General features: G+C 63.2%; 55 protein-coding genes (1 of these 55 cut by a window edge). 35 read left to right on the top strand and 20 right to left on the bottom strand.

What is annotated here, in order from left to right:
• The 3 genes from ACWPWQ_RS11240 to ACWPWQ_RS11230 form a co-directional block, all read left to right on the top strand.
• A protein-coding gene (locus ACWPWQ_RS11240) for a sulfurtransferase TusA family protein (protein WP_106887269.1) crosses the window boundary here: on the top strand, positions 1–166 show its 3' portion. It extends 65 nt beyond the left edge of the window; only the last 166 of its 231 coding nucleotides appear in the window; its start codon lies beyond the left edge, outside the window; it ends in the stop codon at positions 164–166.
• Between the two features lie 63 nt (positions 167–229).
• Positions 230–1,300 (top strand): AI-2E family transporter, encoded by a 1,071-nt coding sequence (locus ACWPWQ_RS11235; protein ID WP_139435855.1) that lies wholly within the window; start codon positions 230–232, stop codon positions 1,298–1,300.
• 183 nt (positions 1,301–1,483) lie between these two features.
• Positions 1,484–2,293 (top strand): MipA/OmpV family protein, encoded by an 810-nt coding sequence (locus ACWPWQ_RS11230; protein WP_404838150.1) that lies wholly within the window; start codon positions 1,484–1,486, stop codon positions 2,291–2,293.
• Between the two features lie 76 nt (positions 2,294–2,369).
• Here ACWPWQ_RS11230 and ACWPWQ_RS11225 read toward each other — a convergent pair whose 3' ends face one another.
• Entirely contained in the window at positions 2,370–3,170 is an 801-nt protein-coding gene (locus tag ACWPWQ_RS11225; RefSeq protein ID WP_454009796.1) for an alpha/beta fold hydrolase, read from the bottom strand.
• A 251-nt stretch (positions 3,171–3,421) separates the two neighbouring features.
• On the opposite strand from ACWPWQ_RS11225, the gene ppk2 reads away from it, so the two are divergent.
• Entirely contained in the window at positions 3,422–4,237 is an 816-nt protein-coding gene (ppk2, locus tag ACWPWQ_RS11220; protein WP_202046237.1) for a polyphosphate kinase 2, read from the top strand.
• A 104-nt stretch (positions 4,238–4,341) separates the two neighbouring features.
• Here the strand turns inward: ppk2 and ACWPWQ_RS11215 are convergent, their stop codons facing one another.
• From ACWPWQ_RS11215 to yejK, 5 genes are all read right to left on the bottom strand, one after another.
• Complete coding sequence (locus ACWPWQ_RS11215; RefSeq protein WP_247626780.1) at positions 4,342–5,478, bottom strand: ABC transporter ATP-binding protein; 1,137 nt, start codon at positions 5,476–5,478, stop codon at positions 4,342–4,344.
• A gap of 69 nt (positions 5,479–5,547) precedes the next feature.
• Positions 5,548–6,438, bottom strand: coding sequence for a maltose ABC transporter permease MalG (gene malG / locus ACWPWQ_RS11210; protein WP_025326477.1), 891 nt, complete (start codon positions 6,436–6,438; stop codon positions 5,548–5,550).
• A gap of 12 nt (positions 6,439–6,450) precedes the next feature.
• Positions 6,451–8,103: a maltose ABC transporter permease MalF gene (malF, locus tag ACWPWQ_RS11205; protein WP_404838148.1), complete on the bottom strand. Its 1,653-nt coding sequence runs from the start codon at positions 8,101–8,103 to the stop codon at positions 6,451–6,453.
• A gap of 71 nt (positions 8,104–8,174) precedes the next feature.
• Positions 8,175–9,356, bottom strand: a complete 1,182-nt coding sequence (gene malE / locus ACWPWQ_RS11200; RefSeq protein WP_025326475.1) for a maltose/maltodextrin ABC transporter substrate-binding protein MalE — start codon at positions 9,354–9,356, stop codon at positions 8,175–8,177.
• Between the two features lie 396 nt (positions 9,357–9,752).
• Entirely contained in the window at positions 9,753–10,802 is a 1,050-nt protein-coding gene (gene yejK / locus ACWPWQ_RS11195) for a nucleoid-associated protein YejK (protein WP_202046239.1), read from the bottom strand.
• 73 nt (positions 10,803–10,875) lie between these two features.
• On the opposite strand from yejK, the gene ACWPWQ_RS11190 reads away from it, so the two are divergent.
• The 10 genes from ACWPWQ_RS11190 (at position 10,876) to hdfR (ending at position 24,066) form a co-directional block, all read left to right on the top strand.
• Entirely contained in the window at positions 10,876–11,103 is a 228-nt protein-coding gene (locus ACWPWQ_RS11190; protein WP_011705556.1) for a YejL family protein, read from the top strand.
• Positions 11,104–11,146: 43 nt separating this feature from the next.
• On the top strand, positions 11,147–12,994 hold the full coding sequence (locus ACWPWQ_RS11185; protein ID WP_247626783.1) for a DUF3413 domain-containing protein: 1,848 nt from the start codon (positions 11,147–11,149) through the stop codon (positions 12,992–12,994).
• A 259-nt stretch (positions 12,995–13,253) separates the two neighbouring features.
• Positions 13,254–15,404: a TonB-dependent hemoglobin/transferrin/lactoferrin family receptor gene (locus ACWPWQ_RS11180; RefSeq protein ID WP_454009795.1), complete on the top strand. Its 2,151-nt coding sequence runs from the start codon at positions 13,254–13,256 to the stop codon at positions 15,402–15,404.
• The gene (locus ACWPWQ_RS11175) at positions 15,404–17,446 is read left to right on the top strand and encodes a prolyl oligopeptidase family serine peptidase (RefSeq protein WP_454009794.1); all 2,043 of its coding nucleotides are present in this window, start codon (positions 15,404–15,406) and stop codon (positions 17,444–17,446) included. The genes ACWPWQ_RS11180 and ACWPWQ_RS11175 overlap by 1 nt, the downstream gene beginning before the upstream one ends.
• A 35-nt stretch (positions 17,447–17,481) precedes the next feature.
• Positions 17,482–19,896, top strand: coding sequence for a proprotein convertase P-domain-containing protein (locus tag ACWPWQ_RS11170; RefSeq protein ID WP_454009793.1), 2,415 nt, complete (start codon positions 17,482–17,484; stop codon positions 19,894–19,896).
• A gap of 62 nt (positions 19,897–19,958) precedes the next feature.
• Positions 19,959–21,317, top strand: coding sequence for an Lcl C-terminal domain-containing protein (locus tag ACWPWQ_RS11165; RefSeq protein ID WP_454009844.1), 1,359 nt, complete (start codon positions 19,959–19,961; stop codon positions 21,315–21,317).
• Positions 21,314–21,871: an Lcl C-terminal domain-containing protein gene (locus ACWPWQ_RS11160; protein WP_234677884.1), complete on the top strand. Its 558-nt coding sequence runs from the start codon at positions 21,314–21,316 to the stop codon at positions 21,869–21,871. The genes ACWPWQ_RS11165 and ACWPWQ_RS11160 overlap by 4 nt, the downstream gene beginning before the upstream one ends.
• Positions 21,872–22,058: 187 nt before the next feature.
• Positions 22,059–22,541 (top strand): serine protease inhibitor ecotin, encoded by a 483-nt coding sequence (gene eco / locus ACWPWQ_RS11155; protein ID WP_005328180.1) that lies wholly within the window; start codon positions 22,059–22,061, stop codon positions 22,539–22,541.
• A 290-nt stretch (positions 22,542–22,831) separates the two neighbouring features.
• On the top strand, positions 22,832–23,191 hold the full coding sequence (gene maoP / locus ACWPWQ_RS11150; RefSeq protein WP_005328181.1) for a DUF413 domain-containing protein: 360 nt from the start codon (positions 22,832–22,834) through the stop codon (positions 23,189–23,191).
• Positions 23,191–24,066: an HTH-type transcriptional regulator HdfR gene (hdfR, locus tag ACWPWQ_RS11145; RefSeq protein ID WP_454009792.1), complete on the top strand. Its 876-nt coding sequence runs from the start codon at positions 23,191–23,193 to the stop codon at positions 24,064–24,066. Before maoP ends, hdfR begins: the two co-directional genes overlap by 1 nt.
• Before the next feature lie 67 nt (positions 24,067–24,133).
• Here hdfR and tyrA read toward each other — a convergent pair whose 3' ends face one another.
• The 4 genes from tyrA to glpD form a co-directional block, all read right to left on the bottom strand.
• Entirely contained in the window at positions 24,134–25,273 is a 1,140-nt protein-coding gene (tyrA, locus tag ACWPWQ_RS11140; RefSeq protein ID WP_454009791.1) for a bifunctional chorismate mutase/prephenate dehydrogenase, read from the bottom strand.
• A 118-nt stretch (positions 25,274–25,391) separates the two neighbouring features.
• Positions 25,392–26,465, bottom strand: coding sequence for a 3-deoxy-7-phosphoheptulonate synthase (locus tag ACWPWQ_RS11135; RefSeq protein WP_319912912.1), 1,074 nt, complete (start codon positions 26,463–26,465; stop codon positions 25,392–25,394).
• Between the two features lie 330 nt (positions 26,466–26,795).
• Complete coding sequence (gene glpQ, locus ACWPWQ_RS11130) at positions 26,796–27,875, bottom strand: glycerophosphodiester phosphodiesterase (RefSeq protein WP_454009790.1); 1,080 nt, start codon at positions 27,873–27,875, stop codon at positions 26,796–26,798.
• A gap of 100 nt (positions 27,876–27,975) precedes the next feature.
• The gene (gene glpD, locus ACWPWQ_RS11125; RefSeq protein WP_202046248.1) at positions 27,976–29,463 is read right to left on the bottom strand and encodes a glycerol-3-phosphate dehydrogenase; all 1,488 of its coding nucleotides are present in this window, start codon (positions 29,461–29,463) and stop codon (positions 27,976–27,978) included.
• Between the two features lie 123 nt (positions 29,464–29,586).
• Here glpD and ACWPWQ_RS11120 point away from each other — a divergent pair, with 123 nt between their 5' ends.
• A complete protein-coding gene (locus ACWPWQ_RS11120; protein ID WP_454009789.1) occupies positions 29,587–29,715 on the top strand; it encodes a hypothetical protein in 129 nt (42 codons plus the stop codon).
• Between the two features lie 211 nt (positions 29,716–29,926).
• Here the strand turns inward: ACWPWQ_RS11120 and ACWPWQ_RS11115 are convergent, their stop codons facing one another.
• A complete protein-coding gene (locus tag ACWPWQ_RS11115; protein ID WP_005328190.1) occupies positions 29,927–30,685 on the bottom strand; it encodes a DeoR/GlpR family transcriptional regulator in 759 nt (252 codons plus the stop codon).
• Between the two features lie 100 nt (positions 30,686–30,785).
• On the bottom strand, positions 30,786–32,144 hold the full coding sequence (gene glpT / locus ACWPWQ_RS11110; protein ID WP_139435903.1) for a glycerol-3-phosphate transporter: 1,359 nt from the start codon (positions 32,142–32,144) through the stop codon (positions 30,786–30,788).
• Between the two features lie 488 nt (positions 32,145–32,632).
• Between glpT and ACWPWQ_RS11105 the strand changes: the two genes are divergently transcribed.
• The gene (locus ACWPWQ_RS11105; protein ID WP_042648340.1) at positions 32,633–33,481 is read left to right on the top strand and encodes an MIP/aquaporin family protein; all 849 of its coding nucleotides are present in this window, start codon (positions 32,633–32,635) and stop codon (positions 33,479–33,481) included.
• Positions 33,482–33,522: 41 nt separating this feature from the next.
• Entirely contained in the window at positions 33,523–35,025 is a 1,503-nt protein-coding gene (gene glpK, locus ACWPWQ_RS11100) for a glycerol kinase GlpK (protein ID WP_139435909.1), read from the top strand.
• A 184-nt stretch (positions 35,026–35,209) separates the two neighbouring features.
• Here glpK and ACWPWQ_RS11095 read toward each other — a convergent pair whose 3' ends face one another.
• Positions 35,210–36,112, bottom strand: a complete 903-nt coding sequence (locus ACWPWQ_RS11095) for a LysR substrate-binding domain-containing protein (protein ID WP_429108048.1) — start codon at positions 36,110–36,112, stop codon at positions 35,210–35,212.
• Between the two features lie 184 nt (positions 36,113–36,296).
• Between ACWPWQ_RS11095 and ACWPWQ_RS11090 the strand changes: the two genes are divergently transcribed.
• The 6 genes from ACWPWQ_RS11090 (at position 36,297) to ACWPWQ_RS11065 (ending at position 40,971) form a co-directional block, all read left to right on the top strand.
• Positions 36,297–36,686, top strand: coding sequence for a DUF6404 family protein (locus ACWPWQ_RS11090; RefSeq protein WP_454009788.1), 390 nt, complete (start codon positions 36,297–36,299; stop codon positions 36,684–36,686).
• A gap of 300 nt (positions 36,687–36,986) precedes the next feature.
• Positions 36,987–37,592, top strand: coding sequence for a DJ-1/PfpI family protein (locus tag ACWPWQ_RS11085; RefSeq protein WP_268433148.1), 606 nt, complete (start codon positions 36,987–36,989; stop codon positions 37,590–37,592).
• A gap of 40 nt (positions 37,593–37,632) precedes the next feature.
• Positions 37,633–37,992 carry a VOC family protein gene (locus tag ACWPWQ_RS11080; protein ID WP_429108051.1) on the top strand — a complete coding sequence of 120 codons (360 nt, stop codon included), beginning with the start codon at positions 37,633–37,635 and terminating at the stop codon, positions 37,990–37,992.
• Positions 37,993–38,163: 171 nt separating this feature from the next.
• Entirely contained in the window at positions 38,164–38,454 is a 291-nt protein-coding gene (locus ACWPWQ_RS11075; RefSeq protein ID WP_202046254.1) for a putative quinol monooxygenase, read from the top strand.
• An 88-nt stretch (positions 38,455–38,542) separates the two neighbouring features.
• The gene (dkgB, locus tag ACWPWQ_RS11070) at positions 38,543–39,346 is read left to right on the top strand and encodes a 2,5-didehydrogluconate reductase DkgB (RefSeq protein ID WP_202046255.1); all 804 of its coding nucleotides are present in this window, start codon (positions 38,543–38,545) and stop codon (positions 39,344–39,346) included.
• Between the two features lie 452 nt (positions 39,347–39,798).
• The gene (locus tag ACWPWQ_RS11065) at positions 39,799–40,971 is read left to right on the top strand and encodes an MFS transporter (RefSeq protein WP_454009787.1); all 1,173 of its coding nucleotides are present in this window, start codon (positions 39,799–39,801) and stop codon (positions 40,969–40,971) included.
• Between the two features lie 63 nt (positions 40,972–41,034).
• On the opposite strand, the gene cydX is transcribed toward ACWPWQ_RS11065, so the two are convergent.
• From cydX to ACWPWQ_RS11050, 3 genes are read right to left on the bottom strand one after another with little or no spacing between them, the layout of a single operon-like run.
• A complete protein-coding gene (gene cydX, locus ACWPWQ_RS11060; RefSeq protein ID WP_005310033.1) occupies positions 41,035–41,148 on the bottom strand; it encodes a cytochrome bd-I oxidase subunit CydX in 114 nt (37 codons plus the stop codon).
• A 24-nt stretch (positions 41,149–41,172) separates the two neighbouring features.
• A complete protein-coding gene (cydB, locus tag ACWPWQ_RS11055; protein WP_454009786.1) occupies positions 41,173–42,300 on the bottom strand; it encodes a cytochrome d ubiquinol oxidase subunit II in 1,128 nt (375 codons plus the stop codon).
• Positions 42,300–43,871, bottom strand: coding sequence for a cytochrome ubiquinol oxidase subunit I (locus ACWPWQ_RS11050; protein ID WP_454009785.1), 1,572 nt, complete (start codon positions 43,869–43,871; stop codon positions 42,300–42,302). The genes cydB and ACWPWQ_RS11050 overlap by 1 nt, the downstream gene beginning before the upstream one ends.
• A gap of 120 nt (positions 43,872–43,991) precedes the next feature.
• Between ACWPWQ_RS11050 and ACWPWQ_RS11045 the strand changes: the two genes are divergently transcribed.
• The 5 genes from ACWPWQ_RS11045 to ACWPWQ_RS11025 all read left to right on the top strand — a co-directional run bounded on the left by ACWPWQ_RS11045 (position 43,992) and on the right by ACWPWQ_RS11025 (position 48,033).
• A complete protein-coding gene (locus tag ACWPWQ_RS11045; protein WP_454009784.1) occupies positions 43,992–45,407 on the top strand; it encodes an aminotransferase-like domain-containing protein in 1,416 nt (471 codons plus the stop codon).
• Positions 45,408–45,527: 120 nt separating this feature from the next.
• Positions 45,528–46,334 carry a substrate-binding domain-containing protein gene (locus tag ACWPWQ_RS11040; protein ID WP_454009783.1) on the top strand — a complete coding sequence of 269 codons (807 nt, stop codon included), beginning with the start codon at positions 45,528–45,530 and terminating at the stop codon, positions 46,332–46,334.
• A gap of 55 nt (positions 46,335–46,389) precedes the next feature.
• Positions 46,390–46,809: a COG4315 family predicted lipoprotein gene (locus ACWPWQ_RS11035; RefSeq protein WP_454009782.1), complete on the top strand. Its 420-nt coding sequence runs from the start codon at positions 46,390–46,392 to the stop codon at positions 46,807–46,809.
• 7 nt (positions 46,810–46,816) lie between these two features.
• On the top strand, positions 46,817–47,344 hold the full coding sequence (locus tag ACWPWQ_RS11030; protein ID WP_043130067.1) for an RNA polymerase sigma factor: 528 nt from the start codon (positions 46,817–46,819) through the stop codon (positions 47,342–47,344).
• Complete coding sequence (locus ACWPWQ_RS11025) at positions 47,329–48,033, top strand: hypothetical protein (protein WP_454009781.1); 705 nt, start codon at positions 47,329–47,331, stop codon at positions 48,031–48,033. The genes ACWPWQ_RS11030 and ACWPWQ_RS11025 overlap by 16 nt, the downstream gene beginning before the upstream one ends.
• 76 nt (positions 48,034–48,109) lie before the next feature.
• Here the strand turns inward: ACWPWQ_RS11025 and ACWPWQ_RS11020 are convergent, their stop codons facing one another.
• On the bottom strand, positions 48,110–48,568 hold the full coding sequence (locus tag ACWPWQ_RS11020) for an N-acetyltransferase family protein (protein WP_454009780.1): 459 nt from the start codon (positions 48,566–48,568) through the stop codon (positions 48,110–48,112).
• Positions 48,569–48,752: 184 nt separating this feature from the next.
• Positions 48,753–49,406, bottom strand: a complete 654-nt coding sequence (locus ACWPWQ_RS11015) for a tellurite resistance TerB family protein (protein WP_454009779.1) — start codon at positions 49,404–49,406, stop codon at positions 48,753–48,755.
• A 63-nt stretch (positions 49,407–49,469) separates the two neighbouring features.
• Between ACWPWQ_RS11015 and ACWPWQ_RS11010 the strand changes: the two genes are divergently transcribed.
• The 5 genes from ACWPWQ_RS11010 (at position 49,470) to ACWPWQ_RS10990 (ending at position 51,866) form a co-directional block, all read left to right on the top strand.
• Complete coding sequence (locus tag ACWPWQ_RS11010) at positions 49,470–50,318, top strand: DMT family transporter (RefSeq protein ID WP_454009778.1); 849 nt, start codon at positions 49,470–49,472, stop codon at positions 50,316–50,318.
• A complete protein-coding gene (locus ACWPWQ_RS11005) occupies positions 50,315–50,617 on the top strand; it encodes a hypothetical protein (RefSeq protein ID WP_454009777.1) in 303 nt (100 codons plus the stop codon). Before ACWPWQ_RS11010 ends, ACWPWQ_RS11005 begins: the two co-directional genes overlap by 4 nt.
• A gap of 14 nt (positions 50,618–50,631) precedes the next feature.
• The gene (locus ACWPWQ_RS11000) at positions 50,632–51,102 is read left to right on the top strand and encodes an acyl-CoA thioesterase (RefSeq protein ID WP_454009776.1); all 471 of its coding nucleotides are present in this window, start codon (positions 50,632–50,634) and stop codon (positions 51,100–51,102) included.
• 85 nt (positions 51,103–51,187) lie between these two features.
• Entirely contained in the window at positions 51,188–51,343 is a 156-nt protein-coding gene (gene rsmS / locus ACWPWQ_RS10995) for a pleiotropic regulatory protein RsmS (RefSeq protein WP_139435937.1), read from the top strand.
• A gap of 55 nt (positions 51,344–51,398) precedes the next feature.
• Positions 51,399–51,866, top strand: coding sequence for a GyrI-like domain-containing protein (locus tag ACWPWQ_RS10990; protein WP_454009775.1), 468 nt, complete (start codon positions 51,399–51,401; stop codon positions 51,864–51,866).
• 71 nt (positions 51,867–51,937) lie between these two features.
• On the opposite strand, the gene ACWPWQ_RS10985 is transcribed toward ACWPWQ_RS10990, so the two are convergent.
• Complete coding sequence (locus tag ACWPWQ_RS10985; RefSeq protein ID WP_454009843.1) at positions 51,938–52,795, bottom strand: LysR family transcriptional regulator; 858 nt, start codon at positions 52,793–52,795, stop codon at positions 51,938–51,940.
• Positions 52,796–52,920: 125 nt separating this feature from the next.
• Between ACWPWQ_RS10985 and ACWPWQ_RS10980 the strand changes: the two genes are divergently transcribed.
• Together ACWPWQ_RS10980 and ACWPWQ_RS10975 are read left to right on the top strand one after the other, a co-directional pair.
• On the top strand, positions 52,921–53,424 hold the full coding sequence (locus tag ACWPWQ_RS10980; RefSeq protein WP_454009774.1) for a nucleoside deaminase: 504 nt from the start codon (positions 52,921–52,923) through the stop codon (positions 53,422–53,424).
• On the top strand, positions 53,417–54,670 hold the full coding sequence (locus tag ACWPWQ_RS10975) for a cyanate transporter (protein WP_454009773.1): 1,254 nt from the start codon (positions 53,417–53,419) through the stop codon (positions 54,668–54,670). Before ACWPWQ_RS10980 ends, ACWPWQ_RS10975 begins: the two co-directional genes overlap by 8 nt.
• A 42-nt stretch (positions 54,671–54,712) precedes the next feature.
• Here ACWPWQ_RS10975 and rluF read toward each other — a convergent pair whose 3' ends face one another.
• On the bottom strand, positions 54,713–55,726 hold the full coding sequence (gene rluF, locus ACWPWQ_RS10970) for a 23S rRNA pseudouridine(2604) synthase RluF (protein ID WP_454009772.1): 1,014 nt from the start codon (positions 55,724–55,726) through the stop codon (positions 54,713–54,715).
• Between the last annotated feature and the right edge of the window lie 276 nt (positions 55,727–56,002).

Here is a 56,002-nt window from a genome sequence, read left to right as displayed (position 1 = left end):
GCGCCAGGCAAGACCCGGCCAATCCCTGCACCTCATACTGGGGGATGCAGGCTCCCGGCAGGACATTCCGGCCTACCTGCAACGCCTGGGTCACAGCGTCCGCCCCCTGGAAGAGTCCGCCGCCCGCCTCTCCCTGCTGCTCGTGGTCGGGAGCCGGCCATCATGATGTCGCCAGACTCCGGGCTGCCCCTTTCCATCCTGATGACAAGGTAAAACCAAGGAAGCCTCGATGTTAGATGTATTGAAGCGCTGGTATCAGACCCGTTTTTCCGACCCCGATGCCGTTACCCTGTTCCTGCTGCTGGTGTTCTGCTTCGCCGTGCTCTGGCTGTTCGGCGATCTGCTGGCCCCCCTGCTGGTGGCCGTGGTGATGGCCTATCTGCTGGAGTGGCCGGTCAGCCGCCTGCAACGCACCGGGCTCTCCCGCCCCCTGGCCACCAGCCTGGTGCTGCTGCTGTTTCTCTCTGTGACCACCATGATGCTGCTGGGGCTCATCCCCACACTGGTGAGCCAGGGGGTCAACCTCGCCAAGGAGGCGCCCTCCATGCTGGCCCATGCCCAGGACGCGGTGCGCACCCTGCCGGAAAAGTACCCCGAGATCATCGACGTCAGCCTGGTCGAGACCATCATAGACAACATTCGCCAGCGCATTCTGGCAGGGGGGGAGCAGCTGGTGAGCGCCTCCCTCAGCTCCCTCATCAACGTGGTGGCCATCCTCATCTACGCCATCCTGGTGCCCCTGATGGTGTTCTTCATGCTCAAGGACAAGCAGGTGCTGATGAGCGGCCTGCGCCGCTTCCTGCCCCGCAACCGCACCCTGGTCAACCGGGTCTGGGTGGAGATGAACGACCAGATCATCAACTACATCCGCGGCAAGGTGATCGAGATCCTCATCGTCGGGGTGGCGACCTACATCCCCTTCGCCCTGATGGGGCTGCGCTACTCGGTGCTGCTGGCGGTGGCGGTCGGCTTCTCCGTGCTCATCCCCTACATAGGGGCGGTGGCGGTGACCGTGCCCGTCGCCATGGTGGCCCTGTTCCAGTGGGGACTGACCCCGGACTTCGCCTGGCTGATGGTGGCCTATCTGGTCATTCAGGCCCTCGACGGCAACCTGCTGGTGCCCCTGCTCTTCTCCGAGGCGGTCAACCTGCACCCTGTGGCCATCATCGTTGCCGTGCTGGTGTTCGGCGGGCTCTGGGGCTTCTGGGGGGTCTTCTTCGCCATTCCCCTGGCGACCCTGGTGAAAGCGGTGCTCAACGCCTGGCCCAAGCGGGACGAGGCGCCCCGCCCCGCCCCCTGATGAGAAGAGAGGCTTTCGCCTCTCTTTTTTTCACTGCGAACTCATGGCCCCGCACTCGGTTCCCGCCTGAATCCAGATGCGGCGCAATGACGCTATCAACTTGAATTTGAAATAAAAACAGGCTTCACTGACAAGGTTGTCGGCAGTATGCTCTGCCAGCCCCGACCCATGAAGGATCACGCCATGCCCCCTGTTCGTCCCCTGCACAGCGCCGCGCTTGGCGCACTCCTGACTCTGCTGTTCGCGACCCAGGCCCGGGCCGAGGTCGATCTCGGCTCCCTCGATATCTTCGTGCAGGACAGCCCCACCAGCCCGGTGCCCAAGGGACTGGTGCTGGGCGGCGCCGTCATCGGTGGCGATGCCCGCTATCAGGGCCAGGATGACACGGCCCTCGCGATACCGGGTTTCATCTACTTCGGCGAGCAGTTCATGTTCCTCGGGGACAGGGCCCGCTACTACTTTCACAAGGATGACAGTTTCGCCGCCTACGGTTACGGCAGGATGCGCTTTGGCAACCTGGATCCCGACGATGCCCCCGAGCTGGCCGGCATGGAGCAGCGCGAGTGGCAGCTGGAAGGGGGCATAGGCGCCAGCCTCATCACCCCCTATGCCCTGCTCAGCACCCGCCTCAGCACGGACGTGACCGGACGCAGCAACGGCCAGGAGCTGCTGCTGTGGGCCGACTTCCCCATACTGCGGGACAGGCTGCTCATCATGCCCGGCATGGGGATGATGATCCGCAGCGACAAGATGGCGAACTACTACTTTGGCGGCGTCTCGGGGGGCGAGGCCACGGGGCTGCGCCCGGCGTGGGACACGGGCACCACCCTCTCCCCCATGGCGGCCATCATCACCAGCTACCGTTTCAGCCCCCACTGGATCGGCATGTTTGCCGCCAACTACGAGCGCTACGACGACGACATCGCGGATAGCCCCATCGTCCAGCACAAGGGGGAGCTCTACGCCGGCTTCGCCGTGGGGTATATCTGGTAACCCAACCGCCAACCAACAAGAAGGGAGCCATGGGCTCCCTTCTTGTTTGATGTGACTCGCAGCCGGCATGCGGCCATCACAGGGTGGCCAGGAACTCGGCCAGGGTCCGGTTGACGAACTCGGGGTTCTCCAGGGTCGAGATGTGACCTGCCCCCGGTATCTCCCTGAAGGGGCAGGCCAGCGCCTCGGCCATCAGATACCCCTCCAGCACCGGGCGCGCCTTGTCCTCACAGCCTGTCATCACCAGGCTCGGCATCGCCATCTCTTCGAGCCACTCGATGCGATCCTCCCGGGTCACGAAGCTACGCCCCACCGCCACCAGGCTCGCCACCTGGTCCGCCGGCCACTGGGCGAGCCGCGCCTTGAAGCCGCTCATCAGGGCGGGATCCGGCTCATGGGCAAAGAAGAGCGGCGCCACCTGCTCGATGACGGGGGCAGGAAGGGTGCCCAGCTGCTCTATCGTGGCCAGCATGCCGAGGTAGCGCTCGCAGGGGATCTGGGGCTCCCAGCCCACGAAGGTATCCATCAGCACCAGCCCCTTGAGGCGAGCGGGCGCCATGCGCGCCAGCTCCACCCCCCACATGCCACCAATCGACAGCCCCACCAGCACACACTGCTCGATGTCGAGGGCATCGAGCAGTGCCAGGTGATCCCGGGCCAGGGTCTCAAGGGAGCAAGGGCCTTCCGGCAAAGAGTCTGAATCCCCGTGGCCCCAGAGCTCGGGGACGATGCAGCGATAGCTGCCCTTGAGCGCCTCGACTTGTGGCGCCCACATGGCACTGTCCCACAAATAGCTGTGGCCAAAGAGCAGCACAGGGCCCTGCCCCTCGTCCAGATAGGCCATACGGCGGCCCGCTATCTCCATAAAATGCTTCATGTTATCTCCTGTTGCCAGCCGCTGCTGATGAGACGGCCGTGCAAAATCGCCATAAATGGCTTCATGTTTTTTCTGTTGCCAGCGGCTGATGAGGCGGCAGTTTCAATCGCCATACCCATACAATGGCTTCATGTTTTTTTCTGTTCTGCTGGCAGCGACGGGGCGGCAGTGTAACACGCCACCCTTGGCAGTGGCGCCTCCCTGGTGCAAGCTGGGGTGGCCCACAAAAAGGACTCGAACAGGAGAAGATCATGCCGAAGGAAAAGAGCAAGAAACGCCCGCGCCTGGACAAGAAGACCTATGAACACCACCTGGCCCAGCTGCAGGAGGAGCTGGTCAAGCTGCAGGAGTGGGTCAAGCAGGAGGGGCTCAAGGTAGTGGTGCTGTTCGAGGGGCGCGACGCCGCCGGCAAGGGGGGCGTCATCAAGGCGATCACCGAGCCCCTCAATCCCCGGGTCTGCCGGGTCACCGCCCTGCCCGCGCCCTCGGACAGGGAGCGCACTCAGTGGTACTTCCAGCGCTATGCCGCCCACCTGCCGTCGGCGGGCGAGATGGTGCTGTTCGATCGCTCCTGGTACAACAGGGCCGGGGTGGAGCGGGTGATGGGCTTTTGCACCGACGCCGAATACCGCGAGTTTCTGCGTGCCTGCCCCGAGTTCGAGCGGATGCTGACTCGCTCCGGCATCACCCTCATCAAGTACTGGTTCTCGGTCAGCGACGAAGAGCAGGAGAAGCGCTTCAAGGAGCGCATCAACACCCCCATCAAGCGCTGGAAGTTCAGCCCCATGGACTTGCAGTCCCGCTCCCGCTGGGTGGAGTACTCCCGCGCCAAGGATGACATGTTCACCTACACGGATACCGAGGACTGCCCCTGGTTCGTGGTGGAGGCAGACGACAAGCGCCGCGCCCGCCTCAACTGCATCGCCCACCTGCTCGGCAAGGTGCCCTACGAGGCGATCCACTACGAGCCCATCAAGCTGCCCCCCATCAAGACCGAGGGGTATGAGCGCCCGCCCCTGACCAGCCAGACCTTCGTGCCCGACATCACCGCCGCGCTCGATACCTGATCCCCGTCACCCTGCCCGCTTGCCCGCACGGCAGGCAATAAAAAGCCGGTCATTCGACCGGCAAAAAGGCATTGAATACTACGGAAACCTGCACAACAACACCATCAGGTGCGGATATATCTGGCGGTACGGGGGAACGCCTGCTCCTTGGCATCGAACAGGTAGCAGGCCTCGGCCGGAATGCCGACGCTGTACTGCTCGCCGGTGGCCACGTCCACGTCCGAGCTGGCCTTGACGGTGAAGTCGTGACCATCCACGTCCATGTAGACGAAGGACTCGGCCCCCAGGTGTTCAGCCACCTGCACCACCCCGCTCACCCGGCTGTCGGCATGGGCGTGATCCAGCGGCACCAGGTGCTCGGGGCGAATGCCCAGCTCCACCTTGTCACCGACGGCGCCGCTGCGGGCATCGACCCGGGCACGCACTGTATCGCCGGAGGTCAGCTTGACCACGCACTCCTGCTCGCCTATCTCCAGCAACTCGCCCGCCAGGAAGTTCATCTTGGGAGAGCCGATAAAGCCCGCCACGAACTTGTTGTCCGGGTTGTGATAGAGCTCGAGCGGGGTGCCGAACTGCTCCAGGTTGGTGGTCGCCTCGCCCTTGAGCGGGCTCAGCACCACGATACGGTTGGCCAAGGTCATGGCCTCCACCTGATCGTGGGTCACGTAGATGATGGTGGAGTTGAGCTCCTTGTGCAGCTTGGCGATCTCGATGCGCATCTTGACCCGCAGGGCGGCGTCCAGGTTTGACAGGGGTTCGTCAAACAGGAACACCTGGGGTTGCTGCACGATGGAGCGACCGATGGCCACCCGCTGGCGCTGACCACCGGAGAGCGCCTTGGGCTTTCTGTCCAGCAGGGGCTCGAGCCCCAGGATCTCGGCGGCACGCATCACCCGCTTGTGGATGTTCTCCTTGTCCATCTTCTTGAGCTTGAGGCCGAAGGCCATGTTCTCGTAGATGTTCATGTGGGGGTAGAGGGCGTAGGACTGGAACACCATGCCCACGTTGCGCTCCACCGGCGGCACGTCGTTCATGTAACGACCGCCTATGGTCAGCTCACCGCTGGTGATGTCCTCCAGCCCCGCGATCATCCGCAGCAGGGTGGACTTGCCGCAGCCGGACGGGCCGACGAAGACGATGAACTCCCCTTCCTTGATGGCCAGGTTGATGTTGCGCAGCGTGTCCTTGTGGACAGCCGGATCGTAGTTTTTGCGAACGTTGTTGAGTACTACTTCAGCCATGACGAGCTCCGCTCTGAAATCTGTGCAAATCGTGATAGTCGGGGGAGCACTCCCCCGGCCATTAAAACCTTAACCTTTCACCCCACCCGCGGTGAGGCCACCCACCAGCCAGCGCTGCGCCATGAGGAAGACGACAGTGATGGGCAGGCCGGACAGCACGGCGGCGGCGGCGAAGTCACCCCACAGATAGTTCTGCGGATAGAGGTATTGCTGGGCACCGACCGCCAGGGTCAGGTTGTTCACATCCTGCAGCAGGATGGAGGCCACGGGCACCTCGGTGATGGAGCCGATGAAGGCCAGAATGAAGACCACCGCCAGGATGGGCACCGACAGGGGCAGCAGGATCAACCTGAATGCCTGCCAGGGGGTCGCACCATCGATGGCCGCCGCCTCTTCCAGGGAAGAGTCTATGGTCTCGAAGTAGCCCTTGATGGTCCAGACGTGCAGCGCTATGCCGCCCATGTAGGCCAGGATCAGGCCGCCGTGGGTGTTCAGACCCAGCCAGGGGATGTAGTCGCCAATCTTGTTGAACAGCGCATAGATGGCCACCAGTGCCAGCACCGCCGGGAACATCTGGAAGATCAGCATCCCCTGCAATATGGTCTGCTTGCCACGGAACCGCAGACGGGCAAACGCATAGGCACAGGTGGTGGAGAGCACCACTATCATCAGGGCCGTGATGCCCGCGATCTTGATGGAGTTCCACAACCAGGTCAGCACAGGGAACGGCGGTGGCGTGATGCTGCCATCGGCGTTGGTGATGGACATGCCGAGCGCCAGCTTCCAGTGATCCAGGGTCGGATTGGAGGGGATGATCTCCCCCACCGAGAAGTTGCCGTTACGGAACGAGATGGCGATGACCATGATCACCGGGAAGATGATCAGCGCCAGGAAGCCCCACATGACCAGGTGGGTTGCCCACACCCGGTATTTCACTGATTTGGGTTGTACGATAGCCATTGAGAAGCCTCCTTACAGCTTGTCCGCTTTGGACAATTTCAGGTTGAGCAGTGCAAGCGCGCCGACGATGAGGAAGATGGCGGTGGCGATGGCACTGGCCAGACCGTAGTCCTGACCACCCGAGCCCTGGAACGCGATCCGGTAGGTGTAGTTCACCAAGAGATCCGTGGTCCCGGCCGGGGTACTGGCCCCTATGATGTCCGGCGCCCCGTTCGTCAACAACTGGATAAGCACGAAGTTGTTGAAGTTGAAAGCAAAGGATGCAATCAACAGGGGAGTCAGCGGCTTCATCAGCAGCGGTACCGTGATCTTGAAGAAGTTCTGTACCGGACCCGCACCGTCCATGGCGGACGCCTCATAGAGATCTTCCGGGATGGCCTTGAGCAGCCCCATGCAGAGGATCATCATGTAGGGGTAGCCAAGCCAGGTGTTGACGATGAGGATCATCACCTTGGCCAGGAAGGGGGTGGTGTACCAGTCCGGCTTGATGCCGAACGCCGCTTCCAGGAACAGGTTGATCTCGCCGAAGTTCTGGTTGAACAAGCCCTTGAACACCAGGATCGAGATGAACGCCGGTATCGCATAGGGCAGGATCAGCATGACCCGGTAGAAACCGCGCCCCCTGAGCTGCTCCCACTGCACCAGACAGGCCATCACCATGCCGATGGCCAGGGTGAAGGCCACCGAGCAGGCGGAGAAGATCACTGTCCAGACGAAGATCTGCATGAAGGGACCCTGGATACCCGGGTCTGTCATGATGCGGACGAAGTTCTTCCAGCCCACGCTCACCACGAAGCCAGGGGCAATGCCCTTGCCGACGAAGTGGCCATCAGCATCTATGTACTGATAGAAGCCGGTGTCGCCGTTGGGCAGCATCAGCTCGCCGTTCTGGTTGTCCCGCAGCAGGTTGCCGTCCTTGATAACGACACCGGACTTGAGCACGGCCCCGTCAACCAGCTGGGTATAGAGGGGCTTTTGCGCCGCAAACTTGCGCAGGCTGCTCAGGGTCAGGTGGATGGTACCATCGGGCAGCACCAGATCCAGGGCGCTCAGGTGAGTGCGGTGATCGACGATGGCACGTATGGGTGCCGCCTGGTCGACCGCTTCCCCGTTCAGGGGTTGCAGCTGAACAACCTGTGGCTCGTCACGGACTCTGCCCTCACGGACGGCCAGTTCACGTGCCTTGTTGTTCAGCAGGGTAAGGGGTTGACTGATAAAGGATTGGTCGTCCTGTTGCAGCAGCAGCTGAAACTGATTGTTCTCACCACCCAGGAGGGTGAAATCGAATTCACCGCCGGTCACCTTATAGATTTTTTTCAGATGGAAATCCCGTGCCTGCTCGAGAGAGAGCAAGTTGGACCCCGAATAGTTGGTGAAGGCGATGCCGATCGTGTAGGCAAGAGGGAAGATGATAAAAACAACCATGCCTGCCACACCGGGGAAGATATAGCGGTGGGCATAGGTCTTCTTGTTCATGAAGACATAGAGACCGACGGAAACGACCACCAGATCGAGCAGGGCAAACACCCACTCGCCGCTGGCATACATCATCACGGCCGCATAACCATTAAGCACTGCAATCAGTGCCGCCATGGTCCACTTCAGCCAGACGTACTTGTCTTTCTTCGGACCGGCATAGGATTCGATAGAAGGTACAACTTCCATGCCAATTAACCTTTATTGCGCCAAGAGAGATTGGAGAGAGTGGGAGGCCCGAAGGCCTCCCTGGTGCTAGCTTACTGGACGATGCGCTTGGCAGCGGTATCCAGGGCTTCGTCAACGCTCTGACGGCCAGAGGTGACGTTCTTGAGGGCTGTTTCGAAGGAAGACCAGAAACGGCTCATCTCAGGCACGGACGGCATCGGCTCGCCATTCTGGGCGTTCTGCATGGTGGCCTTGATGTTGGGGTCGGTTTCCAGGGTCTTCTGGAAGGACTTCAGCGCCACGGCACCCAGCGGCTTGTCGGCGTTCACCGGCGCCAGACCGGCATCGGTCAGCAGGTAGTTTTCCAGGAACTCGATGGCCAGATCCTTGTTCGGGCTGGCGGCGTTGATGGTGGCACCCAGCACGCCGACGAAGGCCTTGGCCGGATTACCCTTCAGGGTCGGCAGCGGCGCTACGCCGTACTTGATGCCGCTCTTGTCCAGGTTGCTCCAGGCCCAGGGACCGTTGATCATCATGGCCACTTCGCCCTTGTTGAACTTGGCATCCATGACACCGTAGTCGATGCCCTTCTCCAGGTGACCGGACTTGATCATCTCGGAGATGTAGCCGACGCCGGCCTTGGCACCCGCGTTGGCCACGCCGGTGTCTTTCACGTCATAACCGGTGGCGGTCTTCTTGAAGGCATAACCACCGTTGGCAGCCACCAGGGGGTAGCTGAAGTAGGGGGTGTCATAGGCCCACATGATGGCGCGCTTGCCATTTTTCTTCAGGTCTTCGTCGATCTTGGCGATCTCTTCGAAGGTCTTGGGCGGATTGGGCAACAGATCCTTGTTGTAAATCAGGCTGACGGCTTCCACCGCGACCGGGTAGCCATAGGTCTTGCCATCAACAGTCATGGCGTCCCAGGCGAACTGCTCGAACTTGGCCTTGGTGGCGGCGTTCGGAGTCACTGGCACCAGCAGACCGGCCTTGACCCACTCACCGTAACGGTCGTGAGCCCAGAAGAAGATGTCCGGGCCGTTGCCGGTGGCGGCGGCTTGCTGGAACTTCACTTCTACCTGGTCCGGGTGCGCGACGGTCACCTTGATGCCGGTCTCGGCTTCAAACTTTTTGCCTACTTCGGCCAGGCCGTTGTAGCCCTTGTCACCGTTGATCCAGATGGTCAGCTGACCTTCGTCAATCGCAGCAGTGGCTGAGCAAGCCACACCCAGGGTAGCCAGACCGATCAGGGATGACAGCAATTTCTTTTTCATGAGCCTTTCCTTGTATTAGTTCCGCGCTGTAAGAGCATTGTGTGCGAGATGAATATTATCCCAAGCCTGCAACGCCTCACATGACACGCCTCGCATTTTTGAAATGCAATTACGTATTTTCTTCCAGAAAGTTATGAAAACATTTTCTTATTTCAGCGACTTATCGGGATTTATCGCCATATTTTTGGCCTTGCATGGAAAATTAATTACCGAAAAGAAATAAATTTACACCATTGAAAGGGGTTTCACCCCATTGAAAACCCTTTCAACTCCATTATTTTGTTTAATGTGTTAACAAAAGTACCAAGCCGGATTCCAGACTCATCTCCCCCTTAAATAAAAAGGCACCGGAGCGGACTCCGGTGCCTTTTTGCCAGAAATGGTGACTGGATCACATTATGACTGGCGCAGCAGCTGATCCTTGAGGTTGGGCGGCACACCACGAATGGTCAGGGTGTCGGTCTGGGGATCGTAGAAGACCCGGCTGTTCAGCAATTTCTGCTCGAAGCTCAGGGTGAGACCGCCACCTGAGCCGACAAACTTGGTCAGACCGCGCAGGGTGGATCGATCGGCCGGGAAGCGATCTTCCAGCTCATATTCCTGACCGATGAAGCTGTAAAAATCGAGATCGCCGTCCCCCGGCAATTCCGCCGAGAGCTCCTTGATTTCGATCTCTTCACCGGCGCTCGCCTGCTCGGTGCAATATTTGAAGACCTGCTTCTTGTAATCATTGCGCTCGGCGGGTTCGAGCTGGCGGCTGTCGCAGTAATCGTCCACCGCCTGCAGCAAGCCTTTATTTTGTACCTTGGCATCCATGCCCTCGCGGGCACCCAGCAAGTCCATGAAAAAGTCCCCCAGCTTGCGGCCGACCCGCCCCTTGCTGAAGGTGATATAACGACGAGAGTCAGGCTGGGTTTTCCACTCGGTCAGATCGATGCGGGCCACCAGGTTGAGTTTGCCGATATCCAGATAATGAATGTGACGCAGGTCCAGCGCCTCGCTGACGGTGACGCTCTCCTTGCCCTCCAGCAGGGCGATCATCAGATAATCGACCCCAACATAGTTGTATTTGGCAATCAGCAGCACGCCCTGTTCATCGAGGGCGTGCTCCACCAGCTGCTTGACCAGCATCTGGGTCAGGGTGATCGAAAAGGGGACGAATTCGGTCTGCTCGCCAAGCAGCTGTTCGAGGGCGATGCGAAAGGCCGGAGACGGCTGTTTGGGAGCCTCTTCACCTTCTGCCAGCTCGGCGACGTCGGCTTCCGGGTCTGCAAAGAAACCGAAGCCCTTGCCACCCTTGCCGTTGTAGATGCGATGCAGTTCTGCCATCAGCCCTTGCACCGCCTCGTCGGCAGGCAGAGTCTGACTGCGGGTATCGGCGTGGGGCTGACCGTCATTGCCGGCGCGCAGGGAGTGAAGAATGATCTTGTCGATATCGAGACTCATGTCACAAAGCCATAGTGTTAGCCGAAAGGGTGAAGTATTATAAGGCGCTTTGAACCGAGATGAACCCAAGATTATGCCCATCGTATCAAAGTACAATAACGAGCAGTTTGACGCCCTGATGAACGACCTGATCACCGCCCTGGAGAAACACAAGGCGCCGGTGGATCTCAGTCTCATGGTGCTTGGCAACCTGACCACCAACATCATCAACGGTATGGCCCCGGCCCAGCGTCAGGCGATCACCGAGAAGTACATCCAGGCGCTCACCGCCTCGGTGGATCATCGCCACGATGCTCACTGAGTTTCTTCGCATTCTTTGATGTTTTTCAAGCAGATGGATCATTATGGTCGAAACCGGCAACCCCTATCGTGATAACGTTTCTCGCCTGATCACCTGGGGGCATTGGTTCTCCTTCTTCAACATCATCCTGGCCATGCTGATCGCGACCCGCTATCTGGGTTCCATCAGCTGGCCATCGACCACGCTCGGGGTCACCTATCTCATCGTCAGCTGGATAGGCCATTTCTCGTTCCTGAGCTTCGTCACCTATCTGCTGACCGTCTTCCCCTTGAGCTTCGTGCTGCCCAGGGAGAAGCCACTGCGCTTCATTTCGGCCATCATCGCCACCCTGGCGCAGGTGCTGCTGCTCATCGACACCCAGGTGTTCCAGCTGTTCAAGTTCCACTTGAATGGCCAGGTGTGGCAACTGCTGCTGGATCAGGCCCAGACCGAAGAGGGCTCTATCTGGAGCATCATCTTCGTCGCCGTGCCCACCATCTTCCTGCTGCAACTGCTGCTGTCGGCCTATGTGTGGCGCAAGATCAACAAGCGCAAGCGCCGCCAGTACGGCAATCAGGTGGGGCTGGCCCTGCTGGTCTGCTTCATGCTGACTCACCTGGTCAACAGCTGGGCCGATGCGACCCTGTATCAGCCCATCACCATGCAGCGCGCCAACTTCCCGCTCTCCTACCCCATGACAGCCCGAAGCTTCCTGGCCAAACATGGCTGGCTCGATCTCGAGCAGTATGAGAAGAAGGCCGAGAACCAGGGCAGCGCCGAACATCGCCTGCTCTATCCCCTGCGCCCTCTCAGCGTGAGTGCCCCGAGCGAGCACAAGAACCTGCTGGTGGTGGTGGTCGACTCCCTGCGGGCCGACATGCTCAACAACATCAACATGCCCAATCTGCAGCGCTATGCGGATCAGCACCTCAACTACAGACGCCATATGAGTGGCGGCAACGATGACGCCATGGGGATGTTCGGCCTCTTCTACGGGCTGCCCGGCCACTACTATGGCGACATCCGTGCCGACAAGCGCCCGCCGGTGCTGTTTGACGAGATGCTGCGCCAGGACTATCAGTTCGGCCTGTTCGGTGCCCTGGAAGACGCCAAGCAATATCAGCAGAGCCTGCTCGCCGGCCTGCGCAAGCAGGTGTTTGTCTCCCGCCAGAGTGATGACACTCGCCTCATCGGCGACTGGCAGCAGTGGCTTGGCACGCGCACCGCGGACAGACCCTGGTTCTCCCTGGTCTATCTCTCGAGCCCGGGAGATTATCAGGTGCCCGCCAGCCTCAAGGGCCCCTTCCAGCCCGAGCTGACCCGGTTCAACCCGGCTACCGCCTACAGACCCGAGAACCTGCAGAAGCTGGAGAATCGCTACAAGAACTCGGTGTTCTACACCGACCAACTGCTGGAGCAGATGCTCTCCCAACTGCAGCAGCAGGGTCTGAGCGAGCAGACCATAGTCGTCATCACCTCCAATCACGGCCAGGAGTTCAACGAAACCCAGAGCAACAGCTGGGGCTATGGCAGCAACTACTCCCCCTATCAGGTGCAGGTTCCCCTGGTCCTCGCCTGGCCCGGCGTCGAGAGCCAGCCACAGGAGCAGGCAAGCAGCCATCTGGATCTGGTGCCGACCCTGATGAAGGGCATGCTGGGGGTACGCAATCCTCCTCGCGACTACAGCACGGGGCGCAGCCTGTTCGACACCAGCCCGCGCAACTGGCTGCTGGCCGGCGATCAGAATGACTTTGCCATCTATCAGGACAACACCATCACCCAGTTCAACAAGCAGGGTGACTTCGAGCTGCTGGATCGCGCCACCTATCGCCCCATCAAGCACGGCACCCCGGACATGGGGGCCATGATCCAGGTGATGAACGAGCTCAACCGCTTCTATCGCACTCCCTAGGTGCTAGCACGGCTCCAATCAGCCCGCCTTCTCGGCGGGCTTTTTATTGCCTCAAGATCCAGGTGGAACGCTCCCTTCCCCTCCCCCGGTCAGCGCCTTTCGCAAACGTATGCCCTGCAACTACTGATTCATCTCTCAAAAAACTCAGTCCGATCAAGATCATAAAACCAAAATGATAATGATTATCAATCGTTGAAGCGAAGGGATTCATCTGCAATAATCCGCGCCCTTCAGGCTTAAATAAAAATCATTATCAACAATGAAAACACTGCTTCACTACTGGCCCATGCTGCTGTCCGGTACAGCCCTGGCCGCCAGCGATCCCGCCGGGACAGATCCCGAACCCAGGGCCCACGAGACCATAGTGGTCAAGGGGCAGCGCATCGAGCAGAAGCTGTCCGATGTCTCAGGCTCCATCACCGTCATCACGGAGGAAGATCTGGATCGCCAGGTCGCCACCGAGCTCACCGACGTGTTCAAGAACGAACCCGGGGTCTCGGTGACCGGCTCCGCCGGTCGGCCGCAGAACATCATCATCCGCGGCATGGGCGGCAACCGGGTGCTCATCATCAAGGATGGGGTGCGGGTCAGCGACGGCTTCGGCGCCGACGACCTCAACGACAAGGTGGGCCGTTTCAGCTTCGATCTCGATGACGTCAAGCAGATAGAGGTCGCCAAGGGTGCCGGCTCCTCCCTGCATGGCTCCGACGCCATCGGCGGCACCATAGTCATCTCCACCAAGCAGCCGGAGGACTACCTGCAGGGGCAGGATGCTTATCTGGACAGCAAGGTGCTGCAGGACGGCAGCAGCGACAAGCAGAAGCTGAGCGCCACCGGCGCCGCCCGGGTACTGGATAGCGAGCACCTGCTGCGGGTCTCCGGCTGGCAGGGGCACGAGACCGCCAACTATGACGAGAGCCGCATCCCGGCGGATCTGGACGGCCTCAGCGCCTCCACCAGCTCCCGCTTCCCGTTAAGCGATCACCACCTGCTGCGCCTGGAGCTCGACTACTTCGAGGACAACGCGGAGCGGGATCAGGGACCGCGCGAAGTGCCCCAGCCCGACGGCAAGTGGCAGGTGCGCCAATACCACGAGCAGGGCAGCCAGCGCACCCAGGGGGGCAAGCTTGGCTGGGAGGCGAGCGATCTCGGCAGTCTGCTGGCGGATCAGTTCACCTGGAGCCTCTATGGCAACCACTCCAAGAACAGCGCCAACAAGCGCAGCCTGCTGCAAAACGACCTGCTGAGCGGCTATCCCCGCTACCGCAGCGAGCGGGAGCTCTCCACCTTCACCGAAGAGAGGGTCGGCAGCGAGCTGGACGTGCGCCGGGATCTCGTCACCGGCGCCATCGCCCACAAGCTGAGCTACGGCGTCGAGCTGGAGCGTACCCGCCACGAGCGGCCGGTGGAGAAGCTGAGCCTGGAGGCGGGGGTACCCCAGCCCAGCCAGTCCGAGCCCTTCAGCAGTGCCCGCACCGACCGGGCCGGCGTCTGGCTCGGCGACGTGGCGACCCTGGGCCGGTGGCAGTTCACCCCCACCCTGCGCATGGATCACCAGTGGCTGCGCCCGCAGGATGGCAATCAGGGCGAGAACCACAGCTGGCATCTCTCCCCGAGCCTGGCCACCAGCTACCGTGTCAACGAGCAGTGGCGCAGCTGGCTCAGCTATGCCAACGGCTTTCGGGCCCCCTCCTACGACAAGGTGTACGGCAACATTCCCCACTACTTCGCCCTGCCGCCATTCCAGATCATCGCCAACACGGATCTGAAGGAGGAGACCAGCCACAGCCTTGAGTGGGGGCTCAGCGGCGAGGGGGAGAACTGGAGCATCAAGCCGGCCCTCTTCTACAACCGCTACTACAACTTCATCGACTGGCGCGAGGTGGGGCTGCGCCTGAGTGACGGCGTCATCCTGCGCCAGTACCGCAACGTGGCCAAGGCCGAGACCTGGGGCGCGGAAATCGCCGCCAGCTACTGGCTGACCCAGGAGTGGGAGCTGGCCACCAAGCTCGGCTGGGTCGACGGGGAAGACAGCCAGGGCGAGGCTCTGCGCACCCTGACCCCGCTGGAGGGCAACACTCGCCTCAGCTACCAGACCCATGACTGGAGCCTGGGGGTGCAGGCGGACTACGCCGCTGCCATGAGCCGGGTGCCCAGCTGCGGCAACAGCCTGACCAAGAGCCAGGATGCCTGCCTCACGAGCGCGGGCTGGTTCAGTCTCGCCATGACGGCGGACTGGCTGATCACCGATGCCCTCAAGGTCAACCTCAAGCTCGATAACCTGTTCGACACCCGCTACACCCGCTATCAGGACGTGGCCGGGCTGGAAGCCGGTACCGACGCCTCCCTCTTCACCCAGAGCGGCCGCACCTTGAGTGCCAGCCTGCGCTACACCTTCGTGGGGATCTGATGCACAGCCTGCTTGTACTGGCCAGCCTGCTGGCCACCCCGGCCCCTGCCGCCCCGCTTCCTGAGGCAACCCAGGAGGCAGCGCCCCTTATCCCCGAGCGTCCACAACTGATGAAAGGGGTGATAGCCCGCCTCGATCCCTATGGCGGCTGGCGTGACGACAGTCGCCGCGCCCCCGAGCTGCTGGCGCTGCTGCGCGAGCAGAATCGCTGGACCGACGAGCAACTCGCCGCCCAAAAGCCCCTCGAAACAACGCTGCAAGGGGAGTGGCAGGCCAGGGAACGGGGCGAGCCCCTGCCAAAGGAGTGGCTGACTCAGGCGGGCAGCCAATGGCGCATGGAGGCGGACGGCAGCCTGTGGCAGCGCAGCGACGCCCGCGACGCCCCCCGCCAGCGGCTGGCCCCCCGTCAGCCCGATCAGGGTTACTACGAGATTGCCGCCTGGGCCCTGCACCCGGATGGCCGCCTGCTTGCCCTGGCCGAAGACAGCCGTGGGGACAGGGACTACCGCATCACAGTGCTGGATCTGGCGAGCGGCGAGACGCTCACCACCCTGGCGCACCGGGCCAGCGATCTGCTCTGGAGCCTGGATGGCAAGACCCTCTACACCATTGCCAACGAACCCCGCACCCTGCGCCCCTGGCAGCTGTGGGCCTGGCAGGCCGGCAAGGAGTCGCTGGTGCACCGGGAGGCCGATCCCGCCTGGCTGCTCAGCCTCTATCGCACCACGGACAACCGCCACCTGGTGCTGCAGAGCAACAACCACGACAGCTCGGAGCAATACCTGCTGGATGAGGGCGGCCCGAGCCTGCTCAGGGCCCGTGAACATGGGCTCGAATACTACCTGGATACCCAGGGGGAGAGGGTGCTTGTCAAGAGCAACCGGGACGGGGCCATGGGGCTTTATCAGGCGCCCAGCCTAACGAGCCTGGCGACTGATCCCTGGCAGCCCCTCTGGTCCGGCGAGGGCCGGGAGCTCGAGAAGTGGCGCCTGTTTGCCCGCCACACAGTGCTGCAATACCGCAAGGCAGGGGACGACTGGCTCGATGTGCTGGATGCAGGGGGCAAGCTGACCCACAGCCTGGCGCTCACCGAAGGGGCCGGCACGGCCTGGATCCAGGGGGCCCATGATCCCGCCAGCCAGCAGATCCTGATCCGCCGCCAGGGCATGGCCGAGGCGCCGCACCAGCGCTGGCTGGATCTCGCCTCCGGTCAATGGCAAGCCGCTGACAAACCGGTCGCGAGCCCCCTCTATCAGAGCGAGCGGCGCTGGGTCGTCGGCAAGGACGGCGTCAAGGTGCCTGTCTCCCTGGTGTGGCGCAAGGACATCCAGGCGCCCAAGGCGCTGCTGCTCTACGGCTATGGCGCCTACGGCACCCCCATGCGCCCCTACTACCAGCCCCAGGTGTTGAGCCTGCTGGATCGCGGCTTCGTCTACGCCATCGCCCACGTGCGCGGCGGGGGCCTGCTGGGGGAGGCGTGGTACAAGGAGGGTCGCGGCCAGCGCAAGCAACACAGCGTGGACGATTTTCTGGCGGTGGCAGCCAGCCTGGCCCGGGATCCCGCCATCGATCCGAACCGGCTGTTCGCCATGGGGGGCAGCGCCGGCGGCCTGCTGGTGGCGGCGGCCCTCAATCAGGCACCGACCCGCTTCGCCGGGGCCGTGTTGCAGGTCCCCTTCGTCGACCTGCTCGGCACCATGCAGGATCCCGAGCTGCCCCTCACCCGCCAGGAGTACGGGGAGTGGGGCAATCCGGCCATCCCGGCCGACTATGCGGTCATGCGCCGCCTGAGCCCCTACGACAACCTGCACGCGGCCCCCTACCCGCCCCTCTATGTGACGGCCGGGCTGCACGACAGCCAGGTGCCCTACTGGGAGCCGCTCAAGTGGCTGGCCCGCCTGCGGGCCCACAGCACAGGGGCCGGTCCCTATCTGCTGCACACCGAACTCGACGGCGGCCATCTCGCCAGTGCGGGTACCGCGCAGCAGAAGGCTGCCCGTGAATATGCCTTCCTGCTCTCCCTGGCTGGGGTCCGTCACTGATGTCCGCATTCACCTTTTCTGTTTTGGAGTCACCCATGAAACCCTCCTCCCTGGCCCTCTGGCTGGCGGCAACCCTGCTCCCCCAGCCCCTGCTGGCGGCCGAGCTGCAGTTTGTCGATGAGCCCCCCCTGACCACCACGCCCCAGGCCTGGCTGGAGCAGCGCCTCGGCGTGACGCTCGCCCCCGACTACGACAGGGCCAGCCTGCTCGGCCATCACCATAGCTTCCGCATGCTGGTCAACGGCCTGCCGGTGGCCACCACCCAGGCCGCCGTCAGCATAGACGGCGCCGGCAGACCCTGGCGCCTCTATCACAATCTGCGCCCCTTGCAGAGCACCGCGCCCGGCTGCGATGCCAGCACCAGCCTGGATCCCCTGCTGGACCAGCTGCGCGCCGACGGCAGCCGGATAGACCCGCTGGGGCCGGTCGAAGCCTGGTACTGGCGCGACGGCGACACCCTGGTGCCGGCCCTGCGCCAGCGGGTGAGCGAGCACAAGGAGGGCAATGCCAAGGCCACCCGGATCCAGCTGTTTGCCACTTGCGAGGGGGACCGCGAGCTCGGCCGCTGGGGCGATCAGGCGAGCACCCAGGCGCAGCGTACCCCCGATGCGGGAGATCAGCGCGTCCTGGCACGGGTGTTCGATCCCGATCCCCGCACCCAGTTGCAAGACGCCAGCCTGGTCTGGCACGAGGCTCTGGTACTGGCGGATGCCGCCTATCAGGACAAGGTCTCCCTGCCGGTCAGCCTGCAGGGCTCGGACTATGTGCTGAGCGGCCCCCATGCCAGGGTGGTGGATGCCATCGAGCCCACCACCGCCCCCTACGGGACAGACAGCCAGCAGGCCTTTCGCCTGACCCGGGACGACCCGGGCTTTGCCGACATCAACGCCTACTACCACCTGGATCTCGCCCAGCGTCACCTCAAGGCCCTCGGCTTCACCGACCTCATCCCCGGCGCCCTCGACGTCGACACGGACGCAGGCTATCAGGACAACTCCCTCTACGATCCGTTCGAGCGCAGGCTGGAGCTGGGCCGCAGCGGCGTCCCCGATGCCGAGGATCCCATGGTGATCTGGCACGAGTTCGGCCACGGGGTGCAGCACCACATAGTGCCGGATCTCGGGGAAGAGGGGGACTGGGGCGCCATCGGCGAGGGCTTCGGCGACTTCCTGGCCGCCAGCCATCGCCAGCGCAGCGAGGCGGGCCGCCAGTTCGAGCCCGCCATGGTGTTCAACTGGGATGCCCGCTTCACCGACCGCACCCCGCGCCAGCTGGATGATGCTCGGGCCCGCTACCACCCGGACTACAACTACCCGGCCCACCGCACCATCAACGGCAGCAACGGGGATCAGCTGTGGGGCACCCCGCTGTTCCAGGCCCTGCTGGCGTCTGTGGCCGAGCACGGGGAAGGGGCGCGGGACGAGTTCGATCGCCTCGTCATCGAGTCTCACTTCGGCCTGGGGCCCGCCATCCGCATGCCGCAGCTGGCCCGCATTACCGTGGACACGGCGGCGCGCCTCTATCCGGCGCGCTCCTATGCTCGCCATCTGGAGCAGGCGTTTCGCCAGCACGGGCTGCTGCAGGCCCCCGTCAACGTCGCCCTGGCCGAGGGCAGCGCCCTTGCGCTGGGGCAGCGTCAGTCGGTGCAACTGGACCTCAGCAACGCCGGCAGCACCCCGGTGACCCTCAACGCCCTGACCCTGTCCCTGCCCGCCGGCCTGCAGGCCGATCCCCTGGCCTGGTCAGCGACCACCCTGGCGGCCGGCGCCAGCCTCACCACCACAGTGCGACTGCTGGCCGCCAGCCCGCTGGCCTGTGGCGACGAGGTGAGCCTGCCGGTGAGCCTCGCCATGAGCGGCACCAGCCCGACCGAGCGTCAGTGGCAGCAGACCCTCACCCTGCCCATAGGCACCCCCGTCATCAGCCGGGCCAACGGCCAGCCGCTGACCCTCAAGGATGCCCAGAGCGAGGAGGTGCGCGGCATCAGCGAAACCAGCCTGGTGCTTGAGAAGAGCGACGCCCGGGTGAGCGATCGCCTGCAGCTGAACCTGGACTTGCAACACCAGGCCCTGGATGAGCTGGAGATCTGGCTCAACTCCCCCTCAGGCACCCGCATCCAGATCTGGGACAAGGGATACAGCCCGTTGCCACGGCTCAAGGGGGTCTTCCCCACCGAGCTGCTGCCCCTGCAGCCCTTCACCCCCCTGGTGGGAGAGCCGCTGGCCGGTCGCTGGACCCTGGAGGTGGTGGACAGCAAGCCGGGCCATCAGGGGCGCATCAACGGCTGGAGCATCAGCCAGCGCACCGGCGCCCAGTGTGGTGAGCCCGTCGCCCCGCCGGATGACGGCATCATCCACTTCGACACCGCGGACAGCAGCGGGGGCGGCACTGTCAACCTGCTCTGGCTGCTGCCGCTCGCCCTCTGGCGCCGCCTCTGCCGTCGCGGCTGATCCATCCCCATAAAAGCAAAGAGGGGCCAAGGCCCCTCCAAGGACAAGAAATGAAGATAAGAATGACCCCGCTGGCCTGTCTGCTGGCCCCCCTGCTCAGCGCCTGTGGTGGTGGCGGATCCGATGAGGCGCCCCTGACCGCGCCGGACTACCGTCTGACGGTCAACCTGCCCGCAGTGGGCACCCTGTGCGTCAACCTGAACCAGAACGACAACTGCGAGCCAGGCGAGCCCGTGGTCAGTGGCGAGGCTGGCGCGCGCCAGTTGAGCGCCAGCGCCCCCGGCCTGCTCACCAGCCCCTTGCTGTTCCTCCCCCGGGATCCGGACGCCCTGACCCTGACCCACCCGGCGGCGCGCCTGGACGATCAGCACCTCACCCCCACCCCCTTGAGCACGCTGCTGCAGACCCGGGTCGCGGACGGGATACCGCCTGCCCAGGCCCTGGCCGAGCTGCTGCTCGCCCTTGCGCCCCTGCAACCGGATCAGGGACTCGCGGCCCTGGTGCAGCTGGAGGAGTTCAACAGGGCTCTGGAGGCGCTCGCCCTGGCGACACGGGATGACGCCGCCAGCCTGCCCGGTCTCGCCACCGGCGAGCGCCAACGCCAGATCTGGCAGGGGCTGGTCACCCTGCTGCCCGAGCTCGCCCGCCACTTTGCCGCAAGCCCCGAGCTCCTGAGCCAGCAGGCCAGACTCGCCGCCGTGCTGATGCAGCAGCAACCCCGGGCGTTGGTGACCGCCAGCGGCGTCACCACCTACACGGACGGGGTGGATTACCTGCTGACCCAGGAGCCTGCGGATCACCCGGGCCAGGAGGCGAGCCTGGGCCAGGCGCCCCTGCGCTATCGCAAGCTGGACGGCAAGGGGCAGCCCCTGGCGGACAATGCCGACGAGTGGGAGTGCGTGGAGGATCTCAACACCGGCCTCATCTGGGAGAAGAAGCTCGATGATCCGGACAGTCCGCGGGATCTGCACAAAGTCTTCGCCTGGGAGTTTGGCAACTATCACCCCAGTCAGGCGGAGCTGGATTATGCCTGCCCCGAGGGGGAAGCTATCTGCTCCACCGAGCAGTATCGCCAATGGCTCAATGGACAACGACTCTGCGGCATAGGACACTGGCGCCTGCCCACGGCCCAGGAGCTAGGCAGCCTGCAACACTACGGCTCCCTCGCCCGCCAGGATGGCAAGCGGGTCAGCCTGGATGTGCGCTACTTCCCCGACGTCGGTCCCTCGAGCGGCGACTTCGATGGCAGCTACTGGACCCAGACCCTGACCCCATCCCGGCGCCTCGAGAGCGTCCCCATCGCCGTCATCAGCCCTCTGTTCCTGGGGGAGGATGCGGGCACCGATTACCCCTATGGCGTCCAGAACGAAAATGAAATCAATGCCATACAACTGCGCCTTGTGGCCGAGGTAACCCGATGAACAAGTATCTTCTGACCCTGCTGCTCACCCTGTGCAGCCCCCTGGCACTGGCCATCGCCATCTGCGACGACAGCCTGCCGCGCACCAGCCCAAGCTCCCGCTTCCTGGATCGCGGCAACGGCACCGTCACCGACCGGGCTTCCGGCCTCACCTGGATGCGCTGCCAGCTCGGCCAAAGCTGGCAGAATGGAAGCTGCAGCGGCGAGCCGACCCGGCTCTACTGGCAGCAGGCCCTGCTGACCGCAGAGCGGATCCGCACCGAGCCGAGCCATGCCCTCCACGGTTTCGGCGGCCACACCGATTGGCGCCTGCCCACCATCAAGGAGCTCATCAGCATACTGGAGTCCGCCTGCTACAAGCCGGCATTGAACGAGACCCTCTTCCCCCGCGCCATGGCCGGGGACGGCAAGGAGGTGAACGACGGCTATGTCTACCTCTGGTCCTCGACCCCGGTGCCCGCCAGCAAGGGCGTCGCCTATCTGGACATCACCAGTGGTGCCGTCGGCATGCGGGCCCCCGGCTCCTGGGCAAAGCAGGTGCTGCTGGTAAGGTGAGCAGTCCGGGCGGGGACTCCCCTGCCCGGTTTTCCCCCGAATGGCCCCTTTGGGGTGGAAGGCGTCAAAAAAGCATCAAATTACGTCACCCTGTGCCGGTTCAGGCTGGTTTTGCGCGCCGGAGCGCTGGCGTGAAACGGGCAGAGCGGTTAGTCTAGCGGCGTTGAACCAATCCCATGAGGTACAGATGAAAACTGTATTGCGTTTTAGCCTGCTGGGCGCCTTGTTACTGGGCGGCCATGCCTTCGCCGCCGAACCGAAAAAATTTGATATCAGCATGTTCCCTGCCGCCGAAGTGAACCAGGAACGTGTCGTGATCCGCCTGCCGGAAGTCGAAAACGAAGCCGACATGATGGTCGAGCTGCAAGTGGGCAAGAAGATGCTGGTGGACTGCAACCTGCCCCGCTTCGCCGGCAACCTGGAACAGCACAGCGTCAAGGGCTGGGGCTACAACTACCTGACCCTGGGCCAGGTCTCGGGTCCTGTCAGCACCCTGATGGCCTGCCCGGATGGCCAGAAGAAAGAGAGCTTCGTCCAGATCTATGGTCAGGGCTTCTTCGTGAACTACAACTCCAAGCTGCCGTTCGTCATCTATGTGCCGCAGGAGTATGAAGTGCGCTACCGTCTGTGGCGTGCCGACAACCTGGCGCAGCCAGCCATGATTGAATGAGTGCCCGACGCTCAGGTTCAGCCAATCCATGAACAAATAGAGGCGCCGTATGGCGCCTTTGTTTTATTGTTTTCACCCCGCAGAGACCGGGTCCAGCTGTACAAAACCTGACATAACTCCACTATTTTTCAGGCTTTTTGTGCTGTGGACCGCAAAATCCTCCCTCGGGATGAGATAAAGGTCGTTCGATAAAAGATATTTATTAACATAGTAAGAAAATTGATTTTGCACTCTGCGACGGCCTGATGATACTTGCCCGCAAAGGTCAAACTAACCAGAACAAGAGCACTATGAGCTTCGAATCAGACAAGCGTTTCAACGACTTCAAACATTTTCCCCGTGGCCTGCGTCGCAGTGGCGAATTCACCGTGGCCGAAGCGGACAGTCTGGAAAAGTACGGCACAGTGATGCTGGCGCTCTATCAGGGCAACCTGGCCCCCCGCGATGACGTAGAAAGCGCCTTCATCGAGCAGGTCAAGTCTGGCGCAGCCGGCAGCAACCCCCACGCCAAGGTATGGTTCAAGTACCTGAAGGTGATTGGTCCCAAGCGGGTGCACCGTCTGTGCACAGTCGCGGGTGGCGCCAATGAGGATGCGGGCGGCAGCTTTGAGGGCGGTGGCGGCGGTGGCAGCGACGAGTCCCTCGATTAATGGATACCGAGCTGCTTCGGACCTTTATCGAGGTCAGCAAGACCCGGCATTTTGGCCGGGCTGCCGAGAATCTCTACCTGACCCAGTCGGCGGTCAGCTTTCGGATCCGCCAGCTCGAGCAACAACTCGGGGTCAGCCTGTTTGCCCGCCATCGCAACAACATCCGTCTGACCGCCTCCGGTGAGCGTCTGCTGCCTTACGCAGACGCCATCTTGCATACCCTGGGCCGCGCCAAGCAGGACGTGGCCCTCTCCCCCGGTTTCAGTCAGCAGCTCGCCATAGGTGCACCCGCGGTGTTCTGGGAGCTCGACTTCAATGACTGGCTCAACCACGTCTATGCCCTGGCCCCCGGTCTCGCGGTGCGGCTCGAGACGGCGTCTCGCGAGCACCTGTGCCGCCAGTTGCTGGAGCGCTCCCTCGATCTCGCCCTGCTCTCCGAGCCGACCAAGATAGACGAGATAGCCCTGCATCCCATAGGCGAGCTGGTGTTCGAGCTGGTGAGCCGGGAGCCGGCCGCCAATGCGGACAGCCTGATGCAGATGCCCCATATTCACCTCGACTGGGGCACCAGTTTCGAGCCCCCCTCCAGCCGGTTGCAGAGCCTGCAGAAGACCCCGGTGCTGCACTCGAGTTCGGCCAGCATGGCGCTGCAGTTCGTGCTGGCCAACGGGGGCGCCGCCTATCTGCCGCGGCGCATGGTGAGCCCCTTCCTGGAGCAGGGACAACTGCACCTGGTGGAAGGGGGACAGGCGCTGAGCCGCCCGCTCTATCTCGCCTATCTGGATAAATCCGATCGCCGTGAGCTCATCGATCAGCTGCTCACCCTGCCGCTGGGTTGGGATGGCGCCGATCTGCGGCTGCCATCGGCCGAGTAGTCGGGCCTCAGCCTGATCAGCATGAAAAAAAGGGGCCAAGCGGCCCCTTTGTCATGATTGCGTGCCGTCAGACATGGTGACGACGGTCGTTGGCCTGGGCCAGCAGGGTGCGACTCTCGCGCAGGAACTCGTCGGCATGTTCGCCGAAGAAGCTGGAGACTTGCGAGAAGGCCTCGATGAAGCCGTCCCTGTCCCCCCGTTCCAAGAGCCCCAGCGCCTCGCCGAAGTTCTGGTAGTAGCGGCGGATCATCGCGAGGTTCTGCGGTGACGAGAGGATGATGTCGGCATAGAGGTGGGGATCCTGGGCAAACAACCGCCCCACCATGGCGAGCTCCAGCCGGTAGATGGGGGAGCTCAAGGCAAGCAGGCGGTCGATGTTGGCCTGCTCCCGGGAGAGGTGCCAGCCGTAGGCGAAGGTGGCGAAGTGGCGCAGCGCCTGGATGAGGGTCATGGCCTCGTCGTGAGCCTTGGCCTCCACCTGTTGCAGCCGTGCGCCCCAGATGGTCATCTGATCCAGCAGCCACTGGCTGGCGGCGGGGTCGCGACCCTGGCAGCAGACGATCACCTGCTTGGCGAGGCTCGCCACATCCGGCCCGAACATGGGGTGCAGCCCCAGCACAGGCCCCTGGTGCACCGCCAGCATGTGATCGAGCGGCGCCGCCTTCACGCTGGTCACATCCACCAGCAGGCAATCCGCAGGCAGCTTGCCGAGCCGGTCGATGATCTGGCAGGTGATGTCGATGGGCACCGCCACCATCACCAGCCCCGCATCGGCGAGGATCTCGTCGGCGCGCGGCCAGTCCCCCTGCTCCAGGGTCTCGACCCGGTAGCCGGAGAGGCCGAACATCTGGCCGAACAAGCGGCCAAGCTGACCCTGGCCGCCGATGATGACCACCTTACCAAGATCCGGCTTCATGCACTTGAAGTGGTTCTCCTTTTCGCTGGCGGATTCCAGAATATAGGATTCGCGCATCACCCGGCGCAGCACATCCTCGATAAGATCCCCGGGCACCCCCAGCAGTTCGGCCTCGGCCCGGCGGCGGGCCAGCATGCTCGCCTCCCTGTCCGGTGCATAGATGGGCAGGCCGTGGCGGCTCTTCACTTCACCCACTTCCCCCACCAGGGCCAGACGGGCGGCCAGCAGATCAATCAGCTGCCTGTCCACCGCATCTATCTTGTCCCTGAGGGCATTCAACTCTTCAGCCATATCCAGTCCCTGCCGGCGCCGCAGGCGGCGGCGCCCTGTGATTCAAGAGGCAACAAGGTATCACTGCGTGGGCAGTGATACCTCTATGGTTCAATCAGTTACGACAAGATACCACGACTTACGGCGCGGTTCTGCCCTTGAGCGGCGCCGCCAGCTGGCTGTGGCAGCGGGCCAGCAGCGCATCCGTGGTCTCCCAGTCGATGCAGGCATCTGTGATGGAGACGCCGTAGCGCATCTCGCACTTGGGCTGCTCGCTGGACTGGTTGCCCTCGAACAGGTTGGATTCGAGCATCACCCCTATGATGGAGCGGTTGCCCTCCTGGATCTGGTGGATGACGTTGTCCGCCACCTTGGGCTGCAGCCGGTGATCCTTGCTGGAGTTGCCGTGGCTGCAATCCACCACCAGGCCGGGCAGCAGGCCCGCCTTTTCCAGCGCCTCTTCCGCCAGCGACACATTGACGGAGTCGTAGTTCGGGTGCTTGCCGCCGCGCAGGATCACGTGGCCATCCGGGTTGCCCTGGGTCTGCAACAAGGCGACCTGGCCCTGCTGGTTGATCCCCATGAAGGCGTGGGGGCTGGAGGCCGCCTGCAGCGCATTGATGGCGGTACCCAGGTTGCCGTCGGTGCCGTTCTTGAAGCCGACCGGCATGGAGAGACCGGACGCCATCTCCCTGTGGGTCTGGGATTCGGTGGTACGGGCGCCGATGGCCGACCAGGAGAAGAGCTCGGCCAGGTATTGGGGGCTGATGGGATCCAGCGCCTCGGTCGCCAGCGGCAACTCCAGCTCGGCGAGCCAGCAGAGCAGCTCCCGGGCGCGGTGCAGCCCCAGCTCCACGTCGAAGGTGCCGTCGAGGTTCGGATCGTTGATAAAGCCCTTCCAGCCGACCGTGGTGCGTGGCTTCTCAAAGTAGACCCGCATGACAATGTAGAGAGAGTCCTGGTAGGCATCATGCAGCGCTTTGAGTCTGGTTGCGTACTCTTTGGCGGCGTCCATGTCGTGGATGGAGCAGGGTCCACAGATCACCAGCAGGCGGTGATCCCGACGGTGGATGATGTCGGCTATGGTATTGCGGGCCCCTTGCACGAATGCCAGCGCCTTGTCGGAGATGGGCAGCTTCTCCTTAAGCTGGGCAGGCGTGATCATCACTTGTTCGGACTGGATATGGATGTTGTTCAGGGGGTCTCTTTGCATTTTCTCATTCTCTCTACTGTATTTAAGCCAATTGCGCCAAAGTGTATTTATTTATTTACACAAGTCAGCGCTTTGTTACGCAACCGCCCTCACCTTACCAAGGAAAAACAAACAATCAAGTGAAACTAGCGGTGTAGTGCATCAATAGATGGATTAATGACCACTACCGTGACCAAAACAGCCAGAAAGTAGCGCGTGAGAGGCCCCCTGCACCACGAAAATCGTAAACAAATAATTACACCCTGTACCTCGTCACGCCCTGGCCAACCTGCCGCCATAAAAAAGCGGGGCACCTGGCCCCGCTTGCGTTCCCGTGTTGCTCTTCTTTTATTATTTGCCGTGGGCCTTGATGACCGCCACCGCCTTGTCGGGGAAGTCGCTGAACACCCCGTCCACATCCGCCTGATAGAGGAAGATGTTGAGCAGGTCGGTGAAGTCTTTCGCATAGGCCGGGATCTGCCCCTCATCCTGACGGAAGGTATAGGGGTGTACCTTGAGACCGGCGGCGTGGGCCTCCTTCACCATATTGGTAAACACAGGTTTGCCCGGGGTGCCCGGCTCGGTGACTATCATCGGCTTCCAGGGGCCAATGCCGTCGGCGTAGCCGGCTATGGTCTTCATGGCACCCGGCTTGAACATCCAGCCATAGTCGTAGGGGGTCGCCTTGCCCTTGGCGTCGTAGACCATGGTCTCGTTCCAGTCGGTCTCGGCCATCAGCTGCACCAGCTTCAAGTCCATGCCGAGGGCCGGCATCAGCTCGGTGTCGATGCGTTTGAGCTCATCCACGTCGAAGCTCTGCAGATAGACCTTGTCGCTCTTGCCGGTGTAGCCGTACTCCTTGAGCACGGTAAGCACCGCCTTGGAGATGTCCTTGCCCTCGTGGCGGAACAGCCAGGGGGCTTTTATCTCCGGATAGATGCCGATCTCTTTGCCGGTGCTCTTGTTGAGCCCCTGGATCATCTCTATCTCTTCCTGGAAGGTGTGGATCTTGAAGCTCGACTTCCACAGCGGGAAGCGGGCCGGATAGACGGGCACCTGCTTGCCCCCCACCAGCTGGAACGGCTCCGTCATGCGCAGGGAGCGCACCTCGGCCAGGGTGAAATCCACCACATAGTAGCGGCCGTCCGGGCGGGCACGGCCGGGGAAGCGCGTCGCCACATCCGTGATGCCGTCGAGGAAGTGATCGTGCATCACCACCAGTTGGTCATCCCTGGTCATCACCAGATCCTGCTCCAGATAGTCGGCCCCCATGCCATAGGCCAGCGCCTTGGACTCCAGGGTGTGCTCGGGCAGGTAGCCGGAGGCGCCGCGGTGGGCGATCACTATCTTGCCGTCATCTGCGGCCAAGGCGGGCAATGCGAGGGCAACCCCGAGGCCAAGGGCCACCAGGGAGAGGTGAGGTTGTTTCATAAGAACGGCTCTTTGTTATTGTTTATTGGATGTAGGTAGTTGTTATAGCAGAGGTTTATTGCAGTTTAACGGCGGGCGGCAAGGGCCGCCCGCTTCTTCATCAGCTTGCCTTGGGCAGGGCGTGATGGTGTTGCTCCAGCCAGGCGTGCAGTTGCTGCTGCTCGGCATCACAGAGGCGCAGCCCCAGCTTGCTGCGGCGCCACAGTATATCTTCCATCGAATGGGCCCACTCGCGGCTGATCAGATAGCGCACTTCGGATTCATACAGTCCGGCACCAAAGTGCTGGCCGCGCTCCTCGTGCAACCAGAGACGGGCATGACTGCCATAGGCCTCGGCGATGCGGCGGGCGCTGCGCTCGTCCAGCCAGTCGAATTCGAGCATGTAGGCGCGGGCCAGCTCTGTGGTGGAGCAGTCGAACTCGCCGCCGGGCAGACGGCTGGTAGCGGTCCAGTCCTCCCCCATCTGGCTGAACCAGGGTTTGAGCTTGTTGCAGGCGGCCTGGGCCAGCTTGCGATAGGTGGTGAGCTTGCCGCCAAACACCGACAAGAGCGGCGCCCCATCGGATTCGCCGGAGAGCTCAAGGGTGTAGTCGCGCGTCACCGCCTGGGGAGAGTCGGACTCGTCATCGCACAGGGGCCGCACCCCGGCATAGGTCCAGATGACCTCGGAGGGGGCAATCTGGCGGGTGAAATGGGCGTTGACCACCTTGCACAGGTAGCTGATTTCGGCCTCGCTGATCTTCGCCTCCCGCGGGCTGCCATGGTGCTCCACGTCCGTGGTGCCGATGAGGGAGTAGTCCTGCTGGTAGGGAATGACGAAGACGATGCGGTTGTCCTCGTTTTGCAGGATATAGGCCTCTTCGCGCTCATGGATGCGCGGCACTATGATGTGGCTGCCCTTGATGAGGCGGATGCCGCGAGGGGATTTCTCGTGCAGGCTCTCGTCATAGAAGGTCTTGACCCAGGGACCGGCCGCATTGACCAGGCCACGGCAGGTGACGTTGAACTGCTCGCCCCCTTCCCGCTCCAGGGTCAGGGTCCAGTGCTTGGATCCGCGCACCGCCTTGACGCAGCGGGTGCGGGTCTGCACATCGGCGCCCTTGTCCCGGGCCATCATGGCGTTGAGCACCACCAGGCGGGCGTCGTCGACCCAGGCGTCCGAGTACTCGAACCCCTTGTTGATGCCGCTCTTGAGGCCATCTTGCGGCAGGAAGCGCAGGCCGCAGCTCCCCTTGAGCTTGTCGCGCTTGGCCAGGTTGTCGTAGAGGAAGAGGCCGGCACGGATCATCCAGGCCGGGCGCAGGTGCGGGCGGTGCGGCAGCCGGAAGCGCATGGGACGGGCGATGTGCGGCGCCATGCCGAGCAGCACCTCCCGCTCCGCCAGCGCCTCTTTCACCAGCCTGAATTCGTAATGTTCGAGATAGCGCAAGCCGCCGTGGATCAGCTTGCTGGAGTTGGACGAGGTGGCCGAGGCGAGATCCTGTGCCTCGAACAGCGCCACCTTCAGCCCCCGCCCCGCCGCATCCGCCGCAATGCCGACCCCGTTGATGCCGCCGCCGACGACGACCAGATCATAATGTTCGCTCATGTTCACCTACTTTCTTATTTTGTGTTCGCCATGCCGGCAATGTTTGATTTCGCTCATATTAGAACATGAAAAACCAATAAACGAACATTTCGTGAGAGAAATGTGATCGCGATTGTTCTGACAATGCTAAAAATGCTGCCGGTCGGTGACAAAGTGCCACCCCAAGCCCTCGCCATAGTCCCTACTGCCAAGGCGAATCTGCCGCAACGGATGCTGGCGCGACTGGCCGAGGCCGAAGGAGCCAAGCTCTGAAGCTGAGATTGCCCAGAGGCAAACCACCTGGGACGAGAGGATAGCCGTTGTTTTTAGCTCAAGCAGGCAGCGGCCAGCCGAGACGGCGCCACAGGGACAGAAGGAGAGAGGCTGCAGGGGCAAGGCGCCCCGCATGGAGAAGGCCCCGTGAGAGAGCAGCAAGAAAGCGGCCGCCTGACGGCGGCCTGATGCTAGTGCGGCGTGGGGAGACTCAGCAGATGTGGCAGGCTATCTGATGCTGGGACATCAGTCGCATCAGCTTCTCAGGCGGCTCCTGATCCGTGAACAGGGCGTGGATCTGGTTGAGGTTGCCGAGGTTGACCATGGCATTGCGCCCGAACTTGGTGTGGTCGGCGGCCAGGAACACCTGGCGGGAGTGGGCGATGATGGCCTGGGCTATCTTCACCTCGTGGTAATCGAAATCGAGCAAGGAGCCGTCGTTGTCGATGCCGGAGATGCCGATGACGCCATAGTCCATGCGGAACTGGCCGATGAAGTCACGGGTCGCCTCCCCGACGATGCCGCCGTCCCGGTTGCGGATCTCGCCACCGGCGATGATGACGGTGAAGTCATCCTTGGCGGTGAGTATGCTGGCGACGTTGAGGTTGTTGGTGACCACGCGCAGCTCCCTGTGATCCAGCAGGGCGCGGGCGATGGCTTCCGTGGTGGTGCCGATGTCGATGAAGAGCGACGAGCCGTCCGGAATATTGGCGGCCACCTCGCGGGCGATCCGCTCCTTCTCCTTGAGCTGCATCACCTTGCGGGCGCTGTAGGCGGTATTGACTGTACTCGAATGCAATGAGGCCCCGCCGTGATGGCGCCTTATCTTGTTCTGCTCGGCGAGATCGTTCAGATCCCGGCGAATGGTCTGGGGGCTGACGTCAAAATGGGTCACCAGATCGTCGGTCGAGACAAAGCCCTGCCTTGTCAGAACGTCCAGGATCTCCAGATGTCGTTGGGTTTGCTTCACGCTTGCACTCCGCTTGAGAGACGAAAAAAGGCCCCGGCATTGCGGGGCCTTTGGCAGTGTACCCTATCCCTTTTCGGACTGATAAGGGCAGGATCACGTTTTATGCCTTGTCGGCAGCGGCCTTCTTGGCAGCGACGGCGATGTTCTCGTGCTTGAGGGTCATTGCCAGCAGCACTATAGAGAGCACGCAAGATGCGGTCAGCACCATGAAACCGCCGTCCCAGCCGAAGTGGTCAACGGTGTAGCCCAGCATGGCGTTGGCCGCCACGGCGCCACCCAGATAACCGAACAGACCGGTGAAGCCCGCCGCGGTACCGGCCGCCTTCTTCGGCGCCAGCTCCAGCGCATAGAGACCTATCAGCATGACGGGGCCATAGATCAGGAAGCCGATGGCGACCAGGGCCAGCATGTCGACGGTGGGGTTGCCCGCCGGGTTGAGCCAGTAGACCAGCACAGCCAGGGTCACCAGCACCATGAACAGGATACCGGCCGGTGCGCGGCGGCCCTGGAACAGCTTGTCCGAGATCCAACCGCACAGCAGGGTGCCCGGGATGCCCGCCCACTCATAGAGGAAGTAGGCCCAGGAGGAGTGATCCACGCTGAAGTCTTTGGCTTCTTTCAGGTAGGTCGGCGCCCAGTCCAGCACACCGTAACGAATGAGATAAACGAAGGCGTTGGCAATGGCGATGTACCACAAGAGCTTGTTGTGCAGCACGTACTTGACGAAAATCTCCTTGGCGGAAAACTCCTGCTCGTGACTCTCGTTGTAATCCTTGGGGTAGTCGTCCTTGTACTCCTCGATGGGGGGCAGACCCACGGACTGCGGGGTATCACGCATCACGAAGAAGGCGATCACCGCAATGGCAGCGGCAGCAGCAGCCGGTACATAGAAGGCACTGCGCCAGTCATTGAACCAGCCCATCCCCAGGATGAACAGCGGACCTATCATGCCGCCACCCACGTTGTGGGCCACGTTCCAGACCGCGACCACTTCGCCCCGCTCCTTCTGTGACCACCAGTGCACCATGGTGCGACCGCAGGGCGGCCAGCCCATGCCCTGCACCCAGCCGTTGAGGAACAGCAGCACGAACATGATGGCGATGCTGGAGGTAGCCCAGTGCACTGTCCCCATCATGAACATGATGCCGGCCGAGAGCAGCAGGCCGGCGGAGAGGAAGTAACGCGCATTGGAGCGATCCGACACGTTCCCCATCAGGAATTTGGAGAGACCGTAGGCAATGGAGACGCCGGACAGGGCCAGGCCCAGATCACCGCGGGAGAAGCCCTGCTCGATGAGGTAGGGCATCGCCAGACTGAAGTTCTTGCGCACCAGGTAGTAGCCGGCATAACCGAAGAAGATCCCGAAAAACACCTGCCAGCGCATGCGTTTGTAGAAGGGATCCACCTTGTCGGCCGGTAGCCGCTCTATGTGGGGTGCAGGCCTGAAGAGACTAAGCATGTTCTGCTTCCTTATTGTTGTTATGGGCGGTTGAGGGTGCCCCGATCATGCCTGCGACCAGATGAGTCCTTATTCGCAAGCGAGCCTATTGTGCTCATTTGTGAACATTCAATCTGTGATGAAGGCTAAATTATTGCAGTTTTATTACAAAAAATGTCACCCGATGAGTGATCGCTCATCGGCCTCCAGCCCTTGCAGGGCAAGGAATTCAGATACCCACTAAGGAGTAATGTTGCCGCTAACAGTTGCTTTTCGTCACATTTTCTTAGCAATGAATGGGATCTTGTCCACATTTCCGGTGGCGGGGGTCTGGTGAATTGGCACAGAAGGTTTATTTTCTCTCTCGTCCAAGAACGAGCGCAAACGAGCATAACGTTTGCGTCAGCTCAAATAACAAGAAGAAACGTTTTCGGACGCAAAAAATGGGAATGCAAGATAACGAAACGGAACATCAAACCTACTCTGGGTGGATATAAGGAATAACAACTATGAGCATACAAAGACCCAATACCCTGCTCGGCGAGTGCCTCGCCGAGTTTATCGGCACCGGCCTGCTGATCTTCTTCGGCGTCGGCTGTGTGGCTGCCCTGGTGCTGGCTGGCGCCAACTTCGGGCAATGGGAAATCTCCATTACCTGGGGCCTGGGGGTCGCCATCGCCATCTACGTGACCGGCGGCATCTCTGGCGCCCACCTGAACCCGGCGGTGACCCTGGCGCTGATGACCTTCTGCGGCTTCGACAAGCGCAAGGTGGTGCCCTTCATCATCGCCCAGATAGCGGGTGCCTTCGCCTCCGCCGCCCTGGTCTACTTCCTCTATGGCAACCTCTTCACCCAGTGGGAACTGACCCACAACGTGGTGCGCGGCAGCGTAGAGAGCCTTGGCACCGCCGGCATCTTCTCCACCTACCCCAATGCCCTGCTCTCCAACATGCAGGCGTTCGCGGTCGAGCTGGTGATCACCGCCGTCCTGATGCTGGGCATCATGGCGCTGGGTGACAACAACAACGGCGCCCCCAAAGGCTTCGCCGCCGCCCTGCTGATCGGCATACTGATCGCGGTGATCGGCGCCTCCCTCGGCCCCCTGACCGGCTTTGCCATGAACCCGGCCCGTGACTTTGGTCCCAAACTGTTCGCCTTCTTTGCAGGCTGGGGCGATGTGGCCCTGACCGGCGGTCGCGACAACCCCTACTTCTGGGTCCCCATCCTCGGCCCCATCGTCGGCGCCCAGCTGGGTACCGCTCTGTATGTGAAAGTGCTGGCTCCCTGCGTCCCGGGCAACCGTGTCGCGACCGAAGAAGCCGCCAAGCTGTCCAATAAAGAAGAGGCCGCCGCCTAAGAGCGGTCCCTTACGTGGAAAATAAGAACGTGGAGAACATCATGTCTGCTGAAAAGAAATTTGTCGTCGCGCTGGATCAAGGTACCACCTCCTCCCGTGCCATCGTGTTCGATCAGGACGCCAACATAGTCGCGACCTCCCAGCGCGAATTCACCCAGCACTACCCGAAAGCGGGCTGGGTCGAGCACGACCCCATGGAGATCTGGGCGACCCAGTCCTCCGTCTTCACCGAGGTGCTGGCCAAGAGCGGCCTGCACAGCGAGCAGATCGCCGCCATCGGCATCACCAACCAGCGTGAAACCACAGTGGTGTGGGAGAAAGCCACCGGCAAACCCGTCTACAACGCCATCGTCTGGCAGTGCCGCCGCACCGCGGCCATCTGTGAAGAGCTCAAAGCGCGCGGCCTGGAAGAGTACGTGCGGGAAAACACCGGCCTGGTGCTGGACGCCTACTTCTCCGGCACCAAGGTGAAGTGGATCCTGGACAACGTGGAAGGGGCCCGCGAGAAGGCGATGAACGGCGAGCTGCTGTTCGGCACCATAGACACCTGGCTGGTGTGGAAGATGACCAACGGCGAGGTGCACGTCACCGATCCAACCAACGCATCGCGCACCATGCTCTACAACATCCGCGATCTGAAGTGGGACGAGCGGATGCTGGACGAGCTGGGCATCCCCGCCTCCATGCTGCCCGAGGTCAAGCCCTCCTCCGAGGTCTATGGCTACACCACCCGTGGCGGCGGCTCCCGCATCCCCATAGCCGGCATCGCCGGTGACCAGCAGTCCGCCCTGTTCGGCCAGCTCTGTTTCGAGAAAGGCATGGCCAAGAACACCTATGGCACCGGCTGCTTCCTGCTGATGAACACAGGCACCGAGCCGGTTCGTTCCAGCAACGGCCTGCTGACCACGGTCGCCATCGGCCCGAAAGGGGAAGTGAACTACGCCCTCGAGGGTGCGGTGTTCATGGGTGGCGCCACCATCCAGTGGCTGCGTGACGAGCTGAAAATCATCCACGATGCCCGCGACACCGACTACTTCGCCTCCAAGGTGGGCGACACCAACGGCGTCTACCTGGTACCGGCCTTCGTCGGCCTGGGCGCCCCCTACTGGGATCCGTATGCTCGCGGCACCATGGTCGGCCTGACCCGCGGCGCGAACCGCAACCACATCATCCGTGCCGCGCTGGAATCCATCGCCTACCAGAGCCGCGACGTGCTGGATGCCATGCAGCAGGACTCCGGCATCAAGCTGGCGGCCCTGAAGGTGGACGGTGGCGCCGTGGCCAACGACTTCCTGATGCAGTTCCAGGCCGACATGATGCACACCCCAGTGGTGCGTCCGACCCGCATCGAGACCACCGCCATGGGCGCCGCCTTCCTGGCAGGCCTCGCCGTCGGCTTCTGGAAGAGCTCCGACGAGCTGGAAGACAAGTTCAGCGTCGATCGCGAGTTCATCCCGCAGATGGACAAGGCCGATCGCGCCAAACGTTACAGCGGCTGGCAGAAGGCGGTCGAACGCTCACGCCGCTGGGCCGAAGAGGAGTGATGGGGTAACCGACACCTCCTTGAGATGAAAAAAGCAAAGAGGCCGACAGCGATGTCGGCCTCTTCTTATTGGCGCTCGCGAACGCCCCTTCCGCCCCCTCCCCTTGCCAAGGGATGGGAGAAAATGACCCCTCCCCCTCGTGGAGGGGGAGGCCGGGAGCGGGTTGGCACTGTCGGCATGCCCTCTACAACGCCTCGGCGCCGAGCTGCTCTTTGAGGAAGTCGAGCCAGACCCGCAGCCGGATGTCCCGCTGGGCATCGGAGTAGAACACCCCGTTGATGGGACGCGAGGCGCCGCTGTTGCTGCGGGCCAGCACCTCCACCAGGGCGCCGCTCGCCCTGTCCTCCCCCGTCATGAAGTCCGACAGGCAGACGATCCCCTGCCCTCTGCGCGCCAGCTGGCGCAGGGTCTCTCCGCTGCTGGCCCGCAGGGTCGGGGTGATGGCGAACCTGTCCCCCTGCTCGGCGCTCAGCAAGGGCCAGTGGTTGAGGTGATCGGGGTGCAAAAAACCGAGCAGCTCGTGGCCCGCCAGCAAGTCAGCCGGCTGGCGCGGGGTGCCGCGCTCCGCAAGATAGTCCGGGGAGGCGAGCAGCCGCAGCTTGGATCGCCCGAGCGGCAGGGCCCGCAGGGAGGAGTCCGTCAGCTCGCCGATGCGAATGGCCATGTCCACCCGCCGCTCCATCAGATTGATGAAGCCCTCGGAGCTGTGCAGTTGCAGCTCGATGCCGGGGTAGCGGCGGCGAAACTCCCCTATGATGGGCACCAGCCGGTGCAGGATAAAGGGGGTGGCGGCATCGACCCTCAGCACCCCTTCGGGTTGTTCTCGGCGCATCAGCAGATGGCTCTCCGCCTCGCTCATCTCGGTCAGCACCTTCACCGCCCGCTGATAGAACCAACTCCCCTCCTCGGTCAGGCTGACCCGCCTCGTGGTGCGGTTGAGCAGCACGGTGGCGAGCTTCTCTTCGAGGCGCTTGATGCCGCGGCTCACCACCGAGTTGTCCATGCCGAGGTTCTCCGCCGCCTGGCGAAAGCTGCCCGCCTCCACCACGGCCACAAACAGGGTCAGTTCATCGGAATGGGTCTTCATTGTTGTCATCCTGGCAAGAGTCATGGGGCTTTATAGGCGCAATGGCCCGGGATTGGCAAGGCAGGCGTCGCGATTTCCACAGATAAATAACGTGATGGCCAGCGCAAACCAGGCTCGCCCTTTGCCGGTACAATGCTGCCAAAATGGCATCGAATGGCGCCGCCAGGTCACAAGGACAAACACCATGACATTCGAAACGCGGCTGGCCGCCGCCCATCAGGAGCTGGCCAGCAAAGGGGTATGGCACGCCAACTACAATCCGCCCCTGTGCAGACAGCTGCGCAGGCTGGGTTGCCCGGTCAAACCGCCCCACTATCAGGGCTGGCTTACCAACGTTCTCGGGTTTGGCATCAGCATAGGGCTGTTCTGGGGTCTGTTGATGTGGTTTTTCAGCTGGCAACCCATGGGGATAGGACCGCTATTTGCCCTGCGCCAAACAGCCCTGTTTGCCGGATTATTCGGTATCTTGATGGCAAGTTGGCTCTGGCTCAGGGGCAGACAGCTTAAATTGACCCCATGGGATCGACTGGCGCCGTCCATTACCCCGCTCCACGACAAAGGCCCCACCCGATGACCAGACAGTGTTGCCCCCGCTGCGGGATGCATACAGAGCACAGCGAGCGGATAAAGCAGAAGCCTTCCCCCTATCCCAAAACCCGCCGCGGCCACTTCAGGGCGTTTCTCAACGGATTTTTCTCCGGGGTCGGCGGTCATGGCATCGCCACACTTGAGCTACTCGACCGCTATGTGGTGTGCCAGCAGTGCGGACTGGAGCGACTTGAAAATCACGGCGAGGAGTTCAAATAGTCTCACCTAACCATGACGAGAAAAGTGATGACCACCGTTCACCCCATAAAAACGGCAGGAAAACCTGATGCATACCATCGCCATTATTATTTTTGATGACTTTACCGATATCGATTTCTTCTTGATAAAAGACATTCTTGGCAGAACCCAGCACGACTGGGTGGTTAAGGTTCTGGGTACAAAACCAAGCCATCATTCCGTGTTGGGTAACTCAGTCACAACTGATGGCCATATTCTGGCAGCCAATGATGCCGATGCAGTCATTTTCAGTAGTGGCCAGAAAGGGATTCCGGCTGTACTGGCCGACCCGCAATTTATGTCCTCATTCAAACTGGATCCTGAGAAACAGTTGATTGGATCTATCTGCGCAGGCTCCTTTATCTTGGCGCAACTGGGTCTGCTCGATGGCAAGCAAGCCACGACCCATCCAGATGCTAAGCCCGCCTTGCTCACTCAGGGTGTGGATGTTCAAGACAAACCGCTTGTGGTCGAGGGAAATATCGCAACCGCAGGTGGTTGTCTCTCTGCTCTTTATCTGACAGGTTGGTTGGCGGAACGACTCTGCAATGCTGCCAAACGTCGTGAAATTCACCGGCAACTCCTGCCTGCGGGACAGGCAGATATCTATGAAAAATTGATCAACTCCTCAATTGCTGCCGCTTATCGCGACTAAATAATGATGTTGTTTACAAATGTTAATGGAGATAGCCCACATGAAAGCCCATGAGAAACTGAACTATGTGGAATTTGCGGCAAGGGATCTCGCCGCGACCAAGGCCTTCTTCACCGCCGCCTTTGGCTGGCAGTTCGCCGACTACGGTCCCGATTATTGCGCCTTCGAAGGGGAAGGGCTGGATGGCGGCTTCTACCGCGCAGATATGTGCAGTCACAGCCATCAGGGGGGCGCCCTGCTGGTGTTCTACAGCGCCGACATTGCGGCAACCCAGGCCAAGGTGCAGCACCATGGCGGCATCATCAACCGCCCGCTGTTCGACTTCCCCGGCGGTCGGCGCTTCCACTTTGTCGAACCCAGCGGCAACGAGTTTGCGGTCTGGTCCGAACCGGCGGCCTGATGGCGAGGGCGTCCCGGCGCCCCCTGCGGCTTTACCTCCCTGACCTCCTCGCCGGCACCTCGCCCAGCCCATTTATTGCTGCTCTTATCTCAATAGTGTTTTGCGACTGCTGCCCTGTTTCCCCCAGTCTGCCGGGGGCATACTGACCGTCGTTTTAGCAAAGAGGTGCAGATGTCATCCCCCATCACAGTGATTGCCGAGCTTGAGGCCAAGCCTGAATTTGCCGCCGAGTGTCGCGCCGCCTTGAGCCCCTTGATAGCGGCTACCCTGCAAGAGCCCGGGTGCCTCTGCTACCAGTTGCACCAGAGCCTGGATAGCCCCCACGGCTGGATGATCCACGAGGCGTGGGAGAGCGAGGCCGCCCTCAGCGCCCACCAGCAGCAGCCCCATTTTCTCGCCTTCGTGGCCAGCACCCGGGGCTGGTTTGCCAGCACCAGCGTTCGCCGCTATCAACTAGCCTGAATCCAGCTGCGGCCTGCCCCTGCCCGCCCTGGATGCGGGGACGGGCCGACACAATATTGAGCGTAGAAACAATAACTTGAGGAATATGATGATGAAGATGCCCAACCTGGGTCTTGGTACCTTTCGCCTGAAGGATCAGCCCCTGCGCGACTCCCTGCTGCAGGGTCTGGATCTCGGCTATCGCCATATCGATACCGCCCAGATCTATGACAACGAGGCCGAAGTGGGCCGCTTGATGAGCGAAAGCGGCGTGCCCCGCCAGGATATCTACCTGACCACCAAGGTGTGGATCAGCGAGTTCGGCCCGGGCAAGGTGATCCCGAGCCTGGAGTTGAGCCTGGAGAAACTGCGCACCGACTACCTGGATCTGGCGCTCATTCACTGGCCCTCCCCCCAGGATGAGGTGCCGATGGCGGTCTATCTGGAGCAGCTCGCCGAGGCCAAGGCCCGGGGTCTGACCCGGGAGATAGGGGTTTCCAACTTCACCGTGGCCCAGCTCAAGCAGGCGATCGAGATCCTGGGGCCGGGCGCCATCGCCCACCAGCAGGTGGAGATCCACCCCCTGCTGCAAAACCGCAAGGTGGTTGAGTTCTGCCAGGAGCACGGCATCGCCATCACCGCCTATATGCCGCTGGCCTATGGCAAGGTGCTCGCCGAGCCGCTGCTGATGGAGATCGGCAAGCGCCACGGCGTCTCGGCGGCCCAGGTGTCGCTCGCCTGGCTGCTGGCCCAGGGCATGACGGTGATCCCGAGCTCCACCAAACGGGAGAATCTCGCCGCCAACCTGGCTGCGCTGAAGGTCAAACTCAGCCCCGAGGAGATGGCACAGATTGCCACCCTGGAGCGAGGCGAGCGCTGCGCCAACCCGGACTTCGCACCGGCCTGGGATTGATCCCCCTCATCCCCAGCCCTTCTCCCGCCAGGGGAGAAGGGAGCAAACCGCACTCCGGGATCTGTCTGTGACCCCAAGCGGGAGGCATCATGCCTCCCGCTTTTTCTCGTCTTCCCCTCCCCCACCATCACCAGGCATCTGGCACTGGACGCCATCCAGCCCTGCGCGGCCATACTGCCGCCAGTGCTGCTCCCCCAGAGCCTTCCCTTGCCCTTTTATCCCTTGCCTCTGTGTTCCCGGCCCGCTCTGTACGCGTTGCTGCTACGCGCCTTGTCTCTGTCTTCCGCTAACTCTGCATAGCCGCTCTTGCTGCCTCAGCCACTCCTCCTTCCACGGCACCATTGCTGCTTATTTGGCAAAAGTAATTTGATGTTGCCGTCATTTTTGCCAACAAAGCTCATCGGCATACTGGCGCCATTCTCCCGTCGGGAGCCACTATCCAAGGAGTTTGTATGCCACTGGCGTTATTTGCCCTCACCCTGAGTGCCTTTGCGATCGGCACCACCGAGTTTGTGATCGTGGGGCTGATCCCCACCATAGCCGAGCAGCTCAATGTCTCGCTCCCCTCGGCGGGCCTGCTGGTCAGCCTCTATGCCCTGGGGGTGGCCATAGGCGCACCTGTGCTGACGGCGCTCACCGGCAAGCTGCCGCGCAAGTGGCTGCTGGTGGGCCTGATGGCGCTCTTCACCGCCGGCAACCTGCTGGCCTGGCAGGCACCGGGATACGAGAGCCTGATCGTCGCCCGCATCCTCACCGGACTGGCCCACGGGGTCTTCTTCTCGGTGGGCAGCACCATCGCCACCGGGCTGGTGGCCAAGGAGAAGGCGGCGAGCGCCATCGCCATCATGTTCAGCGGCCTCACGGTCGCCCTGGTGACCGGCGTGCCGCTCGGCACCTGGATTGGTCAGCAGTTCGGCTGGCGCGAGACCTTCCTGGTGGTGAGCGCACTCGGGGTCATCGCCATGGCAGGCAGCCTGCTGCTCATCCCCGGCAACCTGCCCAAGGGGACAGCCTCCAGCCTCAGTGAGCAGCTCGCCGTGCTGACCCACAAGCCCCTGCTGATGGTCTATGTCAAGACGGCCCTGGGCTACGGCGGCGCCTTCACCGCCTTTACCTTCCTCGCCCCCATCCTGCAGCAGGTGAGCGGTTTTGGTGCCAATGCGGTGAGCCTGATCCTGCTGGTGTACGGCGTCTCCGTGGCGGTCGGCAATATCTGGGGCGGCAAGCTCGCGGACAAGATGGGCCCGCTGCCCGCCTTGAAGCTGATGTTTGGCGGTCTGGCGCTCATCCTGCTGATGCTCACCTTCACCGCGCCCCATCCGGTGCTCGCCGTGCTGACCGTGCTGGTGTGGGGTGCCTTCGCGTTCGGCAACGTGCCGGGACTGCAGGTGCTGGTGGTGAAACAGGCCGAAATCCACACCCCCAATGCCGTGGATGTGGCCTCCGGCCTCAACATCGCCGCCTTCAACGTCGGCATCGCGCTGGGATCCGTGGTGGGTGGTCTCGTGGTGGATCACCTGGGTCTGATGCACACCCCCTGGATCGGGGCCCTCATCGTGCTGCTGGCCTATGGCCTCACCCACGTCAGCGAGAGGCGCGAGGCCAAGTTGGCGCTGGCGGTTTAACCTCCCACAGACGAAGAGGCCGACACCCTGTGTCGGCCTCTTTCATTGGCAAGATGGCGCGGCTCAAGACTCCTTGAGATCCTCGTCGGCGGCCCAGCGCGCCTCCAGCCAGAGCAGATTGACCAGGCCGCACAGCAGCGCGAACCCCAGCCCCAAAATCCAGGTGAAATACCACATATCAACGACTCCTCAATTCCCGTGTCAGTAAAGGCTATGGCCCTGCTGGCGCACCTGCTCGGTGCTCATCTTGCCCCGCGCCACCCAGTAGACCCAGAGCGTATAGCCGATGTTGATGGGCATCAGCACGGCGACGATGCCCAGCATGATAAGCAGCGACCGCTCGCTGGAGGTGCCATCCCACAGGGTCAGGCTGCTCGACGGCTCCAGGGAGGAGGGCAGCACAAACGGGAAGAGCGCGATGGCCACGGTCAGCATCATGGCGGCGCAGGCACCGCCGCTGGCGAGGATGGCGAGCCGCCCCCGGCCAAGGGCACTTGCCAGCGTGCTCAAGAGCGGCAGCGCGAGGCCCAGGGCAGGCACTGCCCAGAGCACGGGGTGCGCCACGAAGTTGCCAAACCAGCCATCCGGTGCCGTCGTCACCTGCTTCATCAGGGGGGTCAGGGCGCCGTTGAGATCCCCTATCTCCGCTATCCGGTAACCGCGCATCTGGCTGAGCCAGAAACCGCCGAGGGCAAAGAGAATACTCGCCAATGGGCCAAGCCAGCGGCTCTGGCGGGCGCAGCGCTGTGCTATCACCCCCTGGGTCTTGCACTGCAGGAAGCTGCAGCCATGGAGCATCAGCAGGGCCAGCGCCGTGCCCATGCAGGTCAACAGCAGCGGCCAGTTGAAATCGAAGGCGCCATAGTGGATGCGAAGGGCCGAGTCGAAGCGAAACGGCAGCCCTTGCAATAAAAAGCCGAGGGTCGCGCCAAACACCAGGGTTGGCAGCAGGGCCCCCATCACCAGGGCCCTGTCCCACCAGCGGCGCCACAGGGGGTCCGGCAGCTTGCTGCGATAGTCAAACCCCACCGGGCGCAGGAAGAGGCCGAACAGCAGGAACATGAAGGGCACATAGAGCGCCGAGAAGGAGGCGGCATAGACCAGGGGCCAGGCGGCGAACAGGGTACCGGCACCGGCGATGAGCCACACCTGGTTGCCCTCCCACACGGGCCCAACGCTGTTGAGCAGCACTCGCCGCTCCTCATCGGTTTTGGCCACCACGGGGAGCAGCATGCCGACCCCGAGATCGAAGCCATCCATCACCACGAAGCCGATGAGCAGGAAGAGCACCAGCCCCCACCAGACGAGTTTCAGGGTTTCGTAATCCATCAGACGGGACTCCCGTTTTTCAACACTTCACCTTGATAACGACCCGTCTGCAGGCTGGCGGGCCCTTTGCGGATCACGTGACGCAACAAGAACAGCTCCACCACCAGCAGCGTGCTGTAGATGAGGAAGATGGAGATGAGGCTGAACCAGAGTTGCCCAGGTTGCAGCAAGGAGACGGAGGCCGACACCGGCAGCACGTCGCTGATGGTCCAGGGCTGGCGGCCGAACTCCGCCACGAACCAGCCCGCCTCGATGGCAATCCAGGGCAGCGGTATGCTCCAGAACAGCGCCTTGAGCAAACGGGGGGATTGCACCAGCTTGCCCCGGCACAGCTGCAGGAAGGCGGCACCAAAGAGCCCGAGCAACACCACCCCTATCCCCACCATCAGCCGGAAGCTCCAAAAGAGCGGCGCCACCTGGGGAATGGAGTCGTCGACCGCCCGGGCGATGGCCGCCTCGTCCGCCTTGCCGATATCGGCGGCGTAGGGGGTCAGCAGCAGGCCGTAGCCGAGATCCGCGCGGTGGCGCTCGAAGGTGGCGCGGGCAGCGGCATTGCTGCCGTCTGAGCGCAGCGCCTCCAGGGCGTCGTGGGCAAGCATGCCGCTGCGAATGCGCACCTCATGCTGCGCCTTCAGATCTTTCAAACCCGTCACCTGCTCATCCAGGGAGCGGGTGGCGATGATGCCCATCAGATAGGGTATCTTGACCGCAGCGTGAGTGGTCTCGGCGCTCTGATCCGGCAGGCCGAACAGGGTGAAGGAGGCGGGCGCCGGCTCTGTGTGCCACTCCGCCTCGATAGCGGCGAGCTTCACCTTCTGCACCTCGCCGGTGCGATAGCCCGACTCGTCCCCCAGCACGATGACCGAGAGGATGGCGGCCAGACCAAAGCCAGAGGCGATGGCGAAGGATCGCAGGGCGAAGCGCACCTCCATGCGGCGCAGCAGATACCAGCTGCTCACCCCCATCACGAACAAGGAAGCCGCCACATAGCCCGCCGCCACAGTGTGCACGAACTTGACCTGGGCCACCGGGTTGAAGATCACCGCCGCCACGTCCACCAGCTCCATGCGCATCGTCATGGGATTGAACTCGGCCCCCACCGGGTTCTGCATCCAGCCGTTGGCGATGAGGATCCAGAGCGCGGAGAGGTTGGAGCCAAGCGCCACCAGCATGGTCACCATCAGGTGCTGACCCCGGGAGAGCTTGTCCCAGCCGAAGAAGAAGAGGCCGACCAGGGTGGATTCCAGGAAGAAGGCCATCAGCCCCTCCACCGCCAGCGGGGTGCCGAAGATGTCGCCGACGTAGTGGGAGTAGTAGGCCCAGTTGGTGCCGAACTGGAACTCCAGGGTGATGCCGGTGGTGACCCCCATGACGAAGTTGATACCGAACAGCTTGCCCCAGAAGCGGGTGATGTCCTTGTAGATCACCTTGCCGGTCATCACGTAGGCGGACTCGGCGATCACCAGGATCCAGGACAGCCCCAGGGTGAGGGGCACAAACAGAAAGTGGAACATCGCCGTCGCGCCGAACTGTATTCGGGAGAGGCTGACCACATCATCCAGGCTTATCATGCATGACTCTCTATGTTGCATTTAACAGGCAGGTTTTCGCCCGTTAAGTACAACACGTGCCATGACACCTATAACAGATGCAGTTATAGTGAAATCTACCTATAACAGTTAGGGCGCACCATGTCCCGTTACGGTCAGCTGGCTGCCTTGTTGCAGCAGCAAATAGAGACCGGCCTCTGGCAGCCGGGGGAGCGCATCCCCTCCATCCGCCAGAGCTGCAAGACCCATCACTTGAGCCCCATGACGGTGCTGCAGGCCTATCAGCTGCTCGAGAGCCGCGGCCTCATCCTGGCGCGGCCCCAGTCCGGCTACTACGTCAAGGCCGCCACCTCACCGCTGCCCGCCGGCACGGCCCAGCAGGCCCGCTACAGCGGCTCGGTGGACATCAACGATCTGGTGTTCGAGGTGTTGCAGGCGAGCAAGTCCCGGGAGCTGGTGCCGCTGGGGCTCGCGGTGGCGGATCCCGCCCTCTTCCCCCACCCCCAGCTCGGCCGGGCGCTGGCGAGCTGCATGCGCCGCCTCGACCCCTTCAGCACGGTGGCAGATCTGCCTCCCGGCAACGAGGCGCTGCGCCGCGCCATCGCCCAGCGTTACGCCAGCGACGGCCTGGCGGTGGACCCCCAGGAGATCATCATCACCACCGGCGCCATGGAGGCGCTCTCCTTAAGCCTGCAGGTGCTGACCGAGCCTGGGGACTGGGTGGTGGTGGAGTCCCCCACCTTCTACGGCGCCCTGCAGGCCATAGAGCGGCTCAAACTCAACGTGGTGGAGATCCCCGTGATCCCCGGGGTGGGCATCGATCTCGCCCTGCTCACCGAGGCCCTCGCCCAGCGCCCCATCAAGGCGTGCTGGCTGATGGGCAACGTGCAGCATCCCCTCGGTCACACCATGCCGGATGGCCACAAGCAGGAACTGATGGCGTTGCTTAACACCCATGAGGTGCCCCTGGTGGAGGACGACGTCTACGCCGAGCTCTATTTTGGCCGCGAGCGCCCCAGCCCCATCAAGCGCTGGGACGCCCGGGGCGACAGCCTGCTGTGCGGCTCCTGGACCAAGTGCCTGGCGCCGGGCTTTCGGGTCGGCTGGGTGGTGGCCGGATCCCATGCCGAGCGCATCCAGCGGCTGCAACTGATGTCGACGCTCTCCACCAATGTGCCGAGCCAGCTGGCGCTCGCCGACATGCTGCGCCAGGGCGGGGTGGATGCCCACTTTCGCCGCCTGCGCCACACCCTGGCCCAGCGCCAACAGCAGATGCGGGCGGCCCTGCTGCGCCTCTTCCAGGACGAGGTGCATATCTCGACCCCGGACGGCGGCTACTTCCTCTGGCTGACATTCGACGCGCGCCTCGACAGCCGGGCCCTCTATGCCCAGGCGCTGGCCAGCGGCTTCTCGTTGGCCCCCGGGGCCCTGTTCTCGAGCCAGGGCCAGCACAACCACTGCCTGCGCCTCAACAGCGCCCATCCCTGGAGCCCGGCGCTGGAAGCCGCCCTCACCCGGCTGGCGGCCCTGGTCCACCAGCAATTGGGAGGCTCCTAGCCTTTATCGATAGCTGCGCCTGAGGCAGGTTCGGCTTTATTGATAAATTAATTTTTCCTCAGCTGCATCCAATCGCCTCCCTCCTTCGTCTCTTGCTTGAACCTCAATCAAGGAGAGACGATGAAATCCCAACCCCGCTGGCTCGCCCTGTTCTGCTCGGCCCTCATCCAGCCACTGCAGGCCACCCCCCTCCCCCAGTCTGCCCAGACCGACCCTGTCCATCAGGCCGGTGACGGCGTGATCCGCCTCTATGGCCCCGGCGGCCCGGACACCGCCCTGAAACGGGCGGCTACCGCCTTCCAGCAGGAGACCGGGATCCCGGTCGAGGTCACCGCCGGCCCCGAACATAGCTGGCGTGACAGGGCCGTCAAGGATGCCGATCTCATCTTCGCCGGGGCCGAGCAATCCATGTCCGCCTACCTGCAGAGCTACCCCTTCCTCGACAAGCAGAGCGCCCACGCCTACTACCTGCGCCGCAGCGTCATCGCGGTGCAGAAGGGCAACCCGGCGCGGATCACGGGGGTGGAGGATCTCATCAATCGCCCCCTCAAGGTGGTGGTGACCGAGGGACTCGGCAGCTACAACACCTCGGGCACAGGCCTTTGGGAAGACGTGGCCGGGCGCAGGGGCAAGCTGGCCGATGTGCAGAAGCTCAGGCGCAACATCGTCGCCTTCGAGCAGGGCAGCGGCGCCAGTTTCCGGGCCTTCACCGGCCAGCGAGCCGATGCCTGGATCACCTGGGTGCACTGGCCCCTGAACCACCAGGACAAGGCGGATTTCGTCGAGATCGAGCCGGAGCGCCGCATCTATCGCGGTCTGCTGATCACCAAGGCGCAGGGGGCGGATGCCAGCACCCAGCGCTTTATCGATTTCATCGACAGCCCCCAAGGTGAGCCCTTCTTCGCCCAGGATGGTTGGACCCGTTAACCCCTGACTTCTCATAACCAAACAAACCATCGCCAACAGACCCAAGGAGAACGCCATGAACAAGTTCCTCATCACCCTCGCCTGCCTGCCCCTCGCCTCGGCCTGGGCCCTGGACACCCAGCCCCTGAGCGGGGCCGAACAGCTGCCCATCGCCCGGATGACCGAGAACGGCAAGGCCTATCTGGTCGATGCCAAGGGCTTCAGCCTCTACCGCTTCGACAAGGATGCCCAAGGAAAATCAACCTGTTATGCTGAGTGCGCCGAGAAGTGGCCGCCGGCATTGGCCAGCGCGGAGCAGGCCAAGGCGGGCGTCGGCAAGGCGGCAGACGTCGGCATCAGCCTGATCCTGCGCGACGATGGCAACTATCAGTGGAGCTACCGTGGCCAACCGCTCTATCGCTGGATCAAGGATGAGCAGCCCGGCCAGAGCAGCGGGGACGGCGTGAAGAATGTCTGGCACCGCGTCCAACTATGAGGTCTGAGTGAATATCGACAACCAGCAACTTGCCCACCTGCTCGCCCGCAGCCGGCAGAGGGACAAGCAGGCATTTGAAGCCCTCTACCGGCTGACGGGCCAGCCTCTGTATGCCATGCTCCACGCCCTGCTCAAGGACAAGCAGTGGGCCGCGGACATCCTGCAGGAGGGCTTTTTGAAGATCTGGCACGGTCAGAGCGCCTATCCCGTCGACTACCCCTGGGCCTGGCTCTGCCAGTGCATGCGCCATCTGGCCATCGACGCCCTGAGGGCGAAGAAACGCCATGGGGAGACCCCACTGGATGAGTCTTGGGAGGAGAAGCCCGGCCAGGAGACAGAGGGGCTGGCCCCCTCTTTTTCCCTCGAGCATTGCCTCGGACGGCTCTGTGCCGACAAGCGCAACGCCATAGTGCTCGCTTATCGGCACGGCCTGAGCCACCAGGAGATAGTCAGCCACACCCAGACCCCGCTCGGCACGGTCAAGTCCTGGATCCGGCGCGGACTGGAGGAGCTCAAGCTATGCCTGACTCAATGACCCCCAAACGCTATCGAGACCCCGCCCTGCGCGAGCGGCTCGCCGGCGAGTATGTACTGGGTACCCTGAGCCCGCGGGTGCAGGCCAGGATGAGCCGCCTGATGGCCCGCGATCCTGGCTGGTGGCAGTGGATTGAACAGTGGCAACAACATCTGGATCCTCTGCTGCGCCAGCCCCAACCCGCTCCGCCCCTGCCCCGCCAGATCTGGCACGGGATAGCGCAGGGGATCTCCCCGAGGCCTGGGCCCAACCGCCTGTGGTGGCCGCTCGCCATGGCCGCCTCCCTGCTGCTCGGCCTATGGCTCCAACCGCTGCTTCCCTGGCACTCCGCGCCCATCCAGCCGGTGCGCTACCTGGCCACGATGTCCTCTGCGGGCGAGGAGGCCCCCTTCGTGCTGGTGGCCTATCAGGGCAAGCGGCCGGGTCAGTCCAGCATCCGCTTGCAACAGAATCTGGCGAGCCCGCTGCGCCTGCCCGCCGACGCCATGCTCTGGATGCGTGACAAAGAGTCCGCCAAGCTGGTGCCCCTCGCCCCCCTCGGGGAGGTCATGGCGGGCCGCCTGATGACCCCCACCGAATGGCAGCAGCTCAAGCGGAGCAGCGAACTGCTGGTCATGGCGACGGGCAGTGAACACCCGCTCTATCGTGGCCACTGCATCGAGCTCGGCCCCTGGCCGGCAGAGAGCTGAACACGATCGCAGCACTTTCAACAACAGCAACAACAAGGCCCCGTGATGGGGCCTTGTTAATCGAGAGAGGGCCCGCTTATCGGGCATAAATTTCGGACTGTCTGGTGAAACCGAGGGATTCGTAAAGAGACTTGGCCCTGTCATTGAATGACATCACCTCCAGACGGATCTGGCTTGCATCGTGGGCTTTGGCCCAGCAATCGCAGTGAGCCATCAACGCCTTGCCGATGCCGCGGGAGCGATGATCCTCATCGACGACCACGGAGCCGATACGGCAGATGGGGAGCTTGGAGAGGAAGGGGATGGCCTCATTGATCTCGATCCTGGCCGTCAGAAAGCCCAGCACCCGCTCGTTATCCACCGCCACGCAGAACAGTCGCTCCTCACAACCTATGGCCGCCAGCAAAAACGCCCGCTCCTGGGGTGAGGGCGGGCAAAACACCTCGGGGGCCTGCTCAAAATGGATCAATCCAATTTGCCGATTCAACTCGAGAATGGCGTCGAGATCCTGCTCGGTTGCCTTGCGTATTTCCAATGGGTGCTCCTTGCCTGTGGTTGATGACCTCCCCCCAGCGGCCTGGGGAGAAACCCATCATAGGAGGAGTCGCCCCCAAGATGAAGCGCCGATTGTATCCCCTTATAGCAAGGGTTCACCCGGGGGGCACCAACAACAAGGCCCCGTGACGGGGCCTTGTGGACAATCTGATGGCAGCCTGAGCTCAACCCGGTGCGCCCAGCTGGGCCACCTGGCGCTCTATGCTGGCTTTCAGGTTGTCATCGAGTTTCAGGGCTCGAGCCAGCTCGTCGAGATAGCCGCGCTCCATGAAGTGATCCACCTCGACGGCGAGCAGGGAGGCGAGATAGACCTCGGTGGCCTGCTCCATGTCGGTCACTTCCCGGGCCAGGGCTTGCGGATCCAGGGGGCGGGCCAGCTCGGCGTCAATCCAGCGGGCGGCATCGAGTTGACCCTGCTCGGTCAGGTACGCCTGGATCTTCTGGCGCTCGGCGGCGTCGATGTGGCCGTCGGCCCGGGCCGCCGCCACCATGGCGCGCACCAGCAGGCTGGCGCGGGCATCCAGTTCGGCGCCCGCCAGCTCGTTGAGGGGATGGGGCGTGCCGGCTGCTGGCGCACTCTGGTTCTGCTGCCAGTCCTGATAGAGCTTGTAGGCCAGCCCGCCGAGGGCCGCCGCCCCGCCCACCGCCGCCACCTTGGTGCCGTACTTGCGCATCTTCTTGTTGCCAAGCAGCAGCGCCATGGCCCCGGCGGCCAGCCCCCCCTGGGCCATGCCCTTCATCTGGGCCTTGCGCGTGTCGCCGCCATCGTTGAGCCAGCCCTTGCCAGCTCCCATCAATTGCTCCAGCATCTGTTTCATGGGGCCTCCTCATTTGCATGAGATGCCATGCTGGGCCGCCGCCGCTGAACTCAAGGTGAATGGATGCCACTACCCCGCCTGTTGCTGCTGACCCTGCTGACGCTCACTGCGTTCGCTGCCAATTCGGTACTCTGCCGCCTCGCCCTGTTCGAAGAGCGGATGGATCCGGCCCTGTTTACCCTGCTGCGGCTGACCAGCGGCGCCCTGATGCTGATCCTGCTGTGCCGGGTTCGCCACCAGTCGCCGCGCCAGGGAGACTGGGGGGGGGCCCTCGCCCTCATCGCCTATGGCGCCGCCTTCTCGTTCGCCTATCTCACCCTGACCGCAGGCACCGGTGCCCTGCTGCTGTTTGCCGCCGTCCAGCTCAGCATGCTGGCACCGCCCCTGCTGCGCGGAGAGTCCCTGCCACTGCGCCAGTGGGCTGGTCTGCTGCTCGCCATGGCAGGGCTGGTATTGCTGTTGCTGCCCGGCATCCGGGCGCCGGATCCCCTGGGGGCGGCCCTGATGATAGGCGCCGGCATCGCCTGGGCCTGCTATACCCTGCGGGCCTCACGCTTTGCCGATCCCATCGCCGCCAATGCCGGTCACTTCCTGCGGGCCAGCCTGCCGGCGGCACTGCTCTACCTGCTGCTTGGCCAGCTTGAGGCCAGCCCGGCGGCCATTGGTTACGCCCTGGCCTCGGGGGCCCTCGCCTCCGGCCTTGGGTATGCGCTCTGGTATCTGGTGCTGCCCCAGCTGGGACGCACCCTGGCCGCCAGCGTCCAGCTGCTGGTGCCCCTGCTCGCGGCGCTGGCCGGGATCATCTGGTTGGATGAGTCCTGGTCGCTGCGATTGTTATTGTCATCTCTGGGCATTCTGGGGGGCATAGCCCTGGTCATAACAGGACGCCCCCCACAAGGAGACAAAGCATGATGAAGATGGTCATACTGTTGCTCGCCAGCAGCCTGTCGAGCGGCCTGCTCGCCATAGAACAGGATCGGGAAACCCATCAAGCCGGGCTGGATCGGGCCTGTGCCAACGCCCAGCAACTGCTGATCGTGCAGGGTCGACAGCAGCGCATCGACGCCTGCGTCAGGGAGGGGGGCAAAACGACCCGCTGCCAGCAGGAGTACGCCAGCTTCGGCCAGCGCGAGGGCAACAAGCGCCCCGATTTTTCCAAGGTGCCCGCCTGCCAGCAGGCCGAGACCTATCGCAAGAGTTACCGGCAATAAGCCGAGGAGAGAACATGATCCCACCCCGCGAACTGACCCTGCAATTTCTCGCCGAACCCGCCGACGTCAACTTCGGTGGCAAGGTCCATGGCGGCATGGTGATGAAGTGGATCGATCAGGCCGGCTACGCCTGCGCCGCCGGCTGGTGTGGCGGCTATGCCGTCACCGTCTATGTGGGGGGCATCCGTTTCCTGCGCCCCATCCAGATAGGCCAGCTGGTGGAGGTGCACGCCAGGGTGATCCACACGGGCACCACCAGCATGCACCTGGCGGTGGACGTCTACAGCCGCCATCCCACTGATCCCCAGCGCCACAAGACCACCCACTGCATCATCATCTTCGTGGCCATGGACGAGCACGGCAAGCCGAGTCCGGTGCCCCAGTGGCAGCCGGTGAGCGAGCAGGAGCTGAGCCTGCAGCAGTACGCCAGGAAACTGATGGCCCTGCGCGAGGAGCTCGACAAGGAGATGCGCCAGCACATGTGAAACCCGTCCCCCCCGGGCAACCGGGGCGTGTCTTCACCGCCCGGGGCGCTATAATGGCGCACCCGCTGCCCCACGAGAAACCAAGATGTCACTGGAAACTGCACCGCCCGAGGTCAAACTCGCGGTGGATCTGATAGAACTGCTGGAAACCAACCAGATTGCCCCGGAGCTCGCCCTGGCGGCGCTCGCCATCGTCCGTCAGGACTACGAGCGCAAGCTCGAGGAAGGCCGGGCGCACTGACGCGCTCACCTCGACCCGGTCCCTTCACCCCTTCTCCTACAACCCAGGAGGCACCATGTCAGACCCCGTTCGCTTCGAAACCGGCAAGGCCATGCTGCTTGGCGGCCTGCGTCGCCATCACAGCTTCCAGCACGGCGACTTCGGTGGCCAGTGGCGTGACTTCAGCGCCCTTGGCCCCCTGCCGGGTCAGCTGGGGGAGCACGCCTACGGCGTCATCTGCGGCGCCGACGAGAGCGGCTGCGAATATATGTGCGCAGTTGAAGTGAGCGCCTTGGAAGTGCTGCCTCCGACCCTGGGCCGGATGCGCATCAGCCCCCAGACCTATGCGGTCTTTCGCCATCTGGGCCATGTGGATGCCCTGCCGTACACCTGGCAGCAGGCGCTGGCGTGGCTCGCGCAATCCGATTACGACTCTGCCCACAGGCCGGACTTTGAGCGCTACGGCGACGCCTTTGACCCGGATAGGGGCAGCGGCGAGGTGGAGCTCTGGCTCGCCGTGGTGCCCAGACAAGCCCTGGCCTGAGGGGCCGGGACGAGGGTGGCCCTCGCAGGGCACGTCTCACCACGGCACGGTTCGGAGCCGTGTTGTCCCCCTCAGCGCGCTACGATTGCCTCCTCCCCCATCACCTCGTCGCAGAGCGCGATCAGGGCCTCGCACAGCCGGCTGAGGGGCTCAGAGCCCCCCGCCCCCAGGTGCAGGGCCAGCTCCACCGGACGCACCGCGGGCCAGTGTGTCAGCTCCACCTGCTCCGGTTGCAGCAAGCGGGCGGGCAGCAGGCTCACCCCTATGCCCGCGCTCACCGCCCCCTGCAGGCTGGCGAGGCTGGCACTCACGTAGGCGATGCGCCAGGCAATGCCCCTGGCGTCCAGGGCGTCGGTTATCTGGCGCCGATAGAGGCCTTCGCTCGGAAACACCACCAGGGGAACAGGATCCCGCCCGGCTGCTGGCCAGTCCCGACTGTCGACCCAGGCGAGCGGCTCGCGCCAGCGGGCGATGGGCTCTCCCTGCCCGCGACCCTGCTTGATCAGCGCCAGATCCAGCTCTCCCCCTTCGAACGCCTGCCAGATCTCGTGACTCAGCCCGCTTTGCACCTCCAGCCTCACCTCGGGGTATTGCCGGGCGAAGGCCGCCAGCACAGGGGTCATGGCGCCGGCGGCAAAATCCTCAGGCACCCCGAGGCGCAGGGGATAGCTGGCCTCGCTCACCCGCTCACCCGCCCGGGCCAGCAGCCCCAGGATGCGGCGCGCCAGCCCCAGCAGTGTCTCCCCCTGGGCCGTGGTCACCACCTGGCGGCCGGAACGGTCGAGCAGCGGACAACCGAGCTGCTGTTCGAGGCGGCGCATCTGCTGGCTGATGGTGGACTGGGTCAGGTGCATCCGCTCGCCGGCACGGGTGAAACTGCCGGTCTCGACGATGGCGACAAAGCTCTGCAGCAGGTGGGGATCCAGCAAGGGTCGCTCCATGGGGGGATTCTCCATTTATAAAATCACTGAAAGTCATTTTATCATTTAATTTCCAAATGACTTGCGGGCCCGTTAGGCTGCCGTCACCCCCCCTCTTCTCCCAGGATGACCCCATGTCACAGCCTCCCCAGTCCGGTGCCCGCCCAGTGAACGCCCTCAGTGCCGTCTCGGCCCCCAGCCATCAGGGGTGGCTGGAGCAGACCCTGCAGCTGGCCCTGACCCACCGCCAGCAGGGGGGCCGCCCCTTCGCAGCCCTCCTGGTGCGAGACAACCAGCTGGTGGCGAGCGCCGTCAACCGCATGCTGGAGGCGGGGGATCCCACCCGCCATGCCGAGCTGGAGGCGCTGCGGGAGGGGAGTCGCCAGGGCCCCCCTGCCGGCGCCGCGGTCTACGCCAGCGGCCACCCCTGCCCCATGTGCCTGTGCGCCCTGGTGATGAACGGCATCAGCGCCGTCTACTACGCCTTCGACAATGAAGACGCCGCCCCCTTCGGCTTTGACAGCAGCGCCAGTTACCACAGGCTGCGACTGCCCCTCAGCCCGCCGCCCCTGCCCCTCGTCAAGCTGCCGAGCCCCATCCCGGCCGCCGCCCTCTACGGCCCCCAGTCCCATGGTTAAGCGCCCGCTCCCCTCCGGCAGTGGCGCCCTGCTGGTGCTGGTGGTGCTCATTGGCATCAACCTGCGCCCCTTCCTCACCGCCATCGGCCCCCTGACGGGGCAGATAGACGCCCAGCTGGGCCTCGGCATGGAGAGGCTGGCCTGGGTCACCCTGCTGCCGCTGCTGCTCATCGGGGTCGGCGTCCTGCTCACCCCGGCCCTGCTCGACAAGGCCGGGCCGCGCCCCCTGCTCGGTGCGGCCCTGTTGTTGCTGATGCTGGGCAGCGCCCTTCGCCTCGATCTCGCGAGCGGTACCCTGCTTATCGTCAGCGCCGCCCTGTGCGGGCTGGGGTCGGCCCTGGTGCAGGGGACACTGCCCGGCCTCATCAAGGGGACGTTCGCGGGCAAGGTGCCCCTGGTGATGGGGGTCTTCTCCGCCTGCATGATGGGCGGCGGGGCGCTCGGCGCCGTGCTCACCCCGCGCCTCGCCCTGCACCTCGACTGGTCCCGGGCGCTGGCCCTGTGGAGCCTGCCGGTGCTGCTGGCCCTGGTCTGGCTCGGCTGGCGGGTGCGCCTGCCCACCGCCGCGCCGCACTCCCCCGTATCAGGGGAGCAGCGGCTGATCGCGCTGCCCCGAGCCTGGCTGCTGATCGTCTGCTTTGGCATCATCAACAGCGGCTACGGCATCGTCGTGGCCTGGCTGGCCCCCGCCTACCTGGCGCTGGGGTGGAGCCCCCAGCAGGGGGGCGAGCTGGTGGCCTGGCTGGCCCTGGCCCAGACTGCCAGCGGCCTGGGTCTGCCACTGCTGGCGGCGCGCAAGGAGGACAGGCGCCCCTGGATGGGGCTGGCCATTGTGATGCAGGTGGCGGGCTTTGGCGGCCTCTGGCTCGCCCCAGAAGTCGCCCCCATCCTCTGGTGCCTGCTGTGCGGCGCCGGCCTTGGCGGCAGCTTCTCCCTCATCATGGTGATTGCGCTGGATCACCTGCCAGACCCCAGGCGCGCCGGTAGCCTCAGTGCCCTGATGCAGGGGGTCGGCTTCATCCTGGCGGCCACCGGCCCCTGGGTGGCGGCCCGCCTCCATCACCTGAGCGGCGACTTCGCCAGCGCCTGGCAGTGGCAGCTGGGGGGGCTGGCGCTGATGAGCCTGCTGGTGCTGCGCCTGGATCCGCGTCACTACGCCCGGGCGATGGGGGTCAAGGTGATGGGGCAGTCCGTCCCGCCCCTCACCCAAGGGCCCCGGACGGCACAAAGCAATACACCGGCCTAGGGCCGGTGTATTGAGCAGGTTGAAAGCGAGTGACGGGGCGCCTTAGCGCCCCTTCTTCTGCCGTCCACCCTGGTTGGTGCGCGGTTTGCCCGCAGTGGCAGGCTTGCCCCCCTTGGCTGGAGCCCCCTTGCCAGCGGCGCCTTTAGTTGCCGCTCCCTTGCCCACGCCACCCTTGCCTGCTGGGCTCTTCTTCTCGAAGGCCTCCGGGCCCGGCACATTGGGGCGCCCGCCAATCTCGTGGTCGTCGTCCCGGCGCGGCTTCTTGCCCTGGGCCTGTTTGGCGGTTTGCGCCGCCGGGGTCTTGGGTTTCTCCCCCTTGGCCGGTTTCACCTCGGAGGAGGAGTCTTCAATGAGCTTGAACAGCTCGATCAGCTCGTCGTCGGTGAGATCGCGCCACTCCCCCACCGGCAGCCCCTTGAGGCTGACGTTCATGATGCGGATGCGCTCGAGCTTGGTCACCTCGAAGCCGAAGTGCTCGCACATGCGGCGGATCTGGCGATTGAGCCCCTGCACCAGGGTGATGCGGAACACGAAGGGGGCCTCTCTCTTCACCTTGCACTTCTTGGTGACGGCGCCGAGGATGGGCACCCCGGCCCCCATGCCCCGGATAAAGTCATCGGTCACCGGCTTGTCGACGGTCACCAGGTACTCTTTCTCGTGATCGTTGCCCGCCCGCAGTATCTTGTTCACCAGATCCCCGTGGTTGGTGAGGAAGATGAGCCCCTGGGAGTCCTTGTCGAGGCGCCCTATGGGGAAGATGCGGGTGCTGTGGTTGACGAAATCGACAATGTTGTCCTTCTCTCCCGCCTCTGTGGTGGAGACGATGCCCACCGGCTTGTTCAGCACGATGAAGACCAGGCTGTCGGCTTCGCGCGCCTCTATCACCTGACCGTTGACCTTGACCAGATCCCCGGCAAACACCTGATCGCCGATCCCGGCCCGCTTGCCGTTGATGTAGACATGGCCCTGCTCGATGAAGCGGTCGGCCTCGCGACGGGAGCAGATGCCGCTCTCGCTGATGTACTTGTTCAGGCGCATGGATTCATCGGCCAGCATGGGTCACCTGCCAGATAGTGGAGTTCAAAAGAAGTGTCGGCTCGGTCAGCCAGGTCATGGTCGGGTTGGTCTGCATACAGTTCCATCAACAAAAAAGAATCTACAAATAGAATCAACAAGAAAGATCTACAAAAAGCGCCTGCAATCAGTCTCTTCAAAAGGGCAAGCCCGCCCTTTCTTCAAAAAACGCCGCTACAGTAGCATATGGCGCCATCCCTTGCCCCGCCCCGTGCACAGGATCCTGCCATCCGCCCCGAAGAGGGGTGCCGCCCGGCG

The organism is Aeromonas sp. Marseille-Q7275, from assembly GCF_965119515.1.
Note: the sequence above shows the minus strand (reverse complement) of the source record. Positions and strands in the feature narration are given on the sequence as shown.

Bases quoted from the DNA above. Each gene is read 5' to 3' on its own strand.
- ACWPWQ_RS11235 (WP_139435855.1), top strand. From the start codon at position 230: ATGTTAGATGTATTGAAGCGCTGGTATCAGACCCGTTTTTCCGACCCC.
- ACWPWQ_RS11230 (WP_404838150.1), top strand. From the start codon at position 1,484: ATGCCCCCTGTTCGTCCCCTGCACAGCGCCGCGCTTGGCGCACTCCTG.
- ACWPWQ_RS11225 (WP_454009796.1), bottom strand. From the start codon at position 3,170: ATGAAGCATTTTATGGAGATAGCGGGCCGCCGTATGGCCTATCTGGAC.
- ppk2 (WP_202046237.1), top strand. From the start codon at position 3,422: ATGCCGAAGGAAAAGAGCAAGAAACGCCCGCGCCTGGACAAGAAGACC.
- ACWPWQ_RS11215 (WP_247626780.1), bottom strand. From the start codon at position 5,478: ATGGCTGAAGTAGTACTCAACAACGTTCGCAAAAACTACGATCCGGCT.
- malG (WP_025326477.1), bottom strand. From the start codon at position 6,438: ATGGCTATCGTACAACCCAAATCAGTGAAATACCGGGTGTGGGCAACC.
- malF (WP_404838148.1), bottom strand. From the start codon at position 8,103: ATGGAAGTTGTACCTTCTATCGAATCCTATGCCGGTCCGAAGAAAGAC.
- malE (WP_025326475.1), bottom strand. From the start codon at position 9,356: ATGAAAAAGAAATTGCTGTCATCCCTGATCGGTCTGGCTACCCTGGGT.
- yejK (WP_202046239.1), bottom strand. From the start codon at position 10,802: ATGAGTCTCGATATCGACAAGATCATTCTTCACTCCCTGCGCGCCGGC.
- ACWPWQ_RS11190 (WP_011705556.1), top strand. From the start codon at position 10,876: ATGCCCATCGTATCAAAGTACAATAACGAGCAGTTTGACGCCCTGATG.
- ACWPWQ_RS11185 (WP_247626783.1), top strand. From the start codon at position 11,147: ATGGTCGAAACCGGCAACCCCTATCGTGATAACGTTTCTCGCCTGATC.
- ACWPWQ_RS11180 (WP_454009795.1), top strand. From the start codon at position 13,254: ATGAAAACACTGCTTCACTACTGGCCCATGCTGCTGTCCGGTACAGCC.
- ACWPWQ_RS11175 (WP_454009794.1), top strand. From the start codon at position 15,404: ATGCACAGCCTGCTTGTACTGGCCAGCCTGCTGGCCACCCCGGCCCCT.
- ACWPWQ_RS11170 (WP_454009793.1), top strand. From the start codon at position 17,482: ATGAAACCCTCCTCCCTGGCCCTCTGGCTGGCGGCAACCCTGCTCCCC.
- ACWPWQ_RS11165 (WP_454009844.1), top strand. From the start codon at position 19,959: ATGACCCCGCTGGCCTGTCTGCTGGCCCCCCTGCTCAGCGCCTGTGGT.
- ACWPWQ_RS11160 (WP_234677884.1), top strand. From the start codon at position 21,314: ATGAACAAGTATCTTCTGACCCTGCTGCTCACCCTGTGCAGCCCCCTG.
- eco (WP_005328180.1), top strand. From the start codon at position 22,059: ATGAAAACTGTATTGCGTTTTAGCCTGCTGGGCGCCTTGTTACTGGGC.
- maoP (WP_005328181.1), top strand. From the start codon at position 22,832: ATGAGCTTCGAATCAGACAAGCGTTTCAACGACTTCAAACATTTTCCC.
- hdfR (WP_454009792.1), top strand. From the start codon at position 23,191: ATGGATACCGAGCTGCTTCGGACCTTTATCGAGGTCAGCAAGACCCGG.
- tyrA (WP_454009791.1), bottom strand. From the start codon at position 25,273: ATGGCTGAAGAGTTGAATGCCCTCAGGGACAAGATAGATGCGGTGGAC.
- ACWPWQ_RS11135 (WP_319912912.1), bottom strand. From the start codon at position 26,465: ATGCAAAGAGACCCCCTGAACAACATCCATATCCAGTCCGAACAAGTG.
- glpQ (WP_454009790.1), bottom strand. From the start codon at position 27,875: ATGAAACAACCTCACCTCTCCCTGGTGGCCCTTGGCCTCGGGGTTGCC.
- glpD (WP_202046248.1), bottom strand. From the start codon at position 29,463: ATGAGCGAACATTATGATCTGGTCGTCGTCGGCGGCGGCATCAACGGG.
- ACWPWQ_RS11120 (WP_454009789.1), top strand. From the start codon at position 29,587: ATGCTAAAAATGCTGCCGGTCGGTGACAAAGTGCCACCCCAAGCCCTC.
- glpT (WP_139435903.1), bottom strand. From the start codon at position 32,144: ATGCTTAGTCTCTTCAGGCCTGCACCCCACATAGAGCGGCTACCGGCC.
- ACWPWQ_RS11105 (WP_042648340.1), top strand. From the start codon at position 32,633: ATGAGCATACAAAGACCCAATACCCTGCTCGGCGAGTGCCTCGCCGAG.
- glpK (WP_139435909.1), top strand. From the start codon at position 33,523: ATGTCTGCTGAAAAGAAATTTGTCGTCGCGCTGGATCAAGGTACCACC.
- ACWPWQ_RS11095 (WP_429108048.1), bottom strand. From the start codon at position 36,112: ATGAAGACCCATTCCGATGAACTGACCCTGTTTGTGGCCGTGGTGGAG.
- ACWPWQ_RS11090 (WP_454009788.1), top strand. From the start codon at position 36,297: ATGACATTCGAAACGCGGCTGGCCGCCGCCCATCAGGAGCTGGCCAGC.
- ACWPWQ_RS11085 (WP_268433148.1), top strand. From the start codon at position 36,987: ATGCATACCATCGCCATTATTATTTTTGATGACTTTACCGATATCGAT.
- ACWPWQ_RS11080 (WP_429108051.1), top strand. From the start codon at position 37,633: ATGAAAGCCCATGAGAAACTGAACTATGTGGAATTTGCGGCAAGGGAT.
- ACWPWQ_RS11075 (WP_202046254.1), top strand. From the start codon at position 38,164: ATGTCATCCCCCATCACAGTGATTGCCGAGCTTGAGGCCAAGCCTGAA.
- dkgB (WP_202046255.1), top strand. From the start codon at position 38,543: ATGATGAAGATGCCCAACCTGGGTCTTGGTACCTTTCGCCTGAAGGAT.
- ACWPWQ_RS11065 (WP_454009787.1), top strand. From the start codon at position 39,799: ATGCCACTGGCGTTATTTGCCCTCACCCTGAGTGCCTTTGCGATCGGC.
- cydX (WP_005310033.1), bottom strand. From the start codon at position 41,148: ATGTGGTATTTCACCTGGATTTTGGGGCTGGGGTTCGCGCTGCTGTGC.
- cydB (WP_454009786.1), bottom strand. From the start codon at position 42,300: ATGGATTACGAAACCCTGAAACTCGTCTGGTGGGGGCTGGTGCTCTTC.
- ACWPWQ_RS11050 (WP_454009785.1), bottom strand. From the start codon at position 43,871: ATGATAAGCCTGGATGATGTGGTCAGCCTCTCCCGAATACAGTTCGGC.
- ACWPWQ_RS11045 (WP_454009784.1), top strand. From the start codon at position 43,992: ATGTCCCGTTACGGTCAGCTGGCTGCCTTGTTGCAGCAGCAAATAGAG.
- ACWPWQ_RS11040 (WP_454009783.1), top strand. From the start codon at position 45,528: ATGAAATCCCAACCCCGCTGGCTCGCCCTGTTCTGCTCGGCCCTCATC.
- ACWPWQ_RS11035 (WP_454009782.1), top strand. From the start codon at position 46,390: ATGAACAAGTTCCTCATCACCCTCGCCTGCCTGCCCCTCGCCTCGGCC.
- ACWPWQ_RS11025 (WP_454009781.1), top strand. From the start codon at position 47,329: ATGCCTGACTCAATGACCCCCAAACGCTATCGAGACCCCGCCCTGCGC.
- ACWPWQ_RS11015 (WP_454009779.1), bottom strand. From the start codon at position 49,406: ATGAAACAGATGCTGGAGCAATTGATGGGAGCTGGCAAGGGCTGGCTC.
- ACWPWQ_RS11010 (WP_454009778.1), top strand. From the start codon at position 49,470: ATGCCACTACCCCGCCTGTTGCTGCTGACCCTGCTGACGCTCACTGCG.
- ACWPWQ_RS11005 (WP_454009777.1), top strand. From the start codon at position 50,315: ATGATGAAGATGGTCATACTGTTGCTCGCCAGCAGCCTGTCGAGCGGC.
- ACWPWQ_RS11000 (WP_454009776.1), top strand. From the start codon at position 50,632: ATGATCCCACCCCGCGAACTGACCCTGCAATTTCTCGCCGAACCCGCC.
- rsmS (WP_139435937.1), top strand. From the start codon at position 51,188: ATGTCACTGGAAACTGCACCGCCCGAGGTCAAACTCGCGGTGGATCTG.
- ACWPWQ_RS10990 (WP_454009775.1), top strand. From the start codon at position 51,399: ATGTCAGACCCCGTTCGCTTCGAAACCGGCAAGGCCATGCTGCTTGGC.
- ACWPWQ_RS10980 (WP_454009774.1), top strand. From the start codon at position 52,921: ATGTCACAGCCTCCCCAGTCCGGTGCCCGCCCAGTGAACGCCCTCAGT.
- ACWPWQ_RS10975 (WP_454009773.1), top strand. From the start codon at position 53,417: ATGGTTAAGCGCCCGCTCCCCTCCGGCAGTGGCGCCCTGCTGGTGCTG.
- rluF (WP_454009772.1), bottom strand. From the start codon at position 55,726: ATGCTGGCCGATGAATCCATGCGCCTGAACAAGTACATCAGCGAGAGC.